The sequence below is a fragment of the Bacillus cereus group sp. BceL291 genome, assembly GCF_051776705.1.
Classification (GTDB): Bacteria; Bacillota; Bacilli; order Bacillales; family Bacillaceae_G; genus Bacillus_A; species Bacillus_A cereus.
In genome coordinates, this window is the sequence record NZ_JBPWAP010000037.1 from 1 (window position 1) to 54,206 (window position 54,206).

Sequence of the window (54,206 nt, forward strand, 5' to 3'; positions counted from 1 at the left end):
TCTTGAATCGAAAGATTCATAAAAAACGTCATCCTTTCTAGTTAGCTTTTTAGAAAGAATAACGTTTTTTTACACTTGGGGGTAGTCTAGATTCTTAAGTTGATGGGCATGGGGTAGGAACAGATTATAACATTTTATTATATACGAGGTTTAAAGAAGAATTAAGTAAACAAGAAAATGCATTTTTAGCTACGAAAGAAACATTCAAATCAGCAGGTAAAACTGTATTATATAGCGGAATAGCGGTGCTAATTGGTTTTGCATCACTTGCTTTAGCAAGTTTTAAATTATATCAATCTACTTCAGCGGTAGCAATTGGTGTTTTAGTATTATTACTCGTATTAACGACTTTAAATCCATTTTTCATGGTGCTTTTAGGAAAAGGAATGTTTTATCCGGTTAAAACATTTAAAGGTCATGAGGATAGTCGCTTATGGGGATTCTTTGCGAAAAACTCAGTAGCAAGGCCATTTGTCGCTTTAATCATCGTATTCGTAATATCGATTCCTTTCGTATTAAAATACTCTAATACACTTAATTACAATGATTTATTTGAAGTGGATAATAAGTATGAATCCAAGATGGGTATTAACGTAATAGAGGATCATTTTCCGCCTGGTTTCTCTTCACCGAGTACATTAGTCATTCAATCTGATAAAAAGCTGGATGAAGGAACTTCTCTACAAATTTCAGACGAATTAACTGATAAAATTTCGAAAGTTAAAGGTGTGTCAGAAGTATATGCACCAACACGTCCAACTGGTGAGAAGATAAAAGAATTATATTTAAATAAGCAAGCGGGAGAATTGAATACAGGATTAGGAGATGCCGATGGTGGCATAAAGGAAATTAATGATGGATTAACAGATGCGAAAAATAAAATGGGAAGTAATGATTCAAATAGTCTTGCGAATGTTCAAAAATTAATTGATGGAACGAACGAGGCGAAAAACGGGGTATCAGCATTAGGAACAGCTTTACATCAATTATCAAATGGCATAAACGACGGTGCACAAGGAGCACAGCAAATTGAGAGTGGTTTAGCTTCAGTAAACGAAAATATAAATGTTCTATCTAATGCAACGTCGCAGCTGCATGCTGGTTATGCACAGTTAGAAAAAGGTTTAAACTCTTACGATCAATACTTCGGAAGTATTTCTCAAGCGATTGATGGTGCGAAAAAGGGATATGAACAAATTGAAATGTTAATGACCAATTTCGTTCAAACGAAACCAGAATTAGCGAATGATCCAAACATACAACAAACGATAGGAATTGCTAAAGAGGCTCAAAAGAAATTAAGCGTACTTTCAAATGAATTAAATCAATTAGCAACACAGCACAAAACGGCGATGAGTTCATTTAAAGAAGCGAATCAATCGTTACTGAAAGTGGATAACGGCTTAAAAGAAATGAGCAATGGAGTTAATAAGTTACAAAAGGGAGCAGCCGATCTTAAAAATGGATTAAATGAAGGTTCTTCAGGTTCAAAACAAATTGCAAATAAATCAGTTGAGTTACAATCTGGATTAACGAAAATAAACGATGGGCAAGGACAACTTTTAACGGGCCTTAAAGACCTGCAAGAAAAGATGGGGCAATTACAATCCGGTTTATCTAAAAGTACAGAAGGGCTTGGAAAAGTAAGTAATGGCCTGCATGACGCACAAAAATATTTAGGGGAGCTCAATGAATCGAAGAGCTCTGAGAAGTTTTATATTCCAAAAGAAGTGCTAGAGGGAGAAGATTTCCAAAAAGCATTGAACACGTACATGTCGCAGGATAGAAAAATTGCTAAAATGACTATCATTTTAGATGTAAATCCGTATTCAAAAGAAGCGATGCCAATTATTCAAGAAATCAATAAAACAATCGATGGCACTGTAAAGGGAACGGAATTACATGATGCGAAAACAGCAATTGGCGGAACAACAGCTAGAAACGTTGATTTAAAAGAAGTAACAGGGCAAGATTTCTTACGTACAGCTACAATTATGTTAATTGGAATTGCGATTGTATTAATCGTAATTACACGCTCATTACTAAACACAATATTTATTATTGGCTCATTACTATTAGCGTACTTCGCATCACTCGGTATAAGCGAACAAATTAGTGCACATGTATTACATGTAGATTCATTAAGCTGGAATGTTCCATTCTTTAGCTTCATTATGATTGTCGCTTTAGGAGTGGATTATAGTATTTTCGTAATGATGCGCTATAACGAGATAGAAGGGGATTCGGTAACGAAAATTGTAACTGCATCTCGTCATATAGGAGGAGTTGTATTATCAGCTGCGCTAATTTTAGGCGGGACATTTGCAGCATTAATTCCATCAGGTGTATTAACACTTATACAAGTTGCATCAGTAGTTGGCGTTGCACTTCTTCTATTAGCTTTAATTGTGATGCCGATATTATTACCGGCGTTAATAGGGTTAACGAGTAAAATGAAGAGTTACAAAGAGAAAATAATAAATACGAAATAAGAAGAGACTGTAGGGAATGATTTCTCTACAGTTTTTTCGGTATATAATATTTCAGATGAAAATGAATCCTATATATTACAGAATGAGCAGTGAAAGGTTATATGAGAAAGAGGTCGATGATATACATACAATAGCTAGGGGAATGGACAAAAACTATCCGATTTCATTGTAGAAAGGTAATCAACCGTTGCTATTCATCCAGCTTCTACTATATAATAGCTATAGTCTACAATAATTGAGTCGTAATATGCGATTTTTTAAGACAATCGGTGAGAAAACGCTGAAATAAGCGGTATTAGTAGGAGGACACAAATGATTACAGTAAGTAACGTTAGTTTGCGTTTCGCGGATCGCAAATTATTTGAAGATGTTAACATAAAATTCACGCCAGGTAACTGCTACGGTTTAATCGGAGCAAACGGTGCTGGTAAATCTACATTCCTAAAGATTTTATCTGGAGAAATTGAACCATCAACAGGTGACATACATATTACGCCAGGTGAGCGTCTAGCAGTATTAAAACAGAACCACTTCGAATATGAAGAGTTCCCAGTATTAGAAACAGTAATTATGGGTCACACGCAACTTTACAAAGTAATGCAAGAGAAAAATGCTATTTACATGAAAGAAGACTTTAGTGATGAAGATGGAATGCGCGCTGCTGAACTTGAAGGTGAGTTCGCTGAGCTTAACGGTTGGGAAGCTGAGTCAGAAGCTGCAATTCTTCTTAAAGGTTTAGGTATTGGTGAAGACCTTCATGATAAGAAATTGTCAGAATTAACTGGGGCAGAGAAAGTAAAAGTATTACTTGCTCAAGCTTTATTCGGTCAACCTGACATTCTATTATTAGATGAGCCTACCAACCACTTGGACTTAAAAGCGATTCAATGGTTAGAAAACTTCTTAATGAACTTTGAAAACACAGTTATCGTAGTATCCCATGACCGTCACTTCTTAAATAAAGTATGTACGCACATGGCTGACCTTGATTTCGGTAAAATTCAACTTTATGTTGGTAACTATGACTTCTGGTATGAGTCAAGCCAATTAGCTTTAAAATTAACACAAGATGCTAATAAGAAAAAAGAAGAGAAAGTAAAAGAGTTACAAAACTTCATTGCACGCTTTAGTTCAAACGCTTCTAAAGCGAAACAAGCAACTTCTCGTAAAAAATTATTAGACAAAATTACATTAGATGATATTAGACCGTCATCACGTCGTTACCCATTCGTTGGCTTCACACCTGAGCGTGAAGTAGGAAATGACTTATTAACTGTTGAAGGTCTTTCTAAAACAATTGATGGTGAAAAAGTGTTAGATAATGTGTACTTCACTTTAAATAAAGGTGATAAAGTTGCATTTATCGGCCGTAACGATATTGCGATGACAACATTATTTAAAATTCTTATGGGTGAAATGGAGCCGGATAGCGGTTCATTCAAATGGGGTGTTACAACCTCTCAATCTTACTTCCCAAGAGATAACTCTAAGTACTTTGAGAACAGTGATTACAACTTAGTTGAATGGTTACGTCAATTCTCTCCACAAGATGAGTCTGAAAGCTTCTTACGTGGTTTCTTAGGCCGTATGTTATTCTCAGGTGAAGAAGTTAAGAAGAACGTTTCTGTATTATCTGGAGGCGAAAAAGTTCGTTGTATGTTATCTAAAATGATGTTAAGTGGTGCGAACGTAATCACACTTGACGATCCAACGAACCACTTAGACCTTGAGTCAATCACAGCATTAAACAACGGTTTAATTGCATTCAAAGGTACAATATTATTCACATCTCATGACCATCAGTTCGTGCAAACAATTGCAAACCGCATTATCGAAGTAACACCAAACGGTGTAATCGATAAAGAGGCTACTTATGATGAGTTCTTAGAAAATGAGGAACTTCAAAAACAAGTAGATGCAATGTACAAAGGTCAATAATATATAATGAAAAAACTCGTTCTTTTTAGAGCGAGTTTTTTTGTCGAGAAAACGTAACATCGCTGGTCGGTCAAATGAATAATTATTCAAATATAATATTAATGAACAGGAGAATTCTTTCATGTATGGAAGGGATGTAATGACTTTAAGATTTAAAGAGTTAGTTGAAGAAGGGAAATGTAAGTGGAGTAATATAATCAAATCGTATTATTTTGTCATGTGAAATATGTACCAAATTTGGAGATAGAATAGTTTGCGAATGAGTTTATAAAGGTATATAGTATGGGGTGTCATAATTAGTGGATGAATCTTGGGAGAAAACAGGAAATGTTACAAATTTATTTTGTTAAATAGAAACCAAGGTCAAAATGTCTAGAAAGAAATAGTTGAATAAATACTAGCTTCAAATTATAATTACTAATATTCTTCATATAGTTAAATAAAGATAATCTATTTGAAGAAGAAAATTTGAATAGAGAGACAGACTTATAAAAAATAAGCCTTGGATGATCAAAAGAGGTGGAGAAATGAAACAGTTCTTATTAAAGAGCAAAAGTGTGTTAAGCAATCATTTTGGATTCTTTCTGTTTGCCGTTATTTTATTGTGGCTCAAAACATATGCAGCTTATGTAACGGAATTCAATTTAGGAATTTCAAACACAATCCAAAAATTCTTGCTGTTTTTTAACCCGCTTAGTTCAGCAGTTCTATTTTTAGGACTTGCATTATTTGCAAAAGGGAAACGATCTTATATTTGGTTAATTATCATTAATTTGTTATTGTCGATTCTTTTATACGCAAACGTAGTATACTATCGCTTTTTCAGTGACTTTATTACGTTCCCGACATTAACACAAACGAATAACTTTGGAGATTTAGGTGGTAGTATTCTTGCGTTGCTACATCTTTATGATCCATTATACTTCTTAGACACGATTATATTAATTGTGTTAGTCGCAACAAAATTTGCAAATCCAAAACCAATTCGTGTTGCGAAGCATAAATTATCTCTAGTATTTGTAGTAGGTATTTTATTATTCAGTGTTAACTTAGGTCTTGCAGAGTCTGACCGTCCTGAATTATTAACAAGAACGTTTGACCGTAATTATATTGTGAAATATTTAGGTGCATACAACTACACAATTTATGATGGAATTCAAAGTGCGAAAGCATCAACAGAACGAGCATTAGCGGATGGCGATAATATGACAGAAGTACGAAATTATTTAACATCAACTTATGCAAGTCCAAATCCTGAGTATTTCGGTAAAGGAAAGGGAATGAACGTAATTTACATTCATTTAGAGTCATTCCAAAACTTCTTAATTGATTACAAATTAAATGGTCAAGAAGTTACACCGTTCTTAAACTCATTTACAAAAGATGCGAATACACTATACTTTGATAACTTCTTCCATCAAACAGGACAAGGGAAAACATCTGATGCGGAGTTTATGTTAGAGAATTCAATGTTTGGCTTACCGCAAGGTTCTGTCTTTACAACGAAATCTCATAATACGTATCAATCAGCACCAGCTATTTTAGGACAACAAGGATACACATCAGCAGTATTCCACGGTAACTACAAAACATTCTGGAACCGTGACGATATTTATAAATCATTTGGTTTTAATAAATTCTTTGATGCGTCATACTACGATATGAATGAAAAAGACGTAGTAAACTACGGATTAAAAGATAAACCGTTCTTTAATGAATCTATTCCGTTATTACAAACGTTGAAACAACCGTTCTATACAAAGTTTATTACGTTATCGAACCATTTCCCTTATCCAATCGATAAGGCAGAAGCAACGATTGAACCAGCAACAACAGGTGATTCATCAGTAGATACGTACTTCCAAACAGCACGCTATTTAGATGAATCTGTAAAAGGCTTCATCGATTACTTGAAACAATCTGGTTTATATGATAACTCAATTATTGTTATGTACGGAGACCATTACGGTATTTCAGATAATCATAATGCAGCAATGTCAAAAGTAATGGGTAAAGAAATGAACTCATTTGAAAATGCACAGTTACAACGTGTACCATTAATCGTTCGTGTACCAGGAGTGAAAGGTGGCGTACAACATCAATACGGTGGTGAAATTGACGTTCTTCCAACGCTATTACACTTACTAGGTACAGATACAAAGAATTATGTTCAATTCGGTTCTGATTTATTATCACCAGATCATAAACAAGTCGTTGCGTTCCGTAACGGTAACTACGTAAGCCCAACAGTTACTGCACTAAACGGCAAATACTATGATACAACTACTGGAAAACCTGTAGAATTTACAGATGAAATAAAGAAAAATGAACAAATGGTTCAAAACTCACTAAAATACTCTGACCAAGTCGTAAATGGTGACTTATTACGATTCTACACACCGGAAGGATTCACTCCAGTAGATCGTTCGAAGTATAACTATAACAACCGTGATAAAAACAAAACGAAGGTAAAAACGACTCCGGAAGGGGAAGCTAAATAAATAATAAAAGGCGCTATTCATATGAATAGCGCCTTTTATTTGTAAATATACCATCATTATGAGACAAAACCAGCTGTTGCTTTTTGTTTTGCCTTTCCGAAGAAAACTACACCGACGATGATAATAATGATAAATGCCCATTTAACGAAAGGGTTACTTTCGAAAAATCCAGCGAACCATTTCTCATCTACAATCATTTTCGCGGCAGTATAAGCTAAAACGGCTGCTCCGATCGTAATGATGACAGGAAAACGATCCACCCATTTTAAAATTAATGTGCTGCCCCATACGACTACTGGAATAGACACTAATAGTCCGATGATTACTAAAGAAAAGTTACCATGGGCAGCTCCTGCAACAGCGAGTACATTATCAATGCCCATTAACGCATCAGCAATAATAATGGTTTTAATAGCAGACCAAAATCCTTCTTCGGCTTTAATATCATGATTTTTGCCCTCAGCGATCAGCTTGTAAGCGATCCAAATAAGAAGTACACCACCAATTAGGAGTAATCCAGGTATTTTTAATAACCAAACGACAACTAAGGTAGCGAGAGCCCTAATAGCAATTGCTCCAATGGTTCCCCAAATGATAACTTTCTTTTGTTGGTCTTTCGGTAATCTTCTTGCTGCTAATCCAATTACGATGGCGTTATCTCCGGCTAACACTAAATCGATTACAATAATGGCAAGCAAGGCAGACAAATATTCAGGTGAAAGAAAATCCATATACATATCACTCCTTAAGAGTAATATGTGCTAAAGTGTTGATAATATAAAAAAGGATTGAAATTGTATATTCAATCCTTTTTTGACTGTATTCTGATATGTATGTTTTTATTTTGAATAAGTCGCTTATGTAGTTTTTTACTTATCGCGTTTCTTTCTTAAATTGATTCCAAGTTTCTTCAGTTTGCACTATAAATACGATTATATAACATCTACTTATTTAAACTAGGTTAAAGATAGCATGTGATATTTCAAAGTTAAATTTATTTGATAAAAGGGAAGGGACGTATAATATTGATATGGTGCAAGCGTGTATAGGTTTTCTCTATAAGGAAATTCTAAAAACGATAAAAAAGACTTGATAACCTACTAGAGGGGATCAAGTCTTTTCATTACATACGATTATCATGCCAGAAGTTTAATGGGAAGTGTTCGTTCTCATTATATGCTTCTAATTCATATCCTTTTTCTTTCAGTCCTTTAATAATTCCAGGTACTGCTTTTACTGATTGTGGATGAATATCATGCATAAGGATAACTTCTGTTGGATTTGTAGAATGAGCTAGAACGTTTTCTACAATTTTAGCTGATGCAGCATCAACTTGCATTTTGTTATATTTCCAGTCTAAAGAATCAATTGTCCAATCCCAAACTTTTAAGCCATTGTCTACAACTTTGTTGCGAAGAGCTTCGTTTAATCCTGGCATAGAGCCGTAAGCTGGACGAGTTAATACTGGTGATTTACCTAAAACACCAGCGATTAAGCCTTGGTCTTCCTTCATTTCATCTACGTAATGACCTTCAGTATAAAGTTTCTTGTAGTTATGAGTCATACTGTGCATCCCAACGTAGTGGCCTTCAGCATCTTCGCGTTTTACAAGATCAGGGAAAGCTTTTACGTTTGAACCAATTAGGAAAAATGTTGCTTTTGCATTTTCTTTCTTTAACATATCTAAAAGCTCAGCTGTGTATTTTCCAGGACCGTCATCAAATGTTAAATAAGCGACTTTTCTAACTTGCCCGTTATAATGTTTTGGAGCTTCTTTCGGAGCAAGAGATGTTTGAATCTCACTTACAAGTTGAACAGATTTTGCTTCATCCTCTGTACTAGCTAAAGCAGTATGTACTGATCCAAAAGCCGCTTCGTATGTGAATAATACTCCCGCACAAACTAACATAGCCCTTTTTACTAAAGTTGTCATTCGAATTCCATTGTGCATAATTTTCCTTCTCTCTATAAAAGTTCTACTCTACTATATTAGCAATTATAGGTAGGGAAATGCAAAGAAACTTTTTTACACTTGTAAAAAAGTTTACCCAAAAGTATGCAAGATTTTATATCAATTGCAGTTTTGAAAAATAGAATGAATTTAAACTTTCAATCACCAAATCATACTTTCGTATCACTTCGTTTTCGTTCCAAATATTGATTCGAATATTTTTGATTTTTATTAAAATATTGGTAAAGAAACAATTATATGAAAAAAGGAGCGGGAATATGAATAATTATATTTGCACTACATGTGGAGTACAGTATCCCGAAAATGAAGAAGCACCTTCTCACTGTAAAATTTGTAATGAGGAAAGGCCATATGTTAATCCAATTGGGCAGTCATGGATAACATTAGAAACAATGCAAAATAGCAATTTATACTAAAGTCCTATTGTTTATTAACTAATAGGTCTTTCAACTTAGGAAGCTCACACTAATGAGGGATGTTAAAGGGAATATATCTAACCTATACTAATTACTATAAAGCTTTGGAAAATGAAAAGGAGGAGATTTGCATGAAGAATTGGGTTCAATTTAGAATTGCAAGACCAACAGATAAATTGGAAGAAGTGATTAGTTTTTATGAAACAGGATTAGGATTAAAACGTATAGGGGAATTTCACAATCATGAAGGATATGACGGGGTTATGTTTGGATTACCAGATGAAGAGTATCATTTGGAGTTTACTTCACATGTTAATGGAAGTCCATGTCCGGCACCGACAAAAGATAATTTACTAGTTTTTTATATGCCTAATAAAGATGAAATTGAAAATATAGTAAATCGATTAAGTAATATGGGCTACCATGAGGTGGAACCAGAAAACCCGTATTGGATAGAGAAAGGAACCACAATAGAGGATCCAGATGGTTGGAGAATTGTGCTTATGAATGCATCTGAATAAGGAAACTATTTTCATATGAAATAGAGTGTAGCAAAATGATTTAGACATAAATCCCTACAGCGTTTGTAGGGATTTTTATATAAGAAAATCTTATTGAGAGAGTTATTAAAATGTAGAAAGTATTTTGGCTAAGAATAAATGTAGTAAACATAATTTATGAAGGAGGTATAAAAGTATGATAGTAAACCATTTTAAGGAGTTTTCTAAATATGTTGGAAATACACATCTCATTAAAAGTTCTTTCGTAGTTTATATCTTATTCTACGGAAAATTGATACCATCAAAAAACTGTATGTTTAACATGTATAGTTTTTTGATGGTGTAGCTGTGCAATGTTTAAAAATTTCACATACCGTATTTTAAAAATAAATATAGGAAAACCAAAAAGTAATGTAGAATATATCGTACATACATATATACAGTCAACATAAAAGATAAAGAGGTGGGTATATGTTACTTGAGGAAGTAATGCAGCAACTAGAGGAATATGGAACAGAACAAAATCGAAAAACGTATAAAAACCACGGAGCGAAAGAGCCGTTATTTGGAGTTAGTTTTGCGAATTTAAAATTGTTAAAAAAGAAGATAAAAAAAGATCATGATTTAGCAGTTGGATTGTGGGAAACGAAAAATATGGACGCAATGACATTAGCAACTTATATTTTAGATCTGAAAAAAATAACGACAGAACAGCTTAATAGTTGGATTCAGGATGTTGATTATTACTGTTTGATGGATGTTCTTATGACATCTATATGTACTTCGCCAATTGCAATAGAAAGAATGGAAGAGTGGACAAAGTCTAATGATGAATGGATTGGAAGAGCTGGCTGGTCTTTATTAGCAAATATAGCGATTAAAAATAAAACGTTACATGATGATTTCTTCTCTCCGTACTTAGAAGAGATTAAAGAAAATATACATAATGAAAAAAATAGAAAAAAAGAAGCGATGAATAGTGCTTTAATCGCAATAGGAATTCGTAATGAAGACTTAGAGCGACAAGCGATTGAAATTGCACGTGAAATTGGAAAAGTAGAGGTTGATCACGGTGCAACATCATGTAAAACACCAGATGCAGAAAGCTATATAAAAAAAGCGAGAGAAAGAGCTGAAAAAAAGAAAGTGAAATAAGAAAAGAGGATCGGTTATGAAAGCAATTGACGCAGCACAAAACATAATTACATTACAATTTTCTAATTGTGATGTAGCTTTACTCGGCGGAAGCGTTGTACGAGGAGAAGCGACGAAAACATCTGACCTTGATATTGTAATAGTTGACCAAAGTTTAACTTCTTGCTATAGGGAATCTTTCTATAGTAATGGATGGCCTGTTGAGGTGTTTGTTCATAATTTTGAAACATATAAAACCTTTTTCAAAATGGATTGTGATCGAGGGAGACCGTCGTTACCACAATTAATTTCGGAAGGGATTGCATTAAAAGGGGAAAAGGAAATTGTTGAGAAATTAAAAAAAGAAGCGAATGATTTACTACATAAAGGACCAGCTAAATGGACCGAAGAAACGATTAAGCAGAAGCGATATTTTATTACGGATACTTTAGATGACTTTATTGGTGCAACAAAAAGAGAAGAAGAATTGTTTATCGCTAATTTATTAGCGGATTTAGTACATGAATATGTATTAAGAGTAAATGGTAAGTGGCTTGGGAGTTCAAAATGGTTTATTAGAGTGCTAAAAAGATATGATGAGCAATATGCAAACAAATTTGTAGCGGCTTTTGATTATTTTTATAAAACGGGAGAGAAAAATGAATTAATTCATTTTATAGAAAAGACGTTAGAACAGTATGGTGGAAGAGTGTTCGAAGGATTTTCTATTGGTAAATAAAAAGGGGAGAGAAAAATGAATGTACCATATGTTCAATTAAGAGAATTGACACTAGATGATGTAGAAGATCGCTATCAATGGTCATTAGATAGAGATGTAACAAAGCATTTAGTCGTACCAGATCAATATCCTCCGTTCACTCGTGGAGATACGAGAAACTGGATTGAAGCTTGTATAAGCCGAAAAAATGGTTATGAACAAAGGGCAATCGTTACTGAGGCAGGTATACATATTGGATGGGTAGACCTTAAAAATTTTGATAAAACAAATAAAAATGCTGAACTAGGAATTGCGATTGGAAATAAAGACTATTGGGGTAAAGGATTTGGAATGGCAGCTCTAAACAGCATGTTACAAATAGGTTTTTCTCAGTTTGAATTGGAGAAAATTTGGTTACGTGTAGATGAAGATAATACAAAAGCTAAAAAGAGTTATGAAAGTGCCGGATTTGTATGCGAAGGGTTAATGAGAAATGATCGATTGAGACAGGGGAAGTTCATTCATCGCAATCGTTACAGTATATTAAAAGAAGAGTATGAATCAAAAAAAGTAGCCTATAAAAATATTATGTAAATTAAAAAGGGGAAGATAAAATGATTCGATTACTTACAAAAGCGGATGCAAAACAATATTGGGAGTTACGTTTACAAGCATTACAAGTAAATCCAGAAGCATTTATAACGACTTATGAAGAAGCAGTACGTCAAGAAAATCCTCTTGAACGAGTTGCTAGTAATCTTTCATCCAAAAGTAGTTTTACATTTGGTGCTTTTAATAATGAAAATCGTTTAGTTGGGGTTGTTACTTTATTAACAGAAGAAAAAGACGCATATAAGCATAAAGGACATATCGTTGCAATGTATGTAGATACTGAAAATCGAAGAAGTGGTCTTGCACGTGATTTAATACGTAAAGCAATTGAAAGGGCAAAAGAGATGAAGCTAGAGCAATTGAATTTAGGGGTTGTGTCAACGAACGAACCAGCCAAACGATTATATGAATCAATGGGATTTAAAACATACGGAATTGAAAAAAGGGCTATAAAAATGAATGGTGTGTATAGTGATGATGAACATATGGTGTTGTTCTTTTAAGAGAGGAAGTTTTGTATGAAAAAGGCGAAACTGCGACAATAAGATGGTGAATATGGCATATAGCAGATCATAATTGGTATCATCAAGCTCATATCAGTCGTTTGAGGAAATTATACAGAGAATATAAACTACATATTCTTTAATTTTTGAATGAACGAACGCCCCTAAATAATAATTAAAGGAGGCGTTTGTTTTTATTCGTTCGCTTTTCTTCCCAAGCTATCATTAAATTTTTATGATAATCTTTTGGTTTCTCAATAGAAAACCAGTAAATTGAATGTGCAATAGTTGGTAGCCATCTTTTATAGCGGATGTGTATATTTTCATGGTGAGTATAGTGGGTCGAGATTAAAGTAGATTTTGACCCTTGAAAATTTTGATATGTAATGGCCTCGATTTCATACCAATGCACTTTATTCCCATGTAAATCTACTACAATTCCTTCATCATCCCAAAGTGAAATGTAAGTTTGTATGTAGATTTTTCATCGCGTATACTAAAATATATGTCATAGAGATAAAAAATTAAATACAAGGGGTTTTACAATGAAAGCAATTGTTATAGGGATATTGGCATCATTTTTCTTTGCCTTTACCTTTGTTTTAAACCGGGCAATGGACTTAGAAGGTGGAAGCTGGATTTGGAGTGCATCATTACGGTATTATTTTATGGTTCCAATGCTATTACTTATTGTTATGTATAGAGGGAACTTAAAGCAACTCTTTCAATATATGAAAAACAATCCGAAAGAATGGTTAGTGTGGAGTATCGTTGGATTTGGTCTCTTTTATGCACCGCTTAGTTTTGCTGGAGCGTTCGGACCAGGTTGGCTTGTTGCATCAACATGGCAAATTACAATCGTTGCAGGGATTTTGTTAACACCATTTTTTGCGGTGGATCCACTACATAAAAAACTTCCGATGAAGGAATTAGTTATGTCGGGCATTATTTTATTCGGTGTTGTTCTCATGCAAGCAGAACATGCTTCTTCATTAGGTATTCGTGAAACCGTTTTATGTGTAGTTCCTGTACTTATTGCAGCATTTGCGTATCCTCTTGGAAATAGAAAAATGATGCAAGTTTGTAAAGGGGAATTAGATGTATTTCAGCGAGTACTCGGTATGACATTAGCAAGTTTACCATTTTGGTTTTTATTATCTGGTTACGAAGTATCAACAGGCGGATTACCGTCAAGTAGCCAAGTTTTTCAATGTTTTATTGTAGCAGTTAGCTCTGGGTTAATCGCGACAGTATTATTTTTCTTTGCAACAGATCTTGTGAAAGATGATCCGCAAAAATTAGCAACAGTGGAAGCGACGCAGTCTGGTGAAGTTTTATTTGCGCTAGTAGGAGAGCTGATCTGGTTATCTGCACCAATTCCGTCATCATTATCTTGGATTGGTATGAGTCTCGTTATTATTGGAATGATACTTCATAGTTATGTGGCTGTCGTTGTAAAAAAAGAAGAAAAAATAACGGCGTAATGAGATTAGCTCTTTTTATTAAGAGTTAGTCTTTTTTTCATAGAAAGGGATGAAAATATGAATTTACATCGCGTTGAACAAATTGAAAAAGATTCAATATTAAATGTGCTACAATATGCCGTCGGTCCAAATGAAATAAGCTTAAAGAAAGCAGTATTATTTTATCAAAGTAATAAAGGGACTTTGTACAAATATGAAGAAAAAGCTTGTCTAGGTATTGAAGTAATCGGAGCAACTAAAGCACGAGTATGTCATATAGCAGTGGCTCCAGATTATCGTCAAAAAGGAATTGCACTGCAAATGATTAAAGAAGTGGTAAGGATATATCAATTGACTTATATAGAAGCAGAGACAGACGATGGGGCGGTAGAATTTTATAAAAGAATTGGTTTTCAAGTTAAAAGTTTAGGAGAAAAATATCCAGGGATAGAAAGATTTCATTGTTACATGGAAAAATAGCATGAAAATATACAATTGTACATATTGAATATAGTTTGAAAAAAATAATAATTTCATTATATAATATAGGTATCTGGAAAAATATAGATAAAAGAAGATGGGTGTATAACAAGTGAGAATGGATAAAAGTAAGTTTATAAAAATAGCTACTTCAATAGGGGTGTCATCTTTTTTATTAACAGGTTGTGGTGATTATGAAGAAGAAACTGCTCAGCAAGAAAGTACAGCTGTTAAAACAGATGGTGCAAAACAAAGAAATGAACAAGAAACATTAAATTGTGATGATAAAGCCCCAACCAATGAAAATGTAGAGAAAGATGAGTTATGCAAGGAAAATAATCCGTCATTTTCATCTTATCATGAAAACTCTCATTTACCGATACTTCCATTTGTAGCAGGATATTTATTAGCGAGTAGAACTTCAAATATGAATTATACAGCAAAACCAAATTTAATGAAGAAACCGTATGCAAATAATGTTATTCCATATCGTGAAAAAGATGAGCGTAGAACAGGTGGCGGTAGTAGCGGTGGTTATACTGGTGGTTCTAACGGTAACAATAATACTTCCAATAAAGTAGATTTAAATAAACAGCAGCCAAATCCATCCAATAAAGTAACACCAGATACAAATACGCCAAAATCATCTACTACGCAAACACCGAAAGTAAACTCTGGTTCAAGTGGAATTGGAAACGCAAAAGCGCCAGCAGGATCCTAAAACGAAAGGGTAATGGAGTAATGTATACAGAACGAGAGCAAGAAGAGTATATGAAAGTATGGTTTTCACTTGCAGAAGAGGCTAGTAGGAATGGTTTCACTTGGCCTAGTCTGTTAGAGAATGAAGAATGGAATCAATATATGGCAACAGGGATGTATCGCATGCCAGCAAAAACTTATACTGCTATCTCAAAAGCGACAGAAGAAATCATGTATGTGTTATATAGAACGTATCAATATATTGTAAATACGACAGAAGATTTTCAAAAACTTGGATTCCCAGCTGAAGCGTGGGAAATGGCGAGAATGAAACATAATGGTTTATTTTCATATTTTACAAGGTTTGATTTTATCGTAAATGGTGACGATATAAAATTAATAGAAGTAAATTGTGATACGCCAACAGGCTATTTAGAACCGTCTGTCGCAAATGAAGTGTTATGCCGTTATCATGATGTAAATCACCCAAACCATATAGAAGAGCATATTGTGCAGGCATGGGAACAAATTAAACATGACTATCATATAGGCCCTGAAGAGACGATATATTTTACTAGTTATGATTGGCACGATGAAGATAGTCAAACGGTTCAGTTTTTAAGAACGTATTGCTTAAATCAGTCAACGGACTATGTAGGAATACAAGACATTGTCGTTGCGGAAGATGGTATATATACGCCAAGTGGAGAAAAAATAAAATATTTATATAGACTGTATCCAATAGAGTATTTAGTAACGGACGTTGATAAGAATGGAAAAAGGATTGGTTTACAATTTTTAGATCATATTGCGCAAGAAAGAGTGAAAATTATTAATCCGCCAGCCGCGTTTGTTATGCAAAACAAAAGTGTACTCGCACTAATTTGGAAGCTTTATGAAGAAAGTGTTTTCTTTACAGAAGAAGAGCAAGACATTATTTATAAATACTTTCTACCAACATATTTTTCAAATAAGCGATTTCTAGAAAGACATGAATCATACGTTTCAAAACCTGTATTTGGTCGTGAAGGTGGCGGAGTATCTATATACGAAAATGATGAATTATTAGCTGAAGATAAAACAGAGTATTACTTTGAACAAAGGAAGATATACCAGCAATACATAGAAATGCCTGACTATACCATTGACACATGGGATGGTCCATATACTGGTAAACTATTAATTGGCTCTCACTGTATAAGCGGAAGAGCAGCAGGCTTATTTTTACGTGTAGGTGAGAAAATAACGGGAAACTTATCAATGTTTACTGGGGTTACAATTGAAGGATAAAGTAAACAAAGAGCTCATCATTTGTGATGAGCTCTTTCGTCTATGTATAAAACAGCTTTTTATGGTTGGATGTAAAATCTTCACTTTCTTTTTGTGTTTTAAATCTGAATATTATAATTCAAATATTTTTTGTGTAATAATATTACTATTTTTTATAGATGTGAAAAATGATTAAGTTAAAAATTAAGAAAAATATGATAATATATTTATATAAAAGTTTAAATTTACGTAGCTAGTGGGGGAACCAATATGAAAATGAATGAAATAGTAGCAAGTACACAATTTCCAAATACAATCGAAACAATAACAAAAGATTTAAAAGCATTAGGAGTCGAAAAAGGAATGACAATTATCGTTCATTCATCACTAAGTTCTATCGGGTGGATATCTGGTGGTGCGGTTGCTGTAGTAGAAGCATTAATGAAAGTTGTTACGGAAGAAGGAACGATAATAATGCCAACGCAATCTTCGGATTTGTCCGATCCGAAACATTGGTCAAGACCACCTGTACCGGAAGACTGGTGGCAAATTATCCGAGATAACGTCCCAGCATTTGATTCACGTATAACCCCAACAAGGGGAATGGGTGAAATAGTTGAATGTTTTCGTACATATCCGAATGTAGTACGTAGTAATCATCCGTTAGGAAGTTTTGCTGCATGGGGAAAACATGCAGTAGAAATAACAATGAACCATTCGTTATCAATGAGCTTTGGAGAAGAATCTCCATTAAGAAAAATATATGATTTAGACGGGTACGTATTATTAATTGGTGTTGGATATGATTCCAATACGTCTGTTCATTTATCCGAGGTGCGTTCTGGTGCATGTGAGTTAATACAAGTAGGAGCACCTATTATAGAAAACGGTGAAAGAGTGTGGAAAGAGTTTTTTGAAATGGATTACGAATCTGAGAAGTTTGTAGAAATTGGTGTGGAGTTTGAGCGAAAAGGAACTGTAAAAAATGGGAAGATAGGGAATGCAACGTGTCGTCTAATGAAACAGCGTGATATAGTTGACTTTGGAACAGAATGGTTTCGTAAGAAAAATTAGTAAGGGATGGTTACAATGAAGGGGAAAAAGGTATTAATTACGAGCGGTGGTTGTCTAGAAAAATGGGATCAAGTACGCGGGCATACAAATATGGCCAAAGGTACAATCGGAAGGATAATCGCAGAAGAACTTCTAGCTAAAGGGGCACATGTTATATATTTACACGGTTATTTTGCGGAGAAACCGAGTGATGTACATAGAGGGTTAGAATTACATCCATTTGAAGGAATCGTTGATTTACAAGATAAAATGAAAAGTATCATATCACATGAAAAGATTGATGCAGTCATTATGGCAGCGGCTGGATCAGATTGGATTGTGGAGAAAATTTGTGATCAAGATGGTAATGTTCTTAATATGAACGGAAAAATTTCAAGTGATATAGCACCGATTATTCACTTTCAAAAGGCTCCAAAAGTATTAAAACAAATAAAAGAATGGGACCCAGAAACAGTACTTGTTGGTTTTAAACTTGAAAGTGATTTAAATGAAGAAGAACTGTTTGAAAGAGCAAAAAATAGAATGAAAGAAGCAAGGGCGAATGTAATGATTGCGAATTCACCACATTCTTTATATTCGCGCGGAGCTGTGCATTATGTAATTGGACAGGATGGTAAAGGGAAGTTGTGTAATGGGAAAGATGAAACAGCGAAAGAAATTGTCAAAAGCTTAGAGTTATTATGTAATCGTGTCACTGCTTTTTAAAATTAAGTTTTTAGATGAGAATGAATCCGCATAGTAATAAGTAAGCGAAACTTTAATTGGTGGGAATTTTACTTTTACACGAATGTGAAGCGTATACCAATCAAGAGCTATACACAGAATAATTGGTGAGGAGTGGATTCTATGGAACATTTATTAAAGCAAGCTATTAAACTTAGAAACGAAAAGAAATATGCGCAGTCTAAAGAGATGCTTATAGGATTAACAAACTTTACAAAGGATGCAGAAGTACTGTATCAGTGTGCGTGGATACATGATGTAATGGGGCTAGAAACAGAAGCAGTTCCGTATTATGAGCAGGCAATCGCAAATGGACTTGATGGCGAATCGCTTTGCGGTGCTTATATTGGTTTAGGAAGTACATATCGTTGTATAGGGGAATATGAAAAGGCAATTACAGTATTAGAAGCTGGGGTGAAAAAATTCCCAGAGAACGCTCCGATGAAAGTATTTTTATCATTAGCAAAATATAACGTAAACGATCACGAATCAGCGATGAAATTATTACTTGAAACTGTCGTGAAAGTAGAGGAAGTAAAAGAATTTGAACGTGCCATTTCATTTTATAAAGACCATTTAAATGAGGTTTTTAAATAAAGGAGTGAACGTATGGAGGTTACACTATCACGAAGGCGAAAAGGTGTTTGGATTGGACTCGTCTTTTTAATTATGCTACCAAACTATTTATTGTATGCCCTTCCAATTGTACCAGTTGCGCCGAAAGAAGTTGTGCTTGGGTCATTATTAGATTGCATGTTTGTCATTCCAATCATCACGTATTTCTTCATTATTCGAAAAAGATACTCGTTAACGTATATAGTTCCTGTTGTAATAGCTGGTTATATTTTTGCGAGATTTATTATTCCAAGTGACTATTTACAAGCTTTTTCATTCATCTCTTATATTATTGTTGCGGCTGAAATTGCATTTGTAGGTCTAGAATTATTCCTTCTCTATAAAATTGTTAGAGTGCTTCCTAAAATAATAAAAAAATATAAAGAATATAGAAGAGAAAATTATTCCTTTTCTTATGCAATTGATGCAGCGTTTGACGCTACTATGAAAAGAAGTAAGTTAGTAGATGCCATTCTAACAGAGTGTAAGTTAATCTATTATGCGTTTTTATCGTGGCGTGAAAAAGTACCAACAGGTAAATCTGTATACTCATATCATAAAAAGACTGGTGCTATAGGTGTGTATATCATGATTATTCATGCAACAATAATTGAAAGCATTGGTTTTCATTATTTACTACATCAGTGGAATCCAGTAATAGCATGGATTTTACTTACTTTAAATGTATACGCGATGATTTATTTTATAGCTGAAATACAAGCGATGCGCAAAAATCCCCTTGTCGTAACAGAAGAACAAGTAGTCATTCAAATCGGATTAGGAAAGAAAATTGTTATGCCATTTACACAAATTGATAATATTGCGTTCTACAAGGGTGAATTGCTAACGGCAAAAGAAAGGAAACAGGTATTGGATGCAACTGTTATGGAGTTCATAAAAGAACCTGCTACTTTTGAAATAACATTAAAAGAGCCAGTGAAAGCGCAGTTGTTATACGGCTTTTCTAAAACAGTAAGTCGTGTTTACTTAAATGTTGATGAAGAACGAAAATTTTATGATGCGGTTAAGGAAAAGTTAAAACATGAGTAATAGTGCTGTTAGTTACATAAAAACAAATGAGCTTCCGTTAGAAGTGAAAAAATATGAAACATGGATAGTGAAAAACTCTTTCTAAATAAGAAGGAGTTTTTATTATATACTTTTATAAAACATTATATAAAAAACTATACACTTCTTTATCACTACATAAATGGATATAATTGAGGATAGAACTAGCATAAGGGGAAACAAAATAATGAATAAGTTACTTACATCGAAAATTGAAATTATAGAAAGAAAAATCCGGTATAACTCAACAATAGTAGATCACAATTGCTTATTACTTGAAAAGCAATCACAAAGTATCGTTTTATTTCACGAGGTGCAGTATTCATTTACAATGACTGCAAATGATACTAAGTTAACAATCCCAAAAGGAAGTTATACAATCGCATATTACTGGAAAGATCGTCCGTACAATTTATACGTATGGAGAGATATAAAAGGAAAGTATTTAGGTTCCTATTTTAATATTGTAAAAAACACACAAATAAAAGATGAAGTGGTTTCCTTTGAAGATTTAATCATCGATATTATGGTACTTCCAAATGGAGAATACTTCATATTGGATGAAGATGAATTACCAGAACCATTAGGGAATTTCGAAGGTGGTTATGTGAGGAAAGCTCTTTATGGATTAAAAGAAATCATTCAAAAAGAGCTGCCACCAATAGTTTTGGAGACAGCCAGGGTGCAGAGGAAATAAAATTTAATTACATAAATATTTTGGATGGGAATGAGTAGTCTCAAGTTATATGATCTAACTTTTTTAATAAATCTAAGGTTAGTAGCATATTTCTTGAAATTACTCTTTTTTTTGTAGAAATTTCGTCGCTTAGTTATTAAATTCCATCAAATGCATTTAGCGTGTGAGTTTTCTTATTGGTTACAGTGGATTAAAAATCAGAAAAAATAGTAAGTAAATGATATCGTTCAAATAAACAACAGTAAAAATATTCAAACGAATCATATGTATGTTTTGATAAAACCTAGTTGACTTATCGGAAATATTTGTATAATATGTACTTAATTCCATAACGTATTGCTGATTGGAGAAACCAAAGGCATTTTATCTGTTGATAAAATGCCTTTGGTTTTTTTATTGCACAAATACTGAATCTGTTCATTTATATGAATCATTTTAAGGAGGAGAAGAAATGACTGTTTCAATTGATGGGGTATCAAAATATTTTTTGAAACAAACTGGTACTGTTCAAGTATTAGAGAATATTAATTTTCAATTAGAGAAAGGGGATTTTGTTACAGTAATTGGTCCGAGTGGGTGCGGAAAAAGTACATTACTAAAAATTGTTGCCGGTCTAGATAATGATTTTGAAGGGGAAGTTGTTATTGACGGGGAGCCTATCTTAAAAACGAGCAAGAAACAAGGTTTTATTTTTCAAGAACATAGGCTTTTTCCATGGTTAACAGTTGAAGAAAATATAGCGGCAGATTTATCGTTAAAAGATAAGTATGTGAAAGATAAGGTAAGAGAATGGGTTGAAATCGTTCGGTTAGATGGCTTTGAAAAATCGTATCCGAAAGAAATTTCAGGCGGGATGTCACAACGTGTTGCGATAGCGAGAGCGTTATTAAGAGATCCAAATGTATTATTACTTGATGAACCTTTTGGAGCGCTGGATGCTTTTACTCGAAGTCATTTACAAGAAGTATTGCTAAATATTTGGGAGCAGAAGAAAACAACAATGATATTCGTTACACATGATATAGACGAAGCGATATATCTTTCAAACCGAATCATCATTATGAGTGCAAAACCAGGGAAAATACATAAAGTGATTGAAAATAATTTGGCTTATCCGCGAAATAAAACTTCTCAATCGTTCCAACAACTTCGAACGAAAGTATTACAGCAGTTTGAATATGGAGGGTTGATTCAAACAAGTATATAGGAAAAGGGTGATTTTATATGTATAAAAAATTAAAAATTCTTTCTTTTGCTTTAGCTATATCAGTATGTTTGTTAGGATGTGAAAAAAGTACAGCAAGTAGTAAGAAAGAAGATGTAACAATACAAATTGGTATACAACAAGGATTAAGCCCGCTATTACTAGCAAAGAAAAAGGGGTGGTTTGAAGAGGAGTTTAAAAAAGAAGGAGTTAAAGTGAAATGGACAGAGTTCCAAAGTGGACCTCCTTATTTTGAAGCAATCGCATCAAACCGATTAGACTTTGGTGAAGTAGGGAATTCTCCAGTCATTTCAGCGCAAGCAGCAGGTATTGGATTTACCGAAATCGCCAATACAAGTTATGCGAGAAAAGGAACTGGAATTCTCGTTCAAAAAGATAGTAAGATTGCGAGTGTAAAAGATTTAAAAGGTAAAAAAATTGCAGTAGCAAAAGGAAGTAGTGCCTTTAATTTATTATATCGAGCACTTGATAAAGAAGGTATTGATGCAAAAGATGTAAATGTCATTCAATTACAACCAGATGAAGCGCAGCCTGCATTCGAATCAGGATCAGTAGATGCATGGGCGATTTGGGACCCTTTCATATCATTACATACGTTAAATAAAGGTGCGAAGGTGATTGCAGACGGTGAAACATTAAATGTCTCTTCACCAGAATTTTTAATTACGAGGACAAAATTTGCGAAAGAACATCCAGAATTAGTTGAGAAATTCCTCAAAGTTTATGAGAAAGCACGTGTATGGCAAGATGCTAACTTAGATGAAGCAATAAAAGTATACACTTCTGTAAAAAAGATAGATGCAGAGATTGTAAAAGAAGTGTTTAATCACGACAAACCAATTTTAGTTCCGGTAACTAAGGAAATAATAGCAGAACAACAAAAGACTGCGGATTTTCAATATAAGCTCGGTTCTATAAAGAAAGAAATTAAGACGGAAAAAGTTGTAGATAATTCTTTCGTAGAAAAAGCATTGAAAGCGAAGTGAAAAGAGGTTTTGTAAAGTGGAAAATACGAAAGCTGTTATGAAACCAGCGAGTATAACGATTAAGAAAAATGGCATAAAGAAGGTACGAAAGTTAAATGTAAAAGTTTTAGTAAGGGCGATTACTATACCGGTTATTATATTAATAATTTGGCAGTTGGCTGGCGTATTCGGTCTTGTTTCTAAAACAGTTTTACCAACACCATTAGATATTTTTCTAGCTTTCCAAGAGCTTATTAAAACAGGAGAGTTATTCGGCCATTTAAGTATTAGTGTATTCAGGGCTGCGGCTGGTTTCTTTATTGGTGGGGGCTTAGGAATCATTTTAGGAACGATTGTTGGATTTTCAACGAGAAGTGAGCAATATTTAGACCCATCTGTGCAAATGTTAAGAACTGTACCTCATTTAGCTGTTGCGCCGCTTTTCGTATTATGGTTCGGTTTTGGTGAAACATCAAAAGTGTTATTAATTGCAGATGGTGCATTTTTTCCTTTATACGTAAACGCATTTTTAGGTATTAGAGGTGTGGATTCAAAGTTATTTGATGTTGCGAGAGTGTTAGAGTTTAGTAAAAGAAAATTAATCACGAAACTAATTTTACCAGCTGCATTGCCTAACCTTTTACTAGGAGCAAGGTTATCGTTAGGTGTTGCGTGGGTGAGTTTAGTAGTAGCAGAACTTATGGGGTCTACAGAAGGTATTGGCTATATGATTATGGATGCAAGGCAATTTTCAAATACAGATATCGTATTTGTCGGCATAATTATATTTGCATTTGTTGGGAAGTTTTCTGACTCTCTAGTACGTTTACTAGAAGTGAAGTTTTTAAGATGGCGAGATAACTTTAAAGGTGAGACAGGGAATTAACATATAAATTATTAGGGGTAATTTATATAGAATGTGTTAGTATACGATTCAAAATAAATAAGGGGTGTGTAAAGGTATGGAATTATTATGGTTTATTCCGGCTTATGGAGATGGTCGATATTTAGGAACGACAAAACGAGGAAGAGCAGCTGAATATGGTTATTATAAGCAAGTTGCTGCGGCAGCTGATTATTTAGGATATACGGGTGTTTTACTTCCAACTGGTCAAGGATGTGAAGACCCTTGGGTGTTAGCTTCAGCTCTTGCTGCTGAAACAGAAAAACTAAAATTTTTAGTAGCAGTGAGACCAGGACTAATGTCCCCTACAGTTGCAGCGAGGATGGCATCTACATTTGATAGAATTTCACATGGGAGGCTGCTTATTAATGTAGTAGCTGGAGGGGATCCAGTTGAACTACAAGGAGATGGATTATATCTTGATCATGATGAAAGATATGAAGCAGCGGATGAATTTTTAAAAGTTTGGAAATCGACATTGCAAGGTGAAACGATCTCTTTAGAAGGAAAACATATTAAAGTTACAGATAGTAAAGTTGTATTCCCACCAGTTCAAATACCATATCCTCCTATATATTTCGGAGGATCGTCAGCTGCTGGAAAAGAAGTAGCAGCTGAACATAGTGATGTATATTTAACGTGGGGAGAGCCGCCAGAGCAAGTGAAAGAGAAAATAGAAGAAGTAAGAAAACTTGCAGAAGAGAAGGGGCGTACAGTGCGATTTGGCATTAGATTACACGTAATTGTAAGAGAAACAGAAGAAGAAGCATGGGAAGAGGCAGAACGTTTAATTCAATATGTGGATAATGAAACAATTGAGCTTGCTCAAAAGACATTTGCAAGATATGATTCGGTTGGTCAAAAACGGATGACCCATTTAAATAAAGGTACGAGAGAGTCGTTAGAGATAAGCCCTAATTTATGGGCTGGAATCGGACTTGTAAGAGGTGGGGCAGGTACTGCACTTGTAGGCGATCCGCATACAGTAGCAGAAAGGATAAAAGAATATGAATCGTTAGGAATTGATACGTTTGTTTTATCAGGATATCCGCATTTAGAAGAAGCGTATGAAGTGGCAGAATTGTTATTCCCATTATTGAAAGACGAGAAGAAAGAAGAAAATAAAATTGTTGGTGAAATGATTGCTGATGCATATGCATTAAAAAAATAGTGAGAAATAAAGTTTCACTTATTTATTGCTTCATTTTGTTTACTGCCTGTTAACACGAGATAAAAAACCCGCAAGTTATTCGCTTGCGGGTTTTCATCGTAAATTATTAGAAAATATGGTAAAATTAAAGGGTAACTTAAGGTGCGGTTGGTTGTTCAATTATCACTTCTCCGAGTAGGAGGGGGGTGATAATACGTGAGTGAAATAGCGTTGCTACTGCAGGGTGGACTGTTTCTCGTTGCATTGTTAACGTTCGTCGTCGTTTTAATAGACAAGCTCAAAAAATAACAACCCACCTATGCCTATAGAATGTGGGTTGTTTTGTTTGTAAGAAACAAATAGGATAAATGAACAATCCAATCTGCTAAGTTACGTGGACTAGTGTGTAGCCGCACACTAGTCTTTTTTATTTATATACAATTTATAATTGGTTTATGTGATTGTATTGTTCTTTTCATACTCATTATAACACAGTGTCTTTTCATCAAGAAAGGAGACCATATGTTCTGGTCTCTGTTATATAGTAGGTGCTTTTTCTTTAAACAGCCCATCCATATACTGTTTTAAACTTTGGACATAAAATTTCTGTGTATTCACATTATTTACACCGACAATGGGTGATGGAAGGTCAAATCTTTTTTCTGATAAATGAACGACAACATCAAAAATGTCAAACAAACGAATGAAGCAAAACAGACCGTCTTTATCGCTAAGTAAAATAAAGTAATGATTTTCACTACTTGTATTTAGCGTATTCCATAAAGAACTTTTGCTTAAATCACGTACAATGCTTTTTTCTTTTAGTTCCACGAAATCTGCATTTGAGAGAATGGTAGAGATATCAATCGCATCTTGATCTTCAAAGTAGCCATCAACTGTTTGTACAGCGAATGTATAAGCCATTTTTAATATACTCATTTTATATTTACGGTTATCCAATAGCAATTCACGTTGAATAGAACTGGCTACTTTCGTTACACGTTCCTCTTTCCAAATTTCATTATGTAAGGAAATATCGTGCTTTTTACATAGTTTCATAATTAATGCATTAGAATAAAGAATTTCGTCGCTTACTTCGACAACATCAGTCTCAGCAGCCGCAAGTTCCTCACCGTGCTCATTCGTATAGAGTGGGGAATCAATTTGTCTTTTCATTTGTTCAATCTTAAATTGACTCAATTTATGCCTAATTAAAGGACGATCAATATTTGTTGTCATTTGTTCATGACAAGTATCACAAATTGAGTTTGTGAAATAATATCCACATAATATTTCTGGAATGACATATTGTTCACTAAGTTCTTTCGTATCTTTTCTGCAAATGATGCATTGTGTCATTTTTATCACCTTTACCTGCAAATTTGTATATAATCTCATTGTAGTGTATTTATTGGTATTTTGGAATATTGTAAAGGAAAATATTATGTGAAATTCATACTTATTTTGGTACAATGAAGAGAAGTGCTAGTTTAAAGGAGGCCATTTTTTTGAAATCAAAAGTGCACTTTTGGACATTAGAAGTGCTAATGGTTGTAGGAATCATATTTATTTGCACAAAAATATCATTTTTATTTCAACCGATTGGTATCTTCATATCAACATTATTTTTCCCAATCTTAATCGCGCTTTTTTTATACTTCATATTTAATCCTGTATTAATCTTTTTGGAGAATAAAAAAGTACCTAGAAATTTAGCGATATTGCTGTTATATCTTTTTATCATAACATTAACTGCGGTTGGCGTTGGAGTAGTTGTTCCTACGATTTCACAACAGCTAATGGACTTAGTAAAAAATATGCCAGGCTACATAAAAGAGGGAAAAGTATACATACAAGAATTATCACATCATAGGTTGTTTGAATGGTTATCTACACAAAACTACGTTTCCATTGAAACAATTGAAAAAAATGCGATTGAATACTTAAAAGATATACCAAATACAATTACGTCGAGTGCAACGGCTTTATTTGGTATTATCACGAACGTTGCATTAGTTGTATTTACTGTACCGTTCATTTTATTTTACATGTTTAAAGATGGACATGCCTTTCCAGGAAAAGCGGTAAGTTTATTACCAGAGTCTTACCGTGAAGAGGGGCTTCGTATCATTAAGGAAACGAACGAAACATTATCTGCATATATTCAAGGGCAAGCGCTCGTTTGTATATTTGTAGGTGCGTTTACTTTTATCGGTTATTTAATTATCGATTTACCGTACGCTTTCGTTTTAGGGATTATCGCAGCATTTACAAACATCATTCCTAACTTAGGTCCATTTATCGGAGCAGCACCAGCTGTTATTGTAGGACTGTTCGTATCTCCGATGCAAGCCTTATACGTAATTATTATCGTAACAATTGTACAACAGTTTGAAAGTAATATTATTTCACCACGTATTATGAGCTCGAAATTAAACATCCACCCATTAACAATTATTATCCTAATTTTAGGGGTAGGTAACTTTGCTGGAATCATCGGAATGATTTTAGCAGTACCAGTTTATGCAGTAACAAAAACAGTTGTTTCGAACTTAGTGAGATTGTTTAAGACGAAGAGAAGTAATCGGAAATAGTAAAACCTGAGAAAGATACACCTCTTTTTAAGTGGTGTATCTTTTGTTTATAAAAAAATAATTAAAAGCGGGTTGATTTGATTTTATTATATATTTTTTATACATCAAATTCAGCGATGAACTTGTGTGATATAAGCTCTATAAAACTATGTGGAATCCCTCTGAACTATCCAAATCATTTCCTTACAGCGTGCTATCATCATCATAATCGACTCCTTTCAATTCTATATAGTTAAACGATTAAAGGTGAGTGTAGTACTTGCTTCTACGATCTCGAATTTCATCAATAACTTGTTTATATTGTCTTTCTTGTTTTAATTCATTTTGAGATATTGTTTCTTTTTGAATCGTAATCGTTAAAAAGAATAGGTGAAACTTCATATGTGAATTCCTCCTTTCGAATTGGAATTACAGATGACTACAGTAATGACTTTGTCTTTCTTTTACAGAATCCATAGCCTGATTAATTTGTCGTTCATGAAGCATTTCAGACTCAGAAAATTTATTTTTTTGAATGGTAATGGTTAAAAAGAATACTTTAAATTTCATAAAATAATTGCCCCTTTATAAGTGATTTAGAAAAAACGAGTGTAATAAGAAATTACAGGTGACTACAGTAATGACTTTGTCTTTCTTTTACAGAATCCATAGCCTGATTAATTTGTCGCTCATGAAGCATTTCAGACTCGGAAAATTTATTTTTTTGAATGGTAATGGTTAAAAAGAATACTTTAAATTTCATAAAATAATTGCCCCTTTATAAGTGTTTTAGAAAAGACGAGTGTAATAAGAAGATTGGCGTTCTTTTACTTCGTCCATAATATTTTGGATGTGTTGCTCACGTAAAATCTCTTTCTGTGAAAGTTTACGTTTTTGAATGGTGATTGTTAAAAAGAATGCTTTAAATTTCATGAATATATTACCCCTTTAAAATATATTTTTAATACATTTGAGTGTAGTATGAACTTTTAATGTCAGTTATTTTATCAGTCAGTTGTTTTAACTGTTGTTTACGATTGATTTCATTTTCAGATAAAGTATTTTTTTGAAGTACAGTCGTAAAAAAGAAAATATGAAAAGTCATAAATGAATTCCTCCTTTCGAAAAGGAATTACAGGTGATCACAGTAAAGTGCTTGGCGCTCCTTAATATCATTCATAGCTTTTTCAATTTGCTCATTATGAAGAATTTCATCTTTGGAAATTATATTTCTTTGAATCGTAATACTTAAAAACAATACGCTAATAGTCATTGAATGTTGCTCCTTTCTTAGAAAAATAATGTAAGAGACTAAAAAATCGCGCAAAAAAACCACAGGAAGATACAGTTCTCCTATGGCTGGGCGTGAAAAAGCCACAGGAAAGTATACGGCCTCCTGTGGCGAATTTATGAATTAAATGAAATAAAGTACGATTTTCAATTCTCCATTAGGGTGGTCGAATTCATATTTAATTGTCCAGAAAACACAGGTGCAGTTAACGCTAAAGTTAATGCATGTAATTGTAATTTCATCATTTCCTTCGACCTCCTTTTAGAATTTTTTTCTTACGTTAGTAAGTATATACAATTAATGGATAATTGTAAACATAAAAAATGAAAATTTTTAATTTTGATTAAAATGCGTATATTTAAAAGGGATTTGAAAGTAAATATTGTAATTAACGAAATATCGATAAAAATGGGGGATGCTAAATGAAATATATGCATCATAACATGATCGTTATGCTAACAATTTTTTTATTCATTGCGGCTTGTTCTAATGGAGAAAGAATAAAAGATATATATGATATTAGGTCAGATGATTTTAAGAAATATACTGGGACATACGTTGGTAATAATTCAGATGTGGTTGCAATTGTTAATCATTTACCCGGTGGTGGAACAGTTCAAAGTATAAGTTTAGAAAATGAAAATATAAAAGTGAACTATGGCGCAAAAGAAAGTGGGGCTCTTACAGAAGAAATGATTGAGACGTATTGGTTTGATGAGAAGGATACGATGAAGAAGAATTTTTTCTTTAATGCTATATATTTAGTGATTTTAGTGCCAAATGCAAAAAGTTATGAGTTTCAGGTAGAGAATAAAAACTTTAAGATAACGAGGGAAGAAATGTTATCAATTTTGCATAGAATATTCGATGATTTTCCAAAAGAAAAAGATATATGGGATAAAAATAAAGTTATAAAGTTCTTTAACGGCAATGAAGAAAAAATTAAAATGCTTGTGGAAGATAAAGATTTTCGGAAATCTTTATTTGCTAAATATCCAGTGAGCCAGTTGAAATAATGGAGGGGAGAAGATGGAGTTAGTATACAAAATTTCTTATCATAGAATACAGGACCTTTATTACAATTTTTGGAAGAAAACATTCCGTACATCCCGCATGTAACAGTCGGAAGAAAAGAAAGTGCCAAATTAGCTGCTGAAGTAGTGAAGGAGATTCCTAGTTTTCATGGGAAGTTAAATTGTGTGATTGATAGAATAAGCGTGGAGCGAATTGGAGAGAACGGGGAATCAATTATTGAATTTGAAGTGCCATTTTTAAAAAGCTGACAAAAATCAGCTTTTTATTTCGTAGCATGAAGTAATGCACCAATTGCACCGCTATTACCACCATCTTGTAAAAAGATTGGTGTTTTATTTTGATATTCGGTGTAGCTACTTATAATATGTTGAAGTTGTACGTTATTACATAAAGTCGAACCAATATAAATAATATGTTTAATGTTTTTTGTTTCAGCGAATTGAAGGCTTAATGCAGTAACGACTTCACCGACAAGTCCTTGTATAGTAGCAAGTATGTCTGAGCTATTATATTTCGATTCTGAAATAGCGGCTTTACCAAAATTGCTAGCAGTTAAGCTATTATCAATAGGTGAGAGAATACCACCATAAATATCTCCAACCGTAATATCTAGTTCTTTTCTGGATCCTACTTTTGTTAGAGGAATTACATCTTCAAAATGATCTATATTTGTTAACAATTTTGAAAGTCCCATAATAGTTCCACCGCCAACTCCGGTTCCACCAGCGCGAATATATTGTTCATTATAAACATAATGGATAGAAGTACCTGTACCGATATTGGTTAAAATAAAATTGTTTATAGTGTGTTTTTCTTCTTTTAATATGTATTGGACACCTGCAAGAGTAGATTCAAATTCGTTTAGCTCTATTATTTTATATGAACCTGTAAGCAGATGCTGTAATAGTTTCGATTTACCACCCGTAATACATATTTGTTTTATGCCATTGTTGTTTTTAATCCAATCTATTATTTTATGTTGTTCATGTGAATAAAATTTTTCAAAAGTTAATAGCTTTTTTTCGTTAAAATAAGCTATTTTCGTTAATGTGCCTCCAGCATCGATACCGATAGTACGTTCCATTTTCCTGCTCCTAACTACGTAATATGTTTTCCTATTTACTTAATTGGTTGAGAATAGATATTTCCAACTGATATAAGGAACACTTTAATCTGCTTGATATATTAATAGTTTTTCTATAGTTACAATAGGCTGGTCGTTTACAGTTGCAATACCTTTACTAAGAATAAAACCTCGGCGATTGCGCGTTAGCTCATAATGTAAATCAAGTTTATCACCGGGATATGCTTTTCCGTGGAATTCAACTCCATCTAAAGAGGAGAGAAATCCTAGTCCTTCAGAATCACTTGTATGTACAAATGCACTAAGCTGGGCAAGTGATTCTACAATTAACATATGAGGCATATGTTTTTGACTATCATTTATAAACCATTCGTTATTTGTAATGAGTTTATATCCTGTAACGGATTCACCTTGTTTTACATTTGTTACTTTATCAATCATTAAAAATGGATAACGATGGGGAAGCGTGTCTTTAATATGCATATGAAAGTACCTCCAATTAATAATACCCCTGCTAAAGTTAAGCAGGGGAGTGGGAACTAATTTTTAACTAATTCATCTACTTTTTCAAGGACGAAAATGCCGCTATTTCTAATATTTTCAACAACTTGTTGCAATACTTCTTTATCTTGAACGAGTGCAATACGTACGAAGCCTTCTCCATGAGGTCCAAATGCATGACCAGGTGTAACAACGACATTCGCACGATCCATTAATGCATAAGCGAAGTCTAGAGAAGTCCATCCTTGTGGAATTTCAGCCCAGACAAACATACTACCAGCTGGCTTATCGACATTCCATCCAAATGTTCGGAATCCATCGACTAAAGTATCTCTCCGTTCTTGATAAATATCGCGGTTTTTCTCACAAAATGCAGCGCCATTTCTTAGTACTACAGATGCCGCTTTTTGAATTGGTAAAAATACACCGTAATCGGTATTAGATTTAAATTGAGTAAGTGCACGAACAATTTCTTCGTTTCCAATCATATATCCAATACGGCTACCTGCTAAACTATAACTTTTTGACAAAGAATTGATTTCTACACCAACTTCTTTAGCACCAGGTACAGAGAGAAAGCTAATTGGCTTATTACCATCGAAATAAAATTCAGCATAAGCAAAATCATGGACAACGATAATATTATGCTTTTTCGCGAATGCGATTACTTCTTTAAAGAAATCTTCATGAGCCATTGCTGGAACGGGATTCCCTGGGAAGTTTAAAATCATCATCTTTGCTTGATCGGCAATTTCTTCAGGGATGACTTCTAAGTCTGGTAAGAAATCATTCTCTTTCTTTAAAGGCATGTAGTAAGATGTTGCACCAGCCATTTGAATACCTGTTTCATAAGCTGTATATCCTGGATCAGGAACTAATATAATATCACCTGGATTTGCATAAACCATAGGTAAATGAACGAGCCCGTCTTGTGAACCCATTAACAATAAAACTTCTTTATCCGCATTTAATAAAACGTTATGAGTGTTGTTGTAATATTCAGTTACAGCTTCGTGAAATTCTTGAATACCTGATAATGTATACCCGTAGCTCTCTTTCTCACTCGCTGTATGTACCATTGTTTCTCTTACAAAATCAGCGGGCGGCATATCAGGATTTCCGATGCTCAAATCAATCATGTTATGACCTGCTGCAATTTTTTCTTTTTTATAGGCTCCTAATTCACTAAATATAGAAGATTGGAATGCTTTCATTCTAGTTGCTAACGTGTAAGTCATCAAAACCCCTCCTAAAACAGTGCTTTCATTCTTCGTTTTTAATTATTCTGAAAACACATGTTTATATTTTATCATTTTTTTATGAAAATTAAAACGATTGACAAATTTAGAGGAAGGATTAGCCTATTTTGAAAAGTAACGATGTAAATAGCGTAGATGTGTTAATTGAAATGTCTATTATAGGATTCATTTTATATAACTTAAGATATTTTCTAGTTTTTATTAAGTATATTTCTCATGTTTTGAATGAAAAAGAATACGAAAACAAGGGCTATTTTTGTGGACGATTTCTAAAGTGAAATAACGCAGAAAATATTTTCTGCGTCTCCTCTGAAATGTAATCATTTCTTTTTATATGTGCATAATTTTTCGGCTGTCAAAAAGTATACATTTAATGTACCGTCGGCAACTTTTAAAGTTTGGTCCGATGTAAATGAATTACCATAATCAATGTGATATATATTAGAATTTTTGACAAATGAGCCTTTATATAAATCGTCTTTATTCTTTGTTGTTTGCATTTCTACTAAATTTTGCACAATTTCCTCTTTATTTTCTTTTTTGATAACTGTTTCAAATTTATAATATACAGGGCATTCCCCTTTTTTATTGTCAACGACTTCCCAAGAACCGTATATATCGTTATTGCTGCATCCACTAAGTAGGATGATTAGTATAGGAATTGTAAGTAGAACCTTTTTCATTTTGTGCTCCTTTCTTTTAAATTTTAATAAACGTGCGAATACGATAGGGATATTATAATAAATAAAGTTTAAATTTTTTTAAAGAATTATTTAATTTCATATAAAAATTTAGGAGAAATTAAATAAGCATGAATCTAGTGTAAAGTCAGATTCATGCTAGTACTATAGCCTATGTTATGTCTTTTTTGAGGATAAATAAAGAGGAAAGCAGAATCACTATTCCATTTAATATATATACGCTTGCGGTTATAAAGGCTAACGTACCTGCGCCAAATCCTGCTTTATCGAATATAGAAGCAAATGTTGCGATAGTCAAAAAGATAATGGGAGTCAGTAGTAAAAATATGAAACCTGCCACGATTCTTTTTTTAAAACTATGTCCAGATAAGGAAATGGCTAAAAAGTTTAGGATGCTAAACAGAGCAATTGCAAAGAGCAGGACAATAAATACTTCGATGCCATCAGACATTTTACCACTCCTTTTATAAAGAGTACTTTTTATAATCTATTCGAAATAAAAGGGGGATACTCCTTTAGGTAATTTCAATAAACGTAATAAATAGGCGTATTATAAAACAAAGAAGTATGGATTCAATATTAGACCCATACTTCTTTGTTTATTTTATAAATTTGCAGATTGCGAATGCTGTTTTTCATAATGTTTCTGCTTAGAAAGGGAAATAGAAATAATCAATAATGAAACGACTCCAAAGATGAGAACCATATATTGTAACCCAATTGTATCTAAGAAGAAACCTGTGCCAAGTAAGACGATTTGGAACATAACCCTCTCAAACATATTACGGAATGAGAAGAGGCGACCGTGATAACTTTTTTCCACTTTCGTTTGGAAAATCGTCGACATAATAGGGAAGAAGCAGCCAACACTAAACCCAAACAAACCAAATGATGTAAGAGCCATCCATTTTATATCGCTAAAGAACAATGACAGATGTGCAAAAGCAGTACAAACTGCGAAGAAATATAGTAATTTTTCAGGTTTGAAATGATCAGATAGACGTTTAATTACGAAGGCACCTAACATAAATGCGACACCTTCAATTGTATATATGAACCCTTTAATCGTAGGATCATGTTGCATTTCGCTAATGTTAATAACCATTAAATTAAACCCAGCTATAAATAATAGAGGGATGATACTTAATATAAGTGCTGTAAAAGCAATAGGAATTCCTTTTAAAATACGAAATACTTCCATAAAGCTATTATCTTTTGCAGCTTGTTTACTTGGTGTTGTTGATTTTTTGTCTTCGAATTGTAGGAAGAAAGTCGAGAGGAATAATAAGGCGTATGCTGCCATTGAGAAGGCATACATGTACTGTAAACTCATCACAACTAAAAGAATTCCACCTAGTGAAGTGCCTGCAATACGAGCAATTGTACCAACATTCATATGTACACCGTTCATTTGTAATAACTCATGCTCACGTACGATGAGTGGAATTACAGATTGTAATGCAGGGAAATAAAATGCTGCTGAAATTTGAAGAGCAACCATAAATGCGATCATAAATGCGATACTTTCAAATTGAATAGCAAAAAACATGAAAATAACACTTAAAACTCGACCAAACCCAGCGTAAAGAAGAACTTTTTTCTTTTCATACTGATCGATGACACGGCCAGCCATAGGTCCAACTAGAACACCGGCTAATAGTCCGATAAATAATATAACTGATTTCATGAAATCAGAAGGGACATATTTTTGCATAAATTCAAGGTTGCCAAGAATACCAAGCCATAATCCTAGACCTGCAATAAACTCCCCAATTAGAACAATCCAAACGTTTTTATTACGCCACATAACATAAAACCTCTCCGTCTTTTAAAATGAAAAACTCGTATATAAAACCTCCTTATTTATGCATTATTTTCATACGAACTTTTTTAGAGTCAGAGTCTATATTACGTGTTTCATAATTGGATTTCAATCTTTTTGATTTGTCAAAAATTTGATGTGTTAATTGATGTAATAAGTGAATCAAAACGTAAAAAATTTATGATTAAAGCTAATAGAAAGTAAGGATACATATAAAAAAGCAAGAACGTATAACTACGCCTCGCTTTTCTCAAGTACAAAATTAAATATTAGATTCACTTAGCAACATTTACGCTCTTGTCCAATAGCTAAAGCGCTAAAAGATAGTGGGCCAACAACTTCTGCACTTGCACCACTAGTAAGGTTTTCTACAGTTAATGAATATTCGTGTGTTCCACTGCTAACGTTTTGATCTATAGCTTGAAATGTTTGTACGTAGAATTGTTCAGAACCTGTTGATTCAATACCTACTTGTGTATTGAAAAGTTCAATATTATCACGAAAAATTCGAAATAAAACTTGGGAAATCTCAGTTATACCTTCTACACCAACTGTAGCGATTAATTCTACTCGATTATTTCGTGAATCTCTACTTGAAATTCTCAATTTTAAATTTGCTAAAATTGCTTTATTTGGAGAAGCTGGGATTGCAAAAGTTGTTTCACCAGTTTTACTTATAGGCTGAGTAGCTTGGTAATCAATGATATGAGTCATATTCTTCACCTCCTCATATACTAGAATATGAAAATAGTGAAGAATTAGCTTGGACAAATACTGGATTATTTAATAGAGTCAACAATAATTATTGAAAAGAAGAAATTCACATAAAAGCATTAAGAATATATCACAATAAGATGATATTTTTCTTAATGCTTTTTGTAATTAAGCAGAATATTCTTCTTTACGTACTTCAAAAAATTCATTACGTCGTAAGTAATTATAAATTTTCTCTGAAACCTCTTCTTCTTCAGACACTAAGAAACGATGATCAAAAGCGTAGAAAGATTGACCTTTAATTAATTTTACGTAATACATATTAAATGCCTCCTGACACTAAATTATTACTTGCTTCATATTATGATGGCCTATATGTCTGCTAAAAATACTTGGAGTTTCAAAGGGGATAAGTAAAGGGATAAAAGAGCTTACAATTCTGTAAGGTTTATGTCACCTTTTTCGATAGTTTGTATTTACCAATTTCTTCTATAATGCAAATAGGTTACATAAAATAAGGGGGTAAAAAGATGGATGAAATAATTGGAGAAGTTGTAGCTGGTATTTGTGAATTTGTAGTGGAAGTAACAGCGGATGCTATAGGAAATTTAGTTTCTGGAAATGATGAGGAAAAAGAAACATTATAATAATTTGTAAAAGAATAAAGTTGATCAAATTATAAAGGCTGATTTCTAAAGGGAAATCAGCTTTTTTATTTTTTACATTATATTAACTTAATTTGAATATTCATCTGTTATCATATTTAAGAAGCCTATATAAGGAGGTGAATAAACAAATATGTCGAATTCAGGGCCTGATTTATCTGTTTCTCGTTTGATTGTGGTAAATATAGAAGAAAAAGAATATCATTTTATTGTTCGTGAACATCCGATTGTAGGGAAATTTATATCGCTATTTGAAAATGGGAAAGAATACGGTTTAATAGATAAACAAATCGCTAATAAAGATAAATTTATTACATCGGAGCTTACTAAGTTAGATTATTTTAATATAGATGTTTTATATCTTACACCTGGGTGGATATGGATTGGTATGGATCAATTTGGTTTACATGCTCGTGAGGCTACTTATAACGAAGTAGATGTTATTATGAAGTTGAAAGAGGATTTATATTATATAGATATATACGAAGAAATAAAAATGTAGTAAATATTTATTCAGGTTAGGGGGGAAGTTCCCATAGCCTTTTTTTGTTTAATAATAAAATGCAAAATTATATTATTTTAATGAAAGGTAAATATGATAAGAAGTGAGATGAAAAGAGGATTTGAAAATACATTAAGAGAATTGTAATAATTATATGAGTCGTATATGTAAATAACAATAGAAAGAAGATGATAATATGAGTAAAGAAGAGCTTGTGAAAAAACAGTTTGGCAGCAATGCAGATAAATATATAAATAGTAAAATACATGCTAAAGGACTGGATTTACAATATGTAGTTCAACAAGTTGAGTCTCGTCATAATAATCGTCTTCTTGATGTTGCTACTGGTGGCGGGCATGTGGCAAATATGTTAGCACCTATGTTTGAAGAAGTAGTTGCACTTGATTTAACAGAACAGATGTTAGAAAAAGCAAAAGTTTTTATAAAGCAGAATGGTCATGAAAATGTATCTTTTGTAGCAGGAAATGCAGAGAATTTACCATTTGCAGACCATTTTTTTGATACAATTACATGCCGGATTGCAGCCCATCATTTTACGAGTCCGGCTCAATTTATTTATGAAGTAAATCGTACGTTGGAGAATAATGGATTATTCATCTTAACAGATAATGTTTCGCCAGAAAATAATGAATATGATACATTTTATAATTTTATAGAAAAAAAGCGTGACCCAAGTCATGAACGAGCTCTAAAAAAGACAGAATGGCTTACTTTATTAGAAAAAAACGGTTTGCAAATGCAGTCATGTCTTACTTTTGATAAGAAGTTTGATTTTGACTGGTGGTGTAATATGATGGATGTCCCTTTACAAAAGCGTGAAAAATTAACAGAATGTATGATGAAAGCACCAAACGAAATGAAGGAATATTTTAATATTCAATTTAAAGATAATAAAGTAGAATCGTTCTATACTGAAATGGCTATGTTTATATGTAAAAAAAGTACAACGTTAAAAAGATAAATGTGTTGCAGTCTTTCTGAAGTACGATATACTTAGTACAGAGAAACTGAGAATTGAGGAATAGTTATAATGATTCGTGTACGCATTGAAGGTACTGAGGAAGAAATGCTTGAATTTATGGGGAAAATGCCAGACATTCCTGGATTTGAAAAGACACATATGAGAGAGCCGAGAAAAGGAAATAACCCGAAATACGATTCAAGTAAAAATGTACTTGCATATTTGTCTTATAAAAAGATTGAAGTCGCCAATAAATAGGCGGCTTTTTTAGTTTGCGCTGTTTCACCGCCTTGTCTTTTTCACATAATAATAATAGTAGATTATGCTCAAGAGGGGTGAGAATAGTTAATAAGAAAATTATCTTTTTTGGAGACTTTGGTATTGATGACGCCGTAGCGTTAATTTATGCAAATAAAACATGTAAATTAGATATTCTAGGTATTGTTGCTGAGTATGGGAATGTATCACGAGATATCGTTACGGAAAATGTTTATTTTTTAGAAAGGTATTATGCTACACAAGTAAAAATTATTGAAGGTGCGAGTAGACCGATGACAGCTGAAGAGCCTTTGTTTTTCCCTGAAATCCACGGGGATCACGGTTTAGGTCCTATTATTCCACCTGAGATGAGAATTTGTAAACGAGAAAATTTTTGTGAATTAATCAAATTAATCGAACCTTGTCCAGAAGATATTATAATTGTGGCGACAGGGAGACTAACGACGCTTGCTACGTTATTTTTATTGTATCCAAATATAATGGATCGTATTTGTTCGTATTATATAATGGGCGGCGCTTTCCTATTTCCAGGTAATGTTACGCCAGTATCTGAAGCGAATTTTTATGGCGATCCAATTGCAGCAAATATTGTTATGAAATATGCGAAAAACGCTAGCATATACCCGTTAAATGTAACACAGGGCGCGCTTATAACACCTGAAATGGCCAATATAATAGATAAACAAGGAACTGGACAGGCGAAACTCATTAAACCAATGATTGATTTTTATTATGAGAACTTTTATAAAAAAGAATATCCGGGTATTGGTGGGAGTCCTATACACGATTTATTACCGTTTATCTCGTTTATAAATGACAGTATTTTCGAATATAAAAAATCGGCAGTGTGGATTAGTACGACAAATGATGTGACTAGGGGCCAAAGTGTAGCAGACTTTAGAAAAATAGCTGAGCCAACAAGGTTTGATAATCGGCCGATTCAAAGAATTGCTGTTGGTTTTAACTATGCAGCTTTTAAAGAAGAGTTTATGCGAACAATATTGAAGCCAGATTTTCCTTAATGTGTGTAATAACAAGTCGGATAAATCGTTAGTTCAAAAAAAGGTTTAATCTGTGTGTATTATTCTCAAAAATCTTAAAGTTGAACAACATGAATAACTTATGAAAAATGTCACATAACTAATGGTAAGCAATTGTTTCTAATTATATTTTGATTGGTGAAATGCAAAGGAGGTTATTATATGATTTGGTCTTTAATCGTCGGTGGTATATTAGGATGGCTTGCGAGCTTAATTACTGGAAAGGACGTACCTGGTGGTGTAATTGGTAATATTATTGCTGGTATTATCGGTTCTTGGGTTGGTTCGAAATTACTTGGTAGTTTTGGTCCAGTCATTGGCGGATATGCAATTATTCCAGCTTTAATCGGTGCGATCATTTTAATTTTCATCGTAAGCTTCTTATTACGAGCAATGCGAAAATGAATGTAAGGACTGTTTACATTTGTAAGCAGTCCTTTTTATATGTTATGCTAGTATTATACAATCAGGAGGTGTCAGCATTGAAAACATTCACAGTAAATTTCCATCAAGAAGATAATGCTAAAGCGACAACAGTACATAAATTAAGTGAAGAGGACTTTAACAAAGCAACAGAAAAAGGCACTCGTCATCTATTTGATTTAGATACAAACGTTGGATTCTTCGTATTCTTTGACGCAGAAGATGCAGAAGGAAACGATCAATACTTAATGTTACAATACGAAGGTGATCATGAAGAGCCAACTGCGTGCTACGGATTTGATTTAAAACTATACTATCAATTTTTAGCACTGTACTTAAACGATCTTGAGTTCCAAGGTGAAACAGATGAGGAAGAGGAAGAATACGGTCCAATTCATCATTTAGCGCATTTACTTTATCATATTGTTGAAGATGGTAAATCAATCGAAGTGTAATATACATATTTGAAGCTGCCCTTTTTGGGCAGCTTTTTTATATGACATTGGAATGGTGTACTGTGAGCTAAATAAAGTGAAACTTTAATCAGTGGGGGGTGTTCATCCCCACTGATTATCAGCCCTCACCAATCGAGCTTTTACGGACAGCAGGGCCCCCACCTAACTTCTTTGTTTCCGCTGAATTTTGAGGTGGGGATCTTACTGCCCGGCAAATAGCGGGATAAATTAATAATAGAAATTTATTTATTACTTTCATGTTAGCATCGTAAAACACCTGTTATAATGATTGTAATTAAATTCATGGAGGCTAATTCTATGCTTGTAGATGTAAAAGCTTTTATTAAAGCTGCAGGTTTAACATGTATTTCATCATTAAGTGGAGATAACACGTTTGCTTATAATTTTGAAACTGTAAAAAATACTATCGCTACATTTTTTAAGAAGCTAAGATTTACCGTATAATTTTATTTCAATCAGTAGGAAAAGAGTAATCACTTCCTACTGTTTTTTTTCTGTTTCAAGGAGCTGTTGTGAGAGCATGTTTTAAGTTATAGATAGAGGATATTATCATTGAGAAGAGAAGGTTTAAATAAGGAGATGAAAATGGTTTCGTTTATCAAGAGGTAGTTACTTCGGATATAACAGACTTGGTTACTTTTTAGAAACAGCTTTTGTAATATATTTTGTACAAGCTTTTGGAGAGAGTGAAGCACTGACTTTTTGGAACAAACATAATTTGAAAAGTAATGTAATGGGTTGGTTAACGAAATGAATAAGATGCAATAGGGGGTAAAAATGATGAAAATATATTTAAAAATAGTTATGTTATTTTTGGTGTTTACATGTATGTTTGCGCTAGTCGCATGTAAAGGGACAGACGAAAAAAAGGAAACAAATCCAACCTCGGAAAATAATAAAAATGAACAAAGTAATTTTTCAGAAGAACAGAAAAATCCTGAAGCAAAACCAAGCAATGAAAAAACAACAAAACCATCGCCTGACCCAGATTCGAAAAATAGAACACTTAATCAAAAATCAATTAACCACGTTAAAGATTTGTTTGAACTCGCAAAAGAAGGAAAAGTACCTAATGTACCATTTGGAGCCCATACAGGGGATATTGAAGAAATTGAAAAAGCGTGGGGGAAAGCAAATAAAACCGAATATGCAGGGAACGGAATGTACGCAACTTTTACAAATAAAAATATTGTTTTCGGATTTAATAAAGGGTCACAAGTTTTTGATGTACGCTCATATCATGCAGAACTAAAATTGATTACATTACAAGAAATTGAAAAAGCATTAGGAAAACCATCTTCAGTTAAAGAGAATGGTGAAGATAAAATATATGTATACAAAGTAAATAACCAGTATGAGCTGAAATTTGTCATTCCAAAATCGACTGGTAAGGTAGATCATATTTCTGTATTTTCACCAGAGGATAGTATTAATAAAATGGCAGGATAAGAAATTAAGTGATTTCAAAAACACCTCACTTTCCTTAAGTGAGGTGTTTTTAGTTGTAAATAAGGAACGTCTCCTGCCATATAAAACATACTTTCATACGCGAAATACTTCACTTTTGTTTTTTAATATTCATCCAATAAGAAATATTGATCTACTGAAAAAGTAGTAACCTATAAATTATGTGTAGGCTGGTTCATGATTTTTTTACGTTCTAAATTTTGAACAAACAGTGCTTGAACAATACCTCCAATTAATAAGAAACTAGCACAAATATAAAACAGCATACTTCCATTTAACTTACTTAATAAAACTGCACCCATAACTGGTCCGCACGTTCGAGATATATCCCAGTGTATACCGTAAATTGAAAAATATAAACCACGTTTATTGTGAGGTGCAATTTCTGAAACGAATCGTAATAAGTGGTTTAGAGCAATACTTTCTCCAATGACTAAAAAGAGTAAGGTGAAGAATAACGACAATATCGTCGTTGAATAACTAAAGCCAACTGCAGCTATTGTATAGCAGGCGTAAGAAATAAGGATGATTTTCGCCATAGAAAATCGTTCAGACCATTTTACGAGGAAGATTTGTAGTATGATTTCCAAAATGGCTTTGCATGTTGAAATAAATGCGAGTATGAATACGAGATTAGGAAATACATGTTCTGCAAAAATACGATAATTCGTCTCAGTTTGTGCATAAAAAAAGCTAATAGGAAGTGTAGAAACCATAAGACCGAATATGGCATAATGTTTAAAAATAAATTGCTTTGGTGAACTTGCCTCAACTGTTTGTTTCGACTTACTCATAGGTGGAACGGTTTCTGGGAGCTGGGTCCAAACAACAACGGCATATATCGTAAGGGTTACACTTTGCACGATAAATAAATATTCTGGGTGAGTATTATAAAAACATGCACCGATTAAAGGGCCGACTACGGATCCAATTGCTCCCATCGTTTGTAGGAGAGCAAAAATTTCTGCTTGCTGCTCTTGTTTTGTTAAATCAGCAATTTGTGCACGCTGAGCTGGAATGTATAAGGAACGGCCAATACCATTAATGACATATAACAGTGCAAATATAAAAACAGATTGAGCGAAAACGAAACTGCCGATTGCAACACCTTGTAGTAATAATCCGAGTAACATAATCTTTTTTCGGCCATATTTATCAGTAATTCCTCCAGCAATAAGTGTAAATAAAATGTCTGAAAGTGGCTGTAATCCGAAAATTAGCATAGTTATTATTACATTGCCGTTTAACATTTTATTGACGTAAATAATCATAATGAGAGCTAACATAGATTCAGTCGTTCGGGTTAATAATTCACCACACAATCTAATAAAAATAGGTTTATTGTAACGAAGTAAGAGATAATTCAATATTAATTCCTCCTTTCTATATTGAAATGATAAGATGAAAGGAGAGTTGGAAAAAGGGTAGAGACTATAGGGAGGATTTTTCACCTTTTAGGGGGAGTATGATGTTTATTTTAGATCAATACATTGAACTATGGATTGCTTATGGAAAAGGAAAAAAAGAGGGAGAACGATTGGAAGTAACAGTGCAAAATATATCTGGTACATTATTTTGTACAGAGCGCAATAGTAAATTAATTATAAAAAAATTAGATGAGTTAAATTGGATCAAGTGGTTTCCAGGTCGCGGCAGAGGAAATCGGTCTAAGTTAATATTTCAAAAGCACCCGATATCTTTAATTTTAGATAGAGGAAAAGAAATAACGAAAAAAGGGGATGTGAAAAGCGGAAGTATATTTGTGGAACGCTATAGCTCACATTTTCCATCAGTAAAGGGAGAATATCATTCCTGGGTGGATTCAATATTTGGTCATAAGGTTGAAATGACATCTGAAGGGAGAAGAGATGTACTCCGGTTGCAAGTACAAATGAATTTAGATATCACATTAGATCCTGTATACGCTACAATGCGCTCAGAATGCCATATGGTAAAACATATATTCGACACACTCGTGTATGTAGACGGTAATACAAACATTATAGAGCCAAGACTTGCATTTCACTGGGAATATAATGACGCTGAAAAAATATGGACGTTTTACTTACGAAAAGGAGTTCACTTTCATAATGGAAAACAACTTACTGCACATGATGTTATATACTCGTTGAATCGATTTATAAAGCTGGAAAATAATGCACACGCATGGATGTTACAACACGTTGAAAGTATCCGTTCAGTGGATGACTACGTTTTCGAAATTCAATTACATACAGAAAATCGAATGTTTTTACATATGCTAAGTGCAGAACAGTGTTCTATCGTGAATGAAGATGAAGCAGGAGGGCTAATTGGAACCGGGCCTTTTCAATTATATAAAAGTAATGAAAATCTGTTCATTTTAGAAGGACATCCTTTATATTTTCGTGAAAGACCTTTTTTAGATCGTGTTGAGTTGTGGAATGTAGAACAAGGTGTAGGTACATACGATGTTTTAGTAAAGGCGCAGTATAAAGATAAAGAAAAACATAATAAAGAATTGTCTCGGCTTGAGTCGAACGTGACATATATAACATGTAATCTTACGAAAGAAGGACCAATGCAAGATGAGTTATTTCGGAAAGCGTTATATAACATCATTCATGGTTATACAATCGTTCAAGAACTCGGCGGAGAACGTGGAGAAGTGGCAAAAAAACTAATATTAGCAGGTGAAAGCATTGTAGAGATTGAGGAAGATGTAGAAAGTTTAATTAAAAGGAGTACTTATCATAATGAAGTGCTACAACTCTACACATTTACAGGACGAGATCATGTTGAAGATGCACAGTGGATACAAAAAGAGTGTGCGAAATATGGGATTCGTGTAGAAAATAATTTTCTTGATATAGAAGAGCTATTGGAAGTAAGTACGATACAAAAGGCCGATATGATGCATGATAGTGCCACAATCAGTGAACGAATAGAAGATAGTCTATTATATATGTTTCTTACAAAAAATAGTTTTATTCATGGACAAAGCAGCATGGACTTTCATGAAAAGTTGTCTCCTTATTTTAGACAAGAAGAATTAGAGAAAAGAGTTACACTGTTACGCGATATCGAGGATACTTTGTTACGTCAAATTCATATTATTCCTTTATATCGTAATAAACAAGAGGTAAGTACACATGAAAAAGTTCAAAATATAATGATTAATTCACAAGGTTGGATTGATTTTTATAATATTTGGTTTAAGTCTTGATATATAAGGGCTTTTGCACATTTTCATAAGGTGTGTAAGAGCCTTTTTTGTATGTAGGAATAGGTTTGTTTTACACATTGTTACGCTACTTGTGATAAAAGTCTATTTACAGCGTAACAGTGTTATGTTACATTGTTATCAGGAAGGAGTGTTATACAGTTGAGTACAGATTTAATTTCAAAAAAAGATTTATTAGAACTAACTGGTATTTCATACGGACAGTTATATAGGTGGAAAAGAAAAAATTTAATTCCGGAAGATTGGTTTGTACGAAAATCAACGTTTACAGGTCAAGAGACATTTTTTCCGAAAGAAAAGATATTAGAGCGTATCGATAAAATCCAAACGATGAAAGAGGATTTATCACTTGATGAACTAGCAAACATGTTTTCGCCGAGTGTGAGAGAAATTCTTTTAACAAAGGAAGACATTTTATGCAAGGGGATTGCATCAGAACCAGTTTTACAATTTTTCATAGAACAAACGAATAAAAGAGCAGAGTTTCAATTTGTAGATATTCTTTATGTGTACATGTTAGAAGAATTACTGCAATCAGGAGAGATTAGTTTAGAAGAAGGAAAAATGGTCTTGCAAGTTTTACGTGAAAATTATGAAGCAATTAAACATAAAACTTGTGACTTAATTATTGTCCGAAAGTTAGGGATTTCTACATGTTTATTAGTTTCAAACGTGGACGATTTAATTTTTGAAAAAGGCACCAAAATCGTTTTACGCGAAGCGATTATGAAATATACCGAAGCATTAAAAACTAAATTGTTGTAGTGGAGGAGAAAGTATGCGTACAGATAATTTGATTATAAATGGTTACGGTTCATCGAATGGTGGCGAGTTTCATAAAGTGCAATTAAACGGAAAAGGAACTGTGAATGGAAATGTTGAATGTGAGCAATTTGAATGTAACGGTTACGGTGCAGTTACTGGCGATTTGAAAAGTAGCAGTGCACGAATTAGCGGATCTGGTAAAGTTGATGGCACAGTTCAAGCTGAAACGATGCGAATTGATGGAAAAGCAACAATTACGCAAAATGTAAAAGCAAACAGTTTGAAAATTGCAGGAAAAGGTACGATAGGTGGAAATGTCACTGGTGAAGAATTTAAAGTCAATGGTCAAGCTACAATTGACGGTAATTGTGAAGTGGATACTTTTTCTTCAGAAGGACAATTTACAATCGGTGGTTTATTAAGCGCAGATGAAATTAATATAAATATTCACGGTACATGTCGAGCGAAAGAAATTGGTGGTCAAACGATTAAAGTAAGACATAGATCAGGTACATTCAGTAGACTATTTAAAACAGTGTTTGGCTTGCAGTTAGAAGCTGAACTATTAGAAGGTGACAATATCGATATTGATTATGCTCACATAAGAACGGTAAGAGGAAACAATGTTACAGTAGGAGCAAACTGTGAGATTGAACTGATTGAATATACCGGTGTTCTTACTGTTGATAAAAATGCAAATGTAAAAGAAATTAAGCAGGTTTAACGGAAGGGAGAAATCAGTATGGAACATCCACATAGTCTCACAGTAAATGGTTCTGGTAATTCAGCAGGCGGAGATTATAATAAAGTGAAGATTCGCGGTGAAGGAACAATTACGAATGATATGAGTTGCAATGAGTTTAAAACGTACGGAACGAGTGATGTACGCGGTAATGTGAAAGTGAAAAACTATGTCGTGTATGGAGATAACGAAGTACAAGGAAATGTAGATGCGGAATATGTAAAAGTATATGGTAATACACAAATTCATGGTGATGCTCATATTGAAAAAACAAAAGTTAGAGGTATGATAGATATTGAAGGAAAGTTTTCAGGTGATTTCGTAGATGTAAAAGGTGCTTTAAATGTAAAGGGAGATATTGAAGTAGAAGATTTATCATTAACTGGTGGTCTTGAAAGTGATGGATTACTTAATGCTGAAAATATTCAAATCTCACTTCGTTATGAAGGCAGTAAGGTAAGAGAAATTGGTGGTAAAAAAATTACCGTTCGTAAAAAAGCGAGATTTATTCCTTTTACTAGTCATGCTGGAAACCTCCAAACTTCAATTGTTGAAGGAGATGATATCTATTTAGAACATACGATTGCTGAAGTTGTAAGAGGCAACAACGTCACAATTGGTCCTGGATGTGAAATTAGTGTTGTAGAATATCATACTAGTTTTAATCAAAAAGGTAATGCAGTCGTAAAAGAACATAAACAAATATAAGTAGTATGAGGGAGAGCAAGAGATATGGTTGAGAAGAATAATAAGCTCGGCTTTGTTGTGGCGGGCTTATTGCTAGGTATTTTAATGGCATCGATGGATAATACCATTGTCGTAACGGCGATGGGAACAATCGTTGGTGACTTAGGAGGCCTCGAAAACTTTGTATGGGTCGTTTCTGCCTATATGGTCGCAGAAATGGCAGGCATGCCTATTTTCGGTAAGCTATCAGATATGTATGGTAGAAAGAGATTCTTTATTTTCGGTTTAATTGTCTTTATGATTGGTTCGGCACTTTGTGGTACTGCTGAAAATATTACACAGTTAGGTATTTATCGTGCCATTCAAGGTATTGGCGGCGGGGCATTAGTGCCGATCGCGTTTACTATCGTTTTTGATATTTTTCCACCTGAAAAACGCGGGAAAATGGGTGGTTTATTCGGAGCTGTATTTGGATTATCTAGTATTTTCGGGCCATTACTTGGCGCATATATTACCGATTACATTAGCTGGCACTGGGTATTTTACATTAACTTACCACTTGGCATTTTAGCACTTATTTTTATTACATTCTTTTATAAAGAATCACGCGTTCATAGAAAGCAAAAGATTGATTGGTTTGGCGCAATTACTTTAGTTGGTGCAGTAGTTTCTTTAATGTTTGCGCTTGAACTAGGCGGACAAAAATATGATTGGGATTCTAGCTTTATTTTAAGTCTATTTGGTGGATTCGCTATTTTAATCATCGCATTCATTTTTATTGAACGAAAAGTAGAAGAACCAATTATTTCATTTGAGATGTTTAAGCAGCGCTTATTCGGAATGAGTACAATTATTGCATTATGTTACGGTGCTGCATTTATGTCAGCAACTGTTTACATTCCGTTATTCATTCAAGGTGTATACGGCGGGACTGCAACAAACTCAGGATTATTACTTTTACCTATGATGCTAGGATCAGTCGTAACAGCGCAGTTAGGTGGATTTTTAACGACTAAGCTGAGCTACCGAAACATTATGATTATTTCTGCTGTTATTATGTTAATCGGATTATTCTTATTAAGTACATTAACGCCAGAAACAAGTCGTGCATTATTAACGGTTTATATGATTATTATCGGATTTGGAGTAGGTTTCTCATTCTCTGTACTAAGTATGGCTTCAATTCATAACTTCGGTATGGAACAGCGTGGATCTGCAACTTCAACGAGTAACTTCATTCGTTCATTAGGAATGACACTAGGTATTACAATCTTCGGAATGATCCAAAGAACAGGTTTCCAAGATCAATTAGAAGAAGCATTTAAAGGGATGAGCGGGGGAATGAATACAAAATTAGGGGATTCAAGAGCCATTTTATCAGAATCGGCAAGATCTCAAATCCCTCCGCAAATATTAGATAAGATTATTGACGCTCTTTCTAGTTCAATTGTTCAAACATTCATGTGGGCATTGGTACCAGCTGGATTAGCATTCATATTCATTTTCTTTATGGGAAATGAGCGTATGGTAATTAAGAAAGAACAAATGAATAAAAAGAGTGAAACATCAAAAGCGTAATGAAAAATCTCCTTTCCAATTGGAAAGGAGATTTTTCGTATGTACGGTGTTAGATTAGCCTTCGATAATTTCGTATTCTTCGTCTGCAAGTAATAAAATTTGCGTTTTCTTGCCTTTGTTTTGAACTTCGATTACATCGTATGCGCCTAAGTCTCTTACTTTGCTTTGAGAAGCGTTAACCATAACTTCAATAGAATCAATTAAGATATCTTCTTCAATATATGATTCAGGCAATGCCATATCTTCAGTATCTAATACACACGCATATAGATTTTGTAAATTTTCAGTAGTTGGGTTTTGTTCCTCAACATCAATGATATTTTTTACTGCATCCATATTTTCTTCTTTTGCTTGGTACACTTTAATTTTAGCCATAATTTTAATCTCCTTTATAACGTAATCGTAGAGGCTACACCTCATTATAACGTTTTTTTTATGAAAGATGAAATTGTTATATGTATTTATAGTAAAAATTATGTGTCCTTACTCAAAATTGGTGTGATTTCCATATAAATGTACGAGTAGGTAACGATAATGTTACGTTAAAGTTATATTGTCCAAGCTTTTCTTATTTTCTTCCTATATGTATGTAGTAGCAATTCTATATAGAGAAGGGATGGAGTGTAAGTGGGTTGTGAACCGAGAGTTTCTAGAGATTTTGTTCAAGTACCTGAACTGGTAGGTTTTGGTAGGTTTTCGATTGCTTTTATCACATCCAGCTGGAGACCCTTTAAACTACGGATTATTATTTATTAATTTTCCTGATACGATTTTTATTTTTATATTGGCATCAAGCGGATACCTTGCCATTTCGAACTGTTTAAAAATAGAGGGCGGAACTGGTGATGCCGAAATAGAAGAGATGAAAAAATGATAGAGGATGACGATAATACGTACAAGTCAGTTGTTAAATTGACTAAAGTATATAAGAACGGTGAGACGGAATCTTTTATTTATAAAAATGAGTTATAATACATGTATTTAAATGAACCCTCAAACTATTGTTGAGGGTTGTTACATAATTAATTATGTTGATCCTTTAAGCCATTTGTTAACGAGTAAGAAATATATTTATTGTTGACTTATTTTATAGGTTGATCATTTCATAGTTAGTAGATGTTATAATCATTTTATGTTTACTGATATTTTATAAATATTCGAAGTTTCAATTTAATAGTCAATTGCTTTTATGATGAACAGGTGGGTGTGTATATGAATACGAATTATGGAGCGCTCATGAAAATGTTAAGAGTGGTTGATTCTAAAGAAGGCGGGAATGTAAATGATATATGAAGCGAATATACATACAAGAAAAAAACTAGTTTCTATGTTTGAGGATTTCAATAACGTTGTTTTACTTTCTTATTTACAAGGGCATATGGGTACTGCTTGGGTAAATGATCTTGAAAATCCAACAGTAGCACAAGTTACGGTAGGAATTTTTACATTTTACGCTGGAGACCCAAATACGAAAGAAACAGAAGAGTTATTACGTAATATTCCAGAAAGAATTTTAGTTATCGTAAATAGTGAAGAGTGGAAACAACGCTTAGAAACATTCCATGAAAGAAAAATAGATAAGTTTTTACGTTATAAATTCAAACGAAATCCAGAAGTTTTTAATCGTTCAAAATTACAATCTTTTATATCAGCACTTCCAAAAGAATATGAGTTAAGAAGAATAGATGAGCATATCGCAAATAGCCCCAAATTACATAAGATATCTGAAGATTTTACAAGTCAATTTCATTCGATAGAAGATTATATAAACCGTGGTATAGGTTATAGCATTTTATATAATGGAGAAGTTGTATGCGGTGCATCCTCCTATAGTATTTATAATGATGGGATTGAAATTGAAGTTGCGACTGATCACAATCATAGAAGAGAGGGCTTGGCAACTGTAGTTAGTGCAGCTATTATATTGGATTGCTTAGAAAATGGAAAGTATCCAAACTGGGACGCAGCGAATACTACATCTGCTAAACTAGCAGAAAAGTTAGGATATGAATTTGATAAGGCATATGATACTTATTTTGTAGATAATAGATGAGTGAAGGAGTTACATACTAAAAAATACATGCGCCCTAGTACGTAAGTCTAGGGCGCATGTATTAGTTGGTAAATATCTTCATAACAATTTTATCACATTTTATCTTTTGAATGTTTGGAATTAAAGATATTCATGTGACTTTTTGAAAAAATAAAAGAGCAGTTAGCAAAAGCTAACTGCTCTTCTCCAAGGGGGAATGGAGAAATACAATCATGTTACCTATAGTATTGACAGAACATTGAGTTTTAATCAGCCATTTATAAAAGGAGAGATAAAATATCTTTGATTAATCCTTAGCTCCCATTAGGAGTACTGATAGAAAAACGATTGAGAATATATTTTTTTATTACATTTACAATTTGAAGAGTAGAACGTGTTTATCGTAATTCTCCAAACACCAATTATATTTTTTTAGAATGATTGGATGGACTGCTTCTTTCGTAGTATCGACTTCAGTATATCCATATTTCTTATAAAAGTTTTCTAATTCCTCAAAAGGAAGACAATATACATTTTGTATTTGTGATTTTTTTGCAGTTTCTACTAAAAATGAAACAAGCTCACCAGCTAATTGTAGCCCTCTAAATTGAGGCGGAATAAAAATTCCGCCCATTTCTAAAGTATCTTCATCTATTTGGACTAATCGGCCAACACCTGCATACTCGTTGTTATATGTAATAATTGCAACTTTATCTCTCTTTAAATCACTCCGTACAAATCCTATTGAGTCATATTGGTTATTAATCCATTCTAAATCGTTAGATGTGGCCAATTGAATACTCATATACATCCTCCTTCGGAATACTAGCGCTCTCTTCATTATATAGAACATAAGATACTATATCAAAAGAACCTTGAGATAGCACATTTGTTTAAGTTATTAGTTAAAAGTGTGGGATTGCTGGCATTGAAATGATGGCTTCACCAAACATAGGATAATAATCTTGTGAATTTAGTGTTACATAGTCAAAATAAAAATTAGTTTATGTGTTCGGTAACGCACGATTGTTTAAGTGTAGAGAAAATCATAGGGTTATTTTAATTAGTAGCTACTGTATTCATTGAAGCTATTAAGGAAATGTGGTAATCGCCAGCCCTAGTGATACAAATCATATTAGGATTTAGTAAAAAAAATTCTTCCTGAAAAAGAGGGGGATTAAAGATAAGAGCACTTCGAAAAGTGCCCTTCAGTAACGACTACTCATTCTAAAAAGAAAGGATGCAATATATCATATGAAGTTTAGTGTATTTAAGTATGGGTCTTTTATATAAATGTGAAATAAAAGAGGGTTGTCTTCTTATTAGAAGGCAGCTTTTTGTTATTACAAAAAAGAATTAGAAATAAAATATAAATTCAGTTACTTGTCCAAACAATTTTTTTGAAAATACATAAAATGCTAGTAGTTAGCCAATATTTTTATATTGCTAATTTTTTAGACTAAAAGGGGTGATTTTATGTGTGATTGTGAAGTTTGTAGAAGAAAGAAAAAACGTGATCCATTAAATCGGGGTTCTGAACCAAAAAAACAGGATTCCGAATCAGTAAATTCTTATTCATTTAGTAAAAATGCAAATTTTTTAGAAGAAGCTATACAAACAGATGAAATCGATCAAGTTTCTGAGGAATATATTGAAATAGTAGATTCAGCAGATGTACAAGTTACTACTACAAATACAAAAGCTGCACTATCTATCCAAGCCGCGTTACAAGCAGCTATTGTGGTTGTAGTAAGTATTTCTATAGCAGATAGTGAAAAGGCAGATAAAATAACACAAGAATTGTTTCAAAAATCATCTATTAAACAAATTAATAGACAAAAAACATTTATTAAAAATTCCAGAAACGTAACCGTAACAACTACTGATACAGATATTGCAGTGAATATTCAAATTCTCCTTCAAATTTTATTAGCGTTACTAGTTAAACTAAACATTTTATAAAGTGTCTATCCCATTTATATTTAGCTATAAGGGTTCACTCTAATTAAATATTTTTTTGTTGTAATATGTGGTACAAGCTTGCACTTCTCATTATGACTGAATTAATATTGGTGAACTTATTATTTAACAGTGAATAAAACTTATATATGTGAAGTAAAGGAGGGCTGTCTTCGTATTAGAAGACAGCTTTTTGATTTTATTAGTAAAAAAGTGAAAATAGAAGATTAAGTTACTTGTCCAAGCAATTTTTATTTAAATGCATATAATGCTGGTAGTTATTTGAAATTTTTATATAAAACTGATAGGAGTGAATATTGTAAATGGATGATTTAAATAAATTTTCTTCCTTTAAGTTTGATAAGGATCAAAAGAATATAATTATAGACCTTTTACTCTCAGATATTTTTAATAGGCATGGGATAAATGAAGAAAAACTAAAAAATTTATCACCAGAAAAAAAGCAGCAAATTAAAAGTATTGTTTCTGAAATACAATCACAAGTTAATAATTATTTAGATTGAAAGGGGGTGAATGTATGAAAAAAACATGTCATTCAGAGGAAAATAAAAGGTGGAGTGCATTAGACTCCTCAAATCCTCATCCATCTTTTAAAAATGCTACCGTTTCAGAAGCTGCAGCACAAGAAAGTAAAACTTACCAAATTTCTGAAGAATCTATTACAATTGTAGATTCAGCAGATGTAGAAGTTACGACTACAGATACAAAAGCTGCGTTATCTATTCAAGCTGCATTACAAGCAGCTATCGTGGTTATAATAAGTATTTCTATAGCAGATAGTGAAAAAGCTGACCGTGTAGCACAAGAATTGTTTCAAAAATCATCTATTAAACAAATTAATAAACAAGAAACTGTTATTAGAAATTCTAGAAATGTTACAGTTACGACTACAGATACAGACATAGCAGTAAATGTTCAAATTCTTCTCCAAATTTTATTAGCTTTACTAGTAAAATTAAATATTTTATAAAATGTTTAACCTTCTTTAGATATAGTGCATCTTACAGGTAAATATTCACTGTTTTAATTATAGTACAGGCTATAAATATTTATCATAACTGGACTAATATTCAACATCACCAAAGTATGAATGTAAACAAACAATGTGATGGAAAATAAAGTTTGGTTATTTTATGAAAATTGAAAAGCCATTTCCTTTTGAAGTGACCCCCGAAAGTTAGACAGGTCGTTTCATTAGGCAGCCTCTAGGGTATGAGCCCGGTATTGTACTGGGCTCATACCCTTTAATTTTGCCTTAATTCTTTTA

The 54,206-nt window shown here is 33.3% G+C and carries 62 protein-coding genes and 5 pseudogenes; 46 read left to right on the forward strand and 21 right to left on the reverse strand.

Annotated features, from left to right (window positions below; genetic code table 11):
- Nucleotides 1-110: 110 nt before the first annotated feature.
- The 3 genes and pseudogenes from ACS2CR_RS21165 to ACS2CR_RS21175 form a co-directional block, all read left to right on the forward strand.
- Nucleotides 111-2,492, forward strand: a pseudogene (locus ACS2CR_RS21165) (MMPL family transporter); the annotation flags it as partial.
- 312 nt (nt 2,493-2,804) lie between these two features.
- Nucleotides 2,805-4,430 (forward strand): ABC-F family ATP-binding cassette domain-containing protein, encoded by a 1,626-nt coding sequence (locus tag ACS2CR_RS21170; protein WP_000633864.1) that lies wholly within the window; start codon nt 2,805-2,807, stop codon nt 4,428-4,430.
- A gap of 527 nt (nt 4,431-4,957) precedes the next feature.
- A complete protein-coding gene (locus ACS2CR_RS21175; protein ID WP_000808774.1) occupies nt 4,958-6,931 on the forward strand; it encodes an LTA synthase family protein in 1,974 nt (657 codons plus the stop codon).
- Nucleotides 6,932-6,987: 56 nt separating this feature from the next.
- On the opposite strand, the gene ACS2CR_RS21180 is transcribed toward ACS2CR_RS21175, so the two are convergent.
- Nucleotides 6,988-7,662, reverse strand: coding sequence for a TerC family protein (locus ACS2CR_RS21180; protein ID WP_000346944.1), 675 nt, complete (start codon nt 7,660-7,662; stop codon nt 6,988-6,990).
- Nucleotides 7,663-8,054: 392 nt separating this feature from the next.
- On the reverse strand, nt 8,055-8,882 hold the full coding sequence (locus ACS2CR_RS21185) for a peptidoglycan-N-acetylglucosamine deacetylase (RefSeq protein WP_000551443.1): 828 nt from the start codon (nt 8,880-8,882) through the stop codon (nt 8,055-8,057).
- 278 nt (nt 8,883-9,160) lie between these two features.
- On the opposite strand from ACS2CR_RS21185, the gene ACS2CR_RS21190 reads away from it, so the two are divergent.
- The 21 genes and pseudogenes from ACS2CR_RS21190 to ACS2CR_RS21290 all read left to right on the forward strand — a co-directional run bounded on the left by ACS2CR_RS21190 (nt 9,161) and on the right by ACS2CR_RS21290 (nt 25,427).
- Nucleotides 9,161-9,319 (forward strand): hypothetical protein, encoded by a 159-nt coding sequence (locus ACS2CR_RS21190; RefSeq protein ID WP_001067270.1) that lies wholly within the window; start codon nt 9,161-9,163, stop codon nt 9,317-9,319.
- 131 nt (nt 9,320-9,450) lie between these two features.
- Entirely contained in the window at nt 9,451-9,840 is a 390-nt protein-coding gene (locus ACS2CR_RS21195; protein ID WP_000800677.1) for a VOC family protein, read from the forward strand.
- Nucleotides 9,841-10,290: 450 nt separating this feature from the next.
- Nucleotides 10,291-10,974: a DNA alkylation repair protein gene (locus ACS2CR_RS21200; RefSeq protein ID WP_153602586.1), complete on the forward strand. Its 684-nt coding sequence runs from the start codon at nt 10,291-10,293 to the stop codon at nt 10,972-10,974.
- A 16-nt stretch (nt 10,975-10,990) separates the two neighbouring features.
- On the forward strand, nt 10,991-11,692 hold the full coding sequence (locus tag ACS2CR_RS21205; RefSeq protein WP_053514301.1) for a nucleotidyltransferase domain-containing protein: 702 nt from the start codon (nt 10,991-10,993) through the stop codon (nt 11,690-11,692).
- Between the two features lie 15 nt (nt 11,693-11,707).
- The gene (locus ACS2CR_RS21210) at nt 11,708-12,265 is read left to right on the forward strand and encodes a GNAT family N-acetyltransferase (RefSeq protein WP_001102496.1); all 558 of its coding nucleotides are present in this window, start codon (nt 11,708-11,710) and stop codon (nt 12,263-12,265) included.
- A gap of 20 nt (nt 12,266-12,285) precedes the next feature.
- Entirely contained in the window at nt 12,286-12,786 is a 501-nt protein-coding gene (locus ACS2CR_RS21215; protein ID WP_053514302.1) for a GNAT family N-acetyltransferase, read from the forward strand.
- Nucleotides 12,783-12,929: pseudogene (locus ACS2CR_RS21220) on the forward strand (DinB family protein); the annotation flags it as partial. The gene ACS2CR_RS21215 and the pseudogene ACS2CR_RS21220, both read left to right, overlap by 4 nt.
- Nucleotides 12,930-13,331: 402 nt before the next feature.
- A complete protein-coding gene (locus ACS2CR_RS21225) occupies nt 13,332-14,270 on the forward strand; it encodes a DMT family transporter (RefSeq protein WP_000644587.1) in 939 nt (312 codons plus the stop codon).
- Between the two features lie 57 nt (nt 14,271-14,327).
- Nucleotides 14,328-14,729: a GNAT family N-acetyltransferase gene (locus tag ACS2CR_RS21230; RefSeq protein WP_053514303.1), complete on the forward strand. Its 402-nt coding sequence runs from the start codon at nt 14,328-14,330 to the stop codon at nt 14,727-14,729.
- 112 nt (nt 14,730-14,841) lie between these two features.
- The gene (locus ACS2CR_RS21235; protein WP_001242170.1) at nt 14,842-15,450 is read left to right on the forward strand and encodes a hypothetical protein; all 609 of its coding nucleotides are present in this window, start codon (nt 14,842-14,844) and stop codon (nt 15,448-15,450) included.
- Nucleotides 15,451-15,470: 20 nt separating this feature from the next.
- Nucleotides 15,471-16,718: a glutathionylspermidine synthase family protein gene (locus ACS2CR_RS21240; protein ID WP_000287883.1), complete on the forward strand. Its 1,248-nt coding sequence runs from the start codon at nt 15,471-15,473 to the stop codon at nt 16,716-16,718.
- Nucleotides 16,719-16,967: 249 nt separating this feature from the next.
- Nucleotides 16,968-17,771 (forward strand): aminoglycoside N(3)-acetyltransferase, encoded by an 804-nt coding sequence (locus tag ACS2CR_RS21245; protein ID WP_000783344.1) that lies wholly within the window; start codon nt 16,968-16,970, stop codon nt 17,769-17,771.
- Between the two features lie 15 nt (nt 17,772-17,786).
- Entirely contained in the window at nt 17,787-18,476 is a 690-nt protein-coding gene (locus ACS2CR_RS21250; protein WP_000676724.1) for a phosphopantothenoylcysteine decarboxylase domain-containing protein, read from the forward strand.
- A gap of 141 nt (nt 18,477-18,617) precedes the next feature.
- Entirely contained in the window at nt 18,618-19,091 is a 474-nt protein-coding gene (locus ACS2CR_RS21255; RefSeq protein WP_000400636.1) for a tetratricopeptide repeat protein, read from the forward strand.
- 12 nt (nt 19,092-19,103) lie between these two features.
- On the forward strand, nt 19,104-20,159 hold the full coding sequence (locus ACS2CR_RS21260) for a hypothetical protein (RefSeq protein WP_053514304.1): 1,056 nt from the start codon (nt 19,104-19,106) through the stop codon (nt 20,157-20,159).
- Between the two features lie 205 nt (nt 20,160-20,364).
- Entirely contained in the window at nt 20,365-20,874 is a 510-nt protein-coding gene (locus tag ACS2CR_RS21265) for a DUF402 domain-containing protein (protein ID WP_001037878.1), read from the forward strand.
- Nucleotides 20,875-21,325: 451 nt separating this feature from the next.
- On the forward strand, nt 21,326-22,081 hold the full coding sequence (locus tag ACS2CR_RS21270; protein WP_000218581.1) for an ABC transporter ATP-binding protein: 756 nt from the start codon (nt 21,326-21,328) through the stop codon (nt 22,079-22,081).
- Nucleotides 22,082-22,098: 17 nt separating this feature from the next.
- Nucleotides 22,099-23,085 (forward strand): aliphatic sulfonate ABC transporter substrate-binding protein, encoded by a 987-nt coding sequence (locus ACS2CR_RS21275; protein WP_000277087.1) that lies wholly within the window; start codon nt 22,099-22,101, stop codon nt 23,083-23,085.
- Between the two features lie 16 nt (nt 23,086-23,101).
- Complete coding sequence (locus ACS2CR_RS21280) at nt 23,102-23,950, forward strand: ABC transporter permease (RefSeq protein WP_000432134.1); 849 nt, start codon at nt 23,102-23,104, stop codon at nt 23,948-23,950.
- Nucleotides 23,951-24,026: 76 nt separating this feature from the next.
- A complete protein-coding gene (ssuD, locus tag ACS2CR_RS21285) occupies nt 24,027-25,139 on the forward strand; it encodes an FMNH2-dependent alkanesulfonate monooxygenase (RefSeq protein ID WP_053514306.1) in 1,113 nt (370 codons plus the stop codon).
- Nucleotides 25,140-25,334: 195 nt separating this feature from the next.
- A complete protein-coding gene (locus ACS2CR_RS21290) occupies nt 25,335-25,427 on the forward strand; it encodes a putative holin-like toxin (protein ID WP_001289320.1) in 93 nt (30 codons plus the stop codon).
- A gap of 228 nt (nt 25,428-25,655) precedes the next feature.
- On the opposite strand, the gene ACS2CR_RS21295 is transcribed toward ACS2CR_RS21290, so the two are convergent.
- Nucleotides 25,656-26,477: an HNH endonuclease gene (locus ACS2CR_RS21295; protein WP_000189710.1), complete on the reverse strand. Its 822-nt coding sequence runs from the start codon at nt 26,475-26,477 to the stop codon at nt 25,656-25,658.
- 149 nt (nt 26,478-26,626) lie between these two features.
- Here ACS2CR_RS21295 and ACS2CR_RS21300 point away from each other — a divergent pair, with 149 nt between their 5' ends.
- The gene (locus tag ACS2CR_RS21300) at nt 26,627-27,712 is read left to right on the forward strand and encodes an AI-2E family transporter (RefSeq protein ID WP_000837892.1); all 1,086 of its coding nucleotides are present in this window, start codon (nt 26,627-26,629) and stop codon (nt 27,710-27,712) included.
- A 240-nt stretch (nt 27,713-27,952) separates the two neighbouring features.
- Here ACS2CR_RS21300 and ACS2CR_RS21305 read toward each other — a convergent pair whose 3' ends face one another.
- From ACS2CR_RS21305 to ACS2CR_RS21330, 6 genes are read right to left on the reverse strand one after another with little or no spacing between them, the layout of a single operon-like run.
- Nucleotides 27,953-28,093 carry a YrzI family small protein gene (locus tag ACS2CR_RS21305; protein ID WP_000668497.1) on the reverse strand — a complete coding sequence of 47 codons (141 nt, stop codon included), beginning with the start codon at nt 28,091-28,093 and terminating at the stop codon, nt 27,953-27,955.
- Between the two features lie 27 nt (nt 28,094-28,120).
- Nucleotides 28,121-28,261 (reverse strand): YrzI family small protein, encoded by a 141-nt coding sequence (locus tag ACS2CR_RS21310; RefSeq protein ID WP_000669805.1) that lies wholly within the window; start codon nt 28,259-28,261, stop codon nt 28,121-28,123.
- A gap of 52 nt (nt 28,262-28,313) precedes the next feature.
- Nucleotides 28,314-28,454, reverse strand: coding sequence for a YrzI family small protein (locus tag ACS2CR_RS21315; RefSeq protein WP_000669805.1), 141 nt, complete (start codon nt 28,452-28,454; stop codon nt 28,314-28,316).
- Between the two features lie 26 nt (nt 28,455-28,480).
- Nucleotides 28,481-28,624 carry a YrzI family small protein gene (locus tag ACS2CR_RS21320; RefSeq protein ID WP_000668963.1) on the reverse strand — a complete coding sequence of 48 codons (144 nt, stop codon included), beginning with the start codon at nt 28,622-28,624 and terminating at the stop codon, nt 28,481-28,483.
- A 28-nt stretch (nt 28,625-28,652) separates the two neighbouring features.
- The gene (locus tag ACS2CR_RS21325; protein ID WP_016110163.1) at nt 28,653-28,796 is read right to left on the reverse strand and encodes a YrzI family small protein; all 144 of its coding nucleotides are present in this window, start codon (nt 28,794-28,796) and stop codon (nt 28,653-28,655) included.
- A gap of 27 nt (nt 28,797-28,823) precedes the next feature.
- Nucleotides 28,824-28,964: a YrzI family small protein gene (locus ACS2CR_RS21330; protein ID WP_053514307.1), complete on the reverse strand. Its 141-nt coding sequence runs from the start codon at nt 28,962-28,964 to the stop codon at nt 28,824-28,826.
- 440 nt (nt 28,965-29,404) lie between these two features.
- Between ACS2CR_RS21330 and ACS2CR_RS21335 the strand changes: the two genes are divergently transcribed.
- Together ACS2CR_RS21335 and ACS2CR_RS21340 are read left to right on the forward strand one after the other, a co-directional pair.
- On the forward strand, nt 29,405-29,998 hold the full coding sequence (locus ACS2CR_RS21335) for a DUF4825 domain-containing protein (RefSeq protein WP_000876536.1): 594 nt from the start codon (nt 29,405-29,407) through the stop codon (nt 29,996-29,998).
- Nucleotides 29,999-30,046: 48 nt separating this feature from the next.
- Nucleotides 30,047-30,265, forward strand: a pseudogene (locus tag ACS2CR_RS21340) (2'-5' RNA ligase family protein); the annotation flags it as partial.
- Between the two features lie 14 nt (nt 30,266-30,279).
- On the opposite strand, the gene coaW reads toward ACS2CR_RS21340, so the two are convergent.
- The 8 genes from coaW to ACS2CR_RS21380 all read right to left on the reverse strand — a co-directional run bounded on the left by coaW (nt 30,280) and on the right by ACS2CR_RS21380 (nt 36,419).
- Complete coding sequence (gene coaW, locus ACS2CR_RS21345) at nt 30,280-31,101, reverse strand: type II pantothenate kinase (RefSeq protein ID WP_000442493.1); 822 nt, start codon at nt 31,099-31,101, stop codon at nt 30,280-30,282.
- A gap of 84 nt (nt 31,102-31,185) precedes the next feature.
- Nucleotides 31,186-31,584, reverse strand: a complete 399-nt coding sequence (locus ACS2CR_RS21350; protein WP_053514308.1) for a 3-hydroxyacyl-ACP dehydratase FabZ family protein — start codon at nt 31,582-31,584, stop codon at nt 31,186-31,188.
- A 56-nt stretch (nt 31,585-31,640) separates the two neighbouring features.
- Entirely contained in the window at nt 31,641-32,840 is a 1,200-nt protein-coding gene (locus ACS2CR_RS21355; RefSeq protein ID WP_153602587.1) for an LL-diaminopimelate aminotransferase, read from the reverse strand.
- Nucleotides 32,841-33,181: 341 nt separating this feature from the next.
- Complete coding sequence (locus ACS2CR_RS21360; RefSeq protein ID WP_000757016.1) at nt 33,182-33,544, reverse strand: hypothetical protein; 363 nt, start codon at nt 33,542-33,544, stop codon at nt 33,182-33,184.
- A 169-nt stretch (nt 33,545-33,713) separates the two neighbouring features.
- On the reverse strand, nt 33,714-34,013 hold the full coding sequence (locus ACS2CR_RS21365) for a hypothetical protein (protein ID WP_053514309.1): 300 nt from the start codon (nt 34,011-34,013) through the stop codon (nt 33,714-33,716).
- A 153-nt stretch (nt 34,014-34,166) separates the two neighbouring features.
- Complete coding sequence (locus ACS2CR_RS21370; RefSeq protein WP_000269261.1) at nt 34,167-35,369, reverse strand: MFS transporter; 1,203 nt, start codon at nt 35,367-35,369, stop codon at nt 34,167-34,169.
- A gap of 294 nt (nt 35,370-35,663) precedes the next feature.
- A complete protein-coding gene (exsC, locus tag ACS2CR_RS21375) occupies nt 35,664-36,098 on the reverse strand; it encodes an exosporium protein ExsC (RefSeq protein ID WP_000148800.1) in 435 nt (144 codons plus the stop codon).
- Nucleotides 36,099-36,266: 168 nt separating this feature from the next.
- The gene (locus tag ACS2CR_RS21380) at nt 36,267-36,419 is read right to left on the reverse strand and encodes a YqbF domain-containing protein (protein ID WP_000291905.1); all 153 of its coding nucleotides are present in this window, start codon (nt 36,417-36,419) and stop codon (nt 36,267-36,269) included.
- Nucleotides 36,420-36,896: 477 nt separating this feature from the next.
- On the opposite strand from ACS2CR_RS21380, the gene ACS2CR_RS21385 reads away from it, so the two are divergent.
- The 9 genes and pseudogenes from ACS2CR_RS21385 (at nt 36,897) to ACS2CR_RS21425 (ending at nt 41,914) form a co-directional block, all read left to right on the forward strand.
- A complete protein-coding gene (locus ACS2CR_RS21385) occupies nt 36,897-37,265 on the forward strand; it encodes a hypothetical protein (protein WP_000071478.1) in 369 nt (122 codons plus the stop codon).
- A 196-nt stretch (nt 37,266-37,461) separates the two neighbouring features.
- The gene (locus tag ACS2CR_RS21390; protein ID WP_053514310.1) at nt 37,462-38,247 is read left to right on the forward strand and encodes a class I SAM-dependent methyltransferase; all 786 of its coding nucleotides are present in this window, start codon (nt 37,462-37,464) and stop codon (nt 38,245-38,247) included.
- Between the two features lie 69 nt (nt 38,248-38,316).
- The gene (locus ACS2CR_RS21395) at nt 38,317-38,505 is read left to right on the forward strand and encodes a DUF3970 family protein (protein ID WP_000621885.1); all 189 of its coding nucleotides are present in this window, start codon (nt 38,317-38,319) and stop codon (nt 38,503-38,505) included.
- A gap of 77 nt (nt 38,506-38,582) precedes the next feature.
- Nucleotides 38,583-39,548, forward strand: coding sequence for a nucleoside hydrolase (locus ACS2CR_RS21400; protein WP_053514311.1), 966 nt, complete (start codon nt 38,583-38,585; stop codon nt 39,546-39,548).
- 180 nt (nt 39,549-39,728) lie between these two features.
- Nucleotides 39,729-39,971, forward strand: a complete 243-nt coding sequence (locus ACS2CR_RS21405) for a GlsB/YeaQ/YmgE family stress response membrane protein (RefSeq protein WP_000638306.1) — start codon at nt 39,729-39,731, stop codon at nt 39,969-39,971.
- A gap of 77 nt (nt 39,972-40,048) precedes the next feature.
- Nucleotides 40,049-40,444, forward strand: a complete 396-nt coding sequence (locus ACS2CR_RS21410) for a hypothetical protein (protein WP_000847587.1) — start codon at nt 40,049-40,051, stop codon at nt 40,442-40,444.
- Between the two features lie 318 nt (nt 40,445-40,762).
- Nucleotides 40,763-40,909, forward strand: a complete 147-nt coding sequence (locus ACS2CR_RS21415; RefSeq protein WP_000959548.1) for a hypothetical protein — start codon at nt 40,763-40,765, stop codon at nt 40,907-40,909.
- Nucleotides 40,910-41,048: 139 nt separating this feature from the next.
- Nucleotides 41,049-41,219: pseudogene (locus ACS2CR_RS21420) on the forward strand (aminopeptidase); the annotation flags it as partial.
- A gap of 23 nt (nt 41,220-41,242) precedes the next feature.
- Nucleotides 41,243-41,914 (forward strand): YjgB family protein, encoded by a 672-nt coding sequence (locus ACS2CR_RS21425; protein ID WP_002098287.1) that lies wholly within the window; start codon nt 41,243-41,245, stop codon nt 41,912-41,914.
- A gap of 170 nt (nt 41,915-42,084) precedes the next feature.
- On the opposite strand, the gene ACS2CR_RS21430 is transcribed toward ACS2CR_RS21425, so the two are convergent.
- On the reverse strand, nt 42,085-43,299 hold the full coding sequence (locus ACS2CR_RS21430; RefSeq protein ID WP_001108459.1) for an MDR family MFS transporter: 1,215 nt from the start codon (nt 43,297-43,299) through the stop codon (nt 42,085-42,087).
- A gap of 101 nt (nt 43,300-43,400) precedes the next feature.
- Here ACS2CR_RS21430 and ACS2CR_RS21435 point away from each other — a divergent pair, with 101 nt between their 5' ends.
- The 5 genes from ACS2CR_RS21435 (at nt 43,401) to ACS2CR_RS21455 (ending at nt 48,927) form a co-directional block, all read left to right on the forward strand.
- A complete protein-coding gene (locus ACS2CR_RS21435; RefSeq protein WP_000470198.1) occupies nt 43,401-45,137 on the forward strand; it encodes an SgrR family transcriptional regulator in 1,737 nt (578 codons plus the stop codon).
- 159 nt (nt 45,138-45,296) lie between these two features.
- Nucleotides 45,297-45,920 carry a YhbD family protein gene (locus tag ACS2CR_RS21440; protein WP_000102238.1) on the forward strand — a complete coding sequence of 208 codons (624 nt, stop codon included), beginning with the start codon at nt 45,297-45,299 and terminating at the stop codon, nt 45,918-45,920.
- Nucleotides 45,921-45,933: 13 nt separating this feature from the next.
- Nucleotides 45,934-46,644, forward strand: a complete 711-nt coding sequence (locus ACS2CR_RS21445) for a bactofilin family protein (protein WP_001258385.1) — start codon at nt 45,934-45,936, stop codon at nt 46,642-46,644.
- An 18-nt stretch (nt 46,645-46,662) separates the two neighbouring features.
- Nucleotides 46,663-47,370, forward strand: a complete 708-nt coding sequence (locus tag ACS2CR_RS21450; RefSeq protein ID WP_000400908.1) for a polymer-forming cytoskeletal protein — start codon at nt 46,663-46,665, stop codon at nt 47,368-47,370.
- 24 nt (nt 47,371-47,394) lie between these two features.
- The gene (locus ACS2CR_RS21455) at nt 47,395-48,927 is read left to right on the forward strand and encodes an MDR family MFS transporter (protein ID WP_000229618.1); all 1,533 of its coding nucleotides are present in this window, start codon (nt 47,395-47,397) and stop codon (nt 48,925-48,927) included.
- A gap of 54 nt (nt 48,928-48,981) precedes the next feature.
- Here ACS2CR_RS21455 and ACS2CR_RS21460 read toward each other — a convergent pair whose 3' ends face one another.
- Nucleotides 48,982-49,302: a hypothetical protein gene (locus tag ACS2CR_RS21460; protein ID WP_001062731.1), complete on the reverse strand. Its 321-nt coding sequence runs from the start codon at nt 49,300-49,302 to the stop codon at nt 48,982-48,984.
- Between the two features lie 261 nt (nt 49,303-49,563).
- Here ACS2CR_RS21460 and ACS2CR_RS21465 point away from each other — a divergent pair.
- Nucleotides 49,564-49,899 (forward strand): annotated as a pseudogene (locus tag ACS2CR_RS21465) (BC_2878 family exosporium-associated protein); the annotation flags it as partial.
- Nucleotides 49,900-50,209: 310 nt separating this feature from the next.
- Nucleotides 50,210-50,980 (forward strand): GNAT family N-acetyltransferase, encoded by a 771-nt coding sequence (locus tag ACS2CR_RS21470; protein WP_000638734.1) that lies wholly within the window; start codon nt 50,210-50,212, stop codon nt 50,978-50,980.
- A gap of 352 nt (nt 50,981-51,332) precedes the next feature.
- Here the strand turns inward: ACS2CR_RS21470 and ACS2CR_RS21475 are convergent, their stop codons facing one another.
- Complete coding sequence (locus ACS2CR_RS21475; RefSeq protein ID WP_053514313.1) at nt 51,333-51,764, reverse strand: GNAT family N-acetyltransferase; 432 nt, start codon at nt 51,762-51,764, stop codon at nt 51,333-51,335.
- Nucleotides 51,765-52,435: 671 nt separating this feature from the next.
- Here ACS2CR_RS21475 and ACS2CR_RS21480 point away from each other — a divergent pair.
- From ACS2CR_RS21480 to ACS2CR_RS21490, 3 genes are all read left to right on the forward strand, one after another.
- Nucleotides 52,436-52,921 (forward strand): spore coat protein, encoded by a 486-nt coding sequence (locus tag ACS2CR_RS21480; RefSeq protein WP_016110152.1) that lies wholly within the window; start codon nt 52,436-52,438, stop codon nt 52,919-52,921.
- Nucleotides 52,922-53,241: 320 nt separating this feature from the next.
- Nucleotides 53,242-53,442: a spore coat protein W gene (locus tag ACS2CR_RS21485; protein WP_000342253.1), complete on the forward strand. Its 201-nt coding sequence runs from the start codon at nt 53,242-53,244 to the stop codon at nt 53,440-53,442.
- A gap of 14 nt (nt 53,443-53,456) precedes the next feature.
- A complete protein-coding gene (locus ACS2CR_RS21490) occupies nt 53,457-53,909 on the forward strand; it encodes a spore coat protein (protein ID WP_000750489.1) in 453 nt (150 codons plus the stop codon).
- A 224-nt stretch (nt 53,910-54,133) separates the two neighbouring features.
- Here ACS2CR_RS21490 and ACS2CR_RS21495 read toward each other — a convergent pair.
- A partial coding sequence (locus tag ACS2CR_RS21495; protein ID WP_228161212.1) for an integrase core domain-containing protein occupies nt 54,134-54,206 on the reverse strand: 73 nt, incomplete at its 5' end.

What these genes read in the sequence shown, in the direction of transcription:
- ACS2CR_RS21170 (WP_000633864.1), top strand. Translation starts at nt 2,805, where the DNA reads ATGATTACAGTAAGTAACGTTAGTTTGCGTTTCGCGGATCGCAAATTA.
- ACS2CR_RS21175 (WP_000808774.1), top strand. Translation starts at nt 4,958, where the DNA reads ATGAAACAGTTCTTATTAAAGAGCAAAAGTGTGTTAAGCAATCATTTT.
- ACS2CR_RS21180 (WP_000346944.1), bottom strand. Translation starts at nt 7,662, where the DNA reads ATGGATTTTCTTTCACCTGAATATTTGTCTGCCTTGCTTGCCATTATT.
- ACS2CR_RS21185 (WP_000551443.1), bottom strand. Translation starts at nt 8,882, where the DNA reads ATGCACAATGGAATTCGAATGACAACTTTAGTAAAAAGGGCTATGTTA.
- ACS2CR_RS21190 (WP_001067270.1), top strand. Translation starts at nt 9,161, where the DNA reads ATGAATAATTATATTTGCACTACATGTGGAGTACAGTATCCCGAAAAT.
- ACS2CR_RS21195 (WP_000800677.1), top strand. Translation starts at nt 9,451, where the DNA reads ATGAAGAATTGGGTTCAATTTAGAATTGCAAGACCAACAGATAAATTG.
- ACS2CR_RS21200 (WP_153602586.1), top strand. Translation starts at nt 10,291, where the DNA reads ATGTTACTTGAGGAAGTAATGCAGCAACTAGAGGAATATGGAACAGAA.
- ACS2CR_RS21205 (WP_053514301.1), top strand. Translation starts at nt 10,991, where the DNA reads ATGAAAGCAATTGACGCAGCACAAAACATAATTACATTACAATTTTCT.
- ACS2CR_RS21210 (WP_001102496.1), top strand. Translation starts at nt 11,708, where the DNA reads ATGAATGTACCATATGTTCAATTAAGAGAATTGACACTAGATGATGTA.
- ACS2CR_RS21215 (WP_053514302.1), top strand. Translation starts at nt 12,286, where the DNA reads ATGATTCGATTACTTACAAAAGCGGATGCAAAACAATATTGGGAGTTA.
- ACS2CR_RS21225 (WP_000644587.1), top strand. Translation starts at nt 13,332, where the DNA reads ATGAAAGCAATTGTTATAGGGATATTGGCATCATTTTTCTTTGCCTTT.
- ACS2CR_RS21230 (WP_053514303.1), top strand. Translation starts at nt 14,328, where the DNA reads ATGAATTTACATCGCGTTGAACAAATTGAAAAAGATTCAATATTAAAT.
- ACS2CR_RS21240 (WP_000287883.1), top strand. Translation starts at nt 15,471, where the DNA reads ATGTATACAGAACGAGAGCAAGAAGAGTATATGAAAGTATGGTTTTCA.
- ACS2CR_RS21245 (WP_000783344.1), top strand. Translation starts at nt 16,968, where the DNA reads ATGAAAATGAATGAAATAGTAGCAAGTACACAATTTCCAAATACAATC.
- ACS2CR_RS21250 (WP_000676724.1), top strand. Translation starts at nt 17,787, where the DNA reads ATGAAGGGGAAAAAGGTATTAATTACGAGCGGTGGTTGTCTAGAAAAA.
- ACS2CR_RS21255 (WP_000400636.1), top strand. Translation starts at nt 18,618, where the DNA reads ATGGAACATTTATTAAAGCAAGCTATTAAACTTAGAAACGAAAAGAAA.
- ACS2CR_RS21260 (WP_053514304.1), top strand. Translation starts at nt 19,104, where the DNA reads ATGGAGGTTACACTATCACGAAGGCGAAAAGGTGTTTGGATTGGACTC.
- ACS2CR_RS21265 (WP_001037878.1), top strand. Translation starts at nt 20,365, where the DNA reads ATGAATAAGTTACTTACATCGAAAATTGAAATTATAGAAAGAAAAATC.
- ACS2CR_RS21270 (WP_000218581.1), top strand. Translation starts at nt 21,326, where the DNA reads ATGACTGTTTCAATTGATGGGGTATCAAAATATTTTTTGAAACAAACT.
- ACS2CR_RS21275 (WP_000277087.1), top strand. Translation starts at nt 22,099, where the DNA reads ATGTATAAAAAATTAAAAATTCTTTCTTTTGCTTTAGCTATATCAGTA.
- ssuD (WP_053514306.1), top strand. Translation starts at nt 24,027, where the DNA reads ATGGAATTATTATGGTTTATTCCGGCTTATGGAGATGGTCGATATTTA.
- ACS2CR_RS21295 (WP_000189710.1), bottom strand. Translation starts at nt 26,477, where the DNA reads ATGACACAATGCATCATTTGCAGAAAAGATACGAAAGAACTTAGTGAA.
- ACS2CR_RS21305 (WP_000668497.1), bottom strand. Translation starts at nt 28,093, where the DNA reads ATGAAGTTTCACCTATTCTTTTTAACGATTACGATTCAAAAAGAAACA.
- ACS2CR_RS21310 (WP_000669805.1), bottom strand. Translation starts at nt 28,261, where the DNA reads ATGAAATTTAAAGTATTCTTTTTAACCATTACCATTCAAAAAAATAAA.
- ACS2CR_RS21315 (WP_000669805.1), bottom strand. Translation starts at nt 28,454, where the DNA reads ATGAAATTTAAAGTATTCTTTTTAACCATTACCATTCAAAAAAATAAA.
- ACS2CR_RS21320 (WP_000668963.1), bottom strand. Translation starts at nt 28,624, where the DNA reads ATGAAATTTAAAGCATTCTTTTTAACAATCACCATTCAAAAACGTAAA.
- ACS2CR_RS21325 (WP_016110163.1), bottom strand. Translation starts at nt 28,796, where the DNA reads ATGACTTTTCATATTTTCTTTTTTACGACTGTACTTCAAAAAAATACT.
- ACS2CR_RS21330 (WP_053514307.1), bottom strand. Translation starts at nt 28,964, where the DNA reads ATGACTATTAGCGTATTGTTTTTAAGTATTACGATTCAAAGAAATATA.
- ACS2CR_RS21335 (WP_000876536.1), top strand. Translation starts at nt 29,405, where the DNA reads ATGAAATATATGCATCATAACATGATCGTTATGCTAACAATTTTTTTA.
- coaW (WP_000442493.1), bottom strand. Translation starts at nt 31,101, where the DNA reads ATGGAACGTACTATCGGTATCGATGCTGGAGGCACATTAACGAAAATA.
- ACS2CR_RS21350 (WP_053514308.1), bottom strand. Translation starts at nt 31,584, where the DNA reads ATGCATATTAAAGACACGCTTCCCCATCGTTATCCATTTTTAATGATT.
- ACS2CR_RS21355 (WP_153602587.1), bottom strand. Translation starts at nt 32,840, where the DNA reads ATGACTTACACGTTAGCAACTAGAATGAAAGCATTCCAATCTTCTATA.
- ACS2CR_RS21360 (WP_000757016.1), bottom strand. Translation starts at nt 33,544, where the DNA reads ATGAAAAAGGTTCTACTTACAATTCCTATACTAATCATCCTACTTAGT.
- ACS2CR_RS21365 (WP_053514309.1), bottom strand. Translation starts at nt 34,013, where the DNA reads ATGTCTGATGGCATCGAAGTATTTATTGTCCTGCTCTTTGCAATTGCT.
- ACS2CR_RS21370 (WP_000269261.1), bottom strand. Translation starts at nt 35,369, where the DNA reads ATGTGGCGTAATAAAAACGTTTGGATTGTTCTAATTGGGGAGTTTATT.
- exsC (WP_000148800.1), bottom strand. Translation starts at nt 36,098, where the DNA reads ATGACTCATATCATTGATTACCAAGCTACTCAGCCTATAAGTAAAACT.
- ACS2CR_RS21380 (WP_000291905.1), bottom strand. Translation starts at nt 36,419, where the DNA reads ATGTATTACGTAAAATTAATTAAAGGTCAATCTTTCTACGCTTTTGAT.
- ACS2CR_RS21385 (WP_000071478.1), top strand. Translation starts at nt 36,897, where the DNA reads ATGTCGAATTCAGGGCCTGATTTATCTGTTTCTCGTTTGATTGTGGTA.
- ACS2CR_RS21390 (WP_053514310.1), top strand. Translation starts at nt 37,462, where the DNA reads ATGAGTAAAGAAGAGCTTGTGAAAAAACAGTTTGGCAGCAATGCAGAT.
- ACS2CR_RS21395 (WP_000621885.1), top strand. Translation starts at nt 38,317, where the DNA reads ATGATTCGTGTACGCATTGAAGGTACTGAGGAAGAAATGCTTGAATTT.
- ACS2CR_RS21405 (WP_000638306.1), top strand. Translation starts at nt 39,729, where the DNA reads ATGATTTGGTCTTTAATCGTCGGTGGTATATTAGGATGGCTTGCGAGC.
- ACS2CR_RS21415 (WP_000959548.1), top strand. Translation starts at nt 40,763, where the DNA reads ATGCTTGTAGATGTAAAAGCTTTTATTAAAGCTGCAGGTTTAACATGT.
- ACS2CR_RS21425 (WP_002098287.1), top strand. Translation starts at nt 41,243, where the DNA reads ATGATGAAAATATATTTAAAAATAGTTATGTTATTTTTGGTGTTTACA.
- ACS2CR_RS21435 (WP_000470198.1), top strand. Translation starts at nt 43,401, where the DNA reads ATGTTTATTTTAGATCAATACATTGAACTATGGATTGCTTATGGAAAA.
- ACS2CR_RS21445 (WP_001258385.1), top strand. Translation starts at nt 45,934, where the DNA reads ATGCGTACAGATAATTTGATTATAAATGGTTACGGTTCATCGAATGGT.
- ACS2CR_RS21450 (WP_000400908.1), top strand. Translation starts at nt 46,663, where the DNA reads ATGGAACATCCACATAGTCTCACAGTAAATGGTTCTGGTAATTCAGCA.
- ACS2CR_RS21455 (WP_000229618.1), top strand. Translation starts at nt 47,395, where the DNA reads ATGGTTGAGAAGAATAATAAGCTCGGCTTTGTTGTGGCGGGCTTATTG.
- ACS2CR_RS21460 (WP_001062731.1), bottom strand. Translation starts at nt 49,302, where the DNA reads ATGGCTAAAATTAAAGTGTACCAAGCAAAAGAAGAAAATATGGATGCA.
- ACS2CR_RS21470 (WP_000638734.1), top strand. Translation starts at nt 50,210, where the DNA reads ATGATATATGAAGCGAATATACATACAAGAAAAAAACTAGTTTCTATG.
- ACS2CR_RS21475 (WP_053514313.1), bottom strand. Translation starts at nt 51,764, where the DNA reads ATGAGTATTCAATTGGCCACATCTAACGATTTAGAATGGATTAATAAC.
- ACS2CR_RS21480 (WP_016110152.1), top strand. Translation starts at nt 52,436, where the DNA reads ATGTGTGATTGTGAAGTTTGTAGAAGAAAGAAAAAACGTGATCCATTA.
- ACS2CR_RS21485 (WP_000342253.1), top strand. Translation starts at nt 53,242, where the DNA reads ATGGATGATTTAAATAAATTTTCTTCCTTTAAGTTTGATAAGGATCAA.
- ACS2CR_RS21490 (WP_000750489.1), top strand. Translation starts at nt 53,457, where the DNA reads ATGAAAAAAACATGTCATTCAGAGGAAAATAAAAGGTGGAGTGCATTA.